At 43.8% G+C, this 56797-nt stretch carries 53 protein-coding genes, 1 tRNA gene and 3 pseudogenes (1 of these 57 running past the window's edge); 53 read left to right on the top strand and 4 right to left on the bottom strand.

All coding sequences use genetic code 11. The features are described 5' to 3' along the window. Positions 1-675 precede the first annotated feature (675 nt). The 12 genes from rpmH (at position 676) to NST94_RS29550 (ending at position 12164) form a co-directional block, all read left to right on the top strand. On the top strand, positions 676-810 hold the full coding sequence (gene rpmH / locus NST94_RS29605) for a 50S ribosomal protein L34 (protein ID WP_036677745.1): 135 nt from the start codon (positions 676-678) through the stop codon (positions 808-810). 289 nt (positions 811-1099) lie between these two features. Continuing rightward, entirely contained in the window at positions 1100-1450 is a 351-nt protein-coding gene (gene rnpA, locus NST94_RS29600) for a ribonuclease P protein component (protein WP_036677842.1), read from the top strand. Between the two features lie 86 nt (positions 1451-1536). After that, positions 1537-2406, top strand: coding sequence for a YidC/Oxa1 family membrane protein insertase (locus tag NST94_RS29595; RefSeq protein WP_036677747.1), 870 nt, complete (start codon positions 1537-1539; stop codon positions 2404-2406). Beyond that, positions 2403-3137: an RNA-binding cell elongation regulator Jag/EloR gene (gene jag, locus NST94_RS29590; protein WP_036677749.1), complete on the top strand. Its 735-nt coding sequence runs from the start codon at positions 2403-2405 to the stop codon at positions 3135-3137. The genes NST94_RS29595 and jag overlap by 4 nt, the downstream gene beginning before the upstream one ends. A gap of 110 nt (positions 3138-3247) precedes the next feature. Further along, positions 3248-4624: a tRNA uridine-5-carboxymethylaminomethyl(34) synthesis GTPase MnmE gene (mnmE, locus tag NST94_RS29585; protein ID WP_339282167.1), complete on the top strand. Its 1377-nt coding sequence runs from the start codon at positions 3248-3250 to the stop codon at positions 4622-4624. Between the two features lie 39 nt (positions 4625-4663). Then, positions 4664-6550 (top strand): tRNA uridine-5-carboxymethylaminomethyl(34) synthesis enzyme MnmG, encoded by a 1887-nt coding sequence (gene mnmG, locus NST94_RS29580; RefSeq protein WP_076301556.1) that lies wholly within the window; start codon positions 4664-4666, stop codon positions 6548-6550. Between the two features lie 3 nt (positions 6551-6553). Then, positions 6554-7279, top strand: a complete 726-nt coding sequence (gene rsmG / locus NST94_RS29575) for a 16S rRNA (guanine(527)-N(7))-methyltransferase RsmG (protein ID WP_076301555.1) — start codon at positions 6554-6556, stop codon at positions 7277-7279. A gap of 414 nt (positions 7280-7693) precedes the next feature. Next, positions 7694-8509, top strand: coding sequence for a nucleoid occlusion protein (noc, locus tag NST94_RS29570; protein ID WP_036677760.1), 816 nt, complete (start codon positions 7694-7696; stop codon positions 8507-8509). A 178-nt stretch (positions 8510-8687) separates the two neighbouring features. Further along, positions 8688-9449 (top strand): AAA family ATPase, encoded by a 762-nt coding sequence (locus tag NST94_RS29565; protein WP_076301554.1) that lies wholly within the window; start codon positions 8688-8690, stop codon positions 9447-9449. Further along, positions 9442-10284: a ParB/RepB/Spo0J family partition protein gene (locus NST94_RS29560; RefSeq protein WP_036677764.1), complete on the top strand. Its 843-nt coding sequence runs from the start codon at positions 9442-9444 to the stop codon at positions 10282-10284. The genes NST94_RS29565 and NST94_RS29560 overlap by 8 nt, the downstream gene beginning before the upstream one ends. A 197-nt stretch (positions 10285-10481) precedes the next feature. Next, positions 10482-11627 carry an aminotransferase class V-fold PLP-dependent enzyme gene (locus NST94_RS29555; RefSeq protein ID WP_076301553.1) on the top strand — a complete coding sequence of 382 codons (1146 nt, stop codon included), beginning with the start codon at positions 10482-10484 and terminating at the stop codon, positions 11625-11627. A 36-nt stretch (positions 11628-11663) separates the two neighbouring features. Next, positions 11664-12164, top strand: coding sequence for a DUF4446 family protein (locus NST94_RS29550; protein ID WP_036677768.1), 501 nt, complete (start codon positions 11664-11666; stop codon positions 12162-12164). Here NST94_RS29550 and yyaC read toward each other — a convergent pair. After that, entirely contained in the window at positions 12136-12744 is a 609-nt protein-coding gene (gene yyaC / locus NST94_RS29545; RefSeq protein ID WP_036677770.1) for a spore protease YyaC, read from the bottom strand. The two genes, NST94_RS29550 and yyaC, sit on opposite strands and share 29 nt — an antisense overlap. A gap of 119 nt (positions 12745-12863) precedes the next feature. Here yyaC and NST94_RS29540 point away from each other — a divergent pair, with 119 nt between their 5' ends. From NST94_RS29540 to NST94_RS29525, 4 genes are all read left to right on the top strand, one after another. Next, positions 12864-13109, top strand: a complete 246-nt coding sequence (locus tag NST94_RS29540; protein WP_076124321.1) for a DUF3343 domain-containing protein — start codon at positions 12864-12866, stop codon at positions 13107-13109. Between the two features lie 21 nt (positions 13110-13130). Further along, entirely contained in the window at positions 13131-14171 is a 1041-nt protein-coding gene (locus NST94_RS29535) for a mechanosensitive ion channel family protein (RefSeq protein ID WP_076132919.1), read from the top strand. Beyond that, a complete protein-coding gene (locus tag NST94_RS29530) occupies positions 14171-14383 on the top strand; it encodes a DUF951 domain-containing protein (protein WP_036677772.1) in 213 nt (70 codons plus the stop codon). Before NST94_RS29535 ends, NST94_RS29530 begins: the two co-directional genes overlap by 1 nt. Positions 14384-14426: 43 nt before the next feature. Then, positions 14427-14517: transfer RNA gene (locus tag NST94_RS29525), tRNA-Ser, on the top strand. 367 nt (positions 14518-14884) lie between these two features. On the opposite strand, the gene NST94_RS29520 is transcribed toward NST94_RS29525, so the two are convergent. Beyond that, a complete protein-coding gene (locus NST94_RS29520; RefSeq protein ID WP_036677774.1) occupies positions 14885-15082 on the bottom strand; it encodes a YjzC family protein in 198 nt (65 codons plus the stop codon). 217 nt (positions 15083-15299) lie between these two features. Between NST94_RS29520 and rpsF the strand changes: the two genes are divergently transcribed. The 21 genes from rpsF to NST94_RS29415 all read left to right on the top strand — a co-directional run bounded on the left by rpsF (position 15300) and on the right by NST94_RS29415 (position 38914). Next, positions 15300-15584 carry a 30S ribosomal protein S6 gene (gene rpsF / locus NST94_RS29515; protein ID WP_036677776.1) on the top strand — a complete coding sequence of 95 codons (285 nt, stop codon included), beginning with the start codon at positions 15300-15302 and terminating at the stop codon, positions 15582-15584. A 48-nt stretch (positions 15585-15632) separates the two neighbouring features. Then, positions 15633-16139 carry a single-stranded DNA-binding protein gene (gene ssb, locus NST94_RS29510; RefSeq protein WP_036677780.1) on the top strand — a complete coding sequence of 169 codons (507 nt, stop codon included), beginning with the start codon at positions 15633-15635 and terminating at the stop codon, positions 16137-16139. A 21-nt stretch (positions 16140-16160) separates the two neighbouring features. Next, entirely contained in the window at positions 16161-16433 is a 273-nt protein-coding gene (gene rpsR, locus NST94_RS29505) for a 30S ribosomal protein S18 (RefSeq protein WP_036651767.1), read from the top strand. Between the two features lie 510 nt (positions 16434-16943). After that, positions 16944-18893, top strand: a complete 1950-nt coding sequence (locus NST94_RS29500) for a DNA mismatch repair protein MutS (protein WP_076301552.1) — start codon at positions 16944-16946, stop codon at positions 18891-18893. A gap of 193 nt (positions 18894-19086) precedes the next feature. Next, complete coding sequence (gene opp4A / locus NST94_RS29495; RefSeq protein WP_076301551.1) at positions 19087-20805, top strand: oligopeptide ABC transporter substrate-binding protein; 1719 nt, start codon at positions 19087-19089, stop codon at positions 20803-20805. Between the two features lie 84 nt (positions 20806-20889). Continuing rightward, positions 20890-21834, top strand: coding sequence for a D-alanyl-D-alanine carboxypeptidase family protein (locus NST94_RS29490; RefSeq protein ID WP_339281535.1), 945 nt, complete (start codon positions 20890-20892; stop codon positions 21832-21834). A 322-nt stretch (positions 21835-22156) separates the two neighbouring features. After that, the gene (locus tag NST94_RS29485; protein ID WP_076099795.1) at positions 22157-23182 is read left to right on the top strand and encodes an LCP family protein; all 1026 of its coding nucleotides are present in this window, start codon (positions 22157-22159) and stop codon (positions 23180-23182) included. A 194-nt stretch (positions 23183-23376) separates the two neighbouring features. Continuing rightward, entirely contained in the window at positions 23377-23802 is a 426-nt protein-coding gene (locus NST94_RS29480) for a CBS domain-containing protein (protein ID WP_036677795.1), read from the top strand. A 223-nt stretch (positions 23803-24025) separates the two neighbouring features. Beyond that, entirely contained in the window at positions 24026-24328 is a 303-nt protein-coding gene (locus tag NST94_RS29475) for a MazG-like family protein (protein ID WP_170914153.1), read from the top strand. A gap of 6 nt (positions 24329-24334) precedes the next feature. Beyond that, positions 24335-25252 (top strand): DUF2232 domain-containing protein, encoded by a 918-nt coding sequence (locus NST94_RS29470; protein ID WP_076124314.1) that lies wholly within the window; start codon positions 24335-24337, stop codon positions 25250-25252. An 11-nt stretch (positions 25253-25263) separates the two neighbouring features. Next, on the top strand, positions 25264-27270 hold the full coding sequence (locus tag NST94_RS29465; RefSeq protein ID WP_076124313.1) for a DHH family phosphoesterase: 2007 nt from the start codon (positions 25264-25266) through the stop codon (positions 27268-27270). After that, on the top strand, positions 27267-27713 hold the full coding sequence (gene rplI, locus NST94_RS29460; protein ID WP_036677804.1) for a 50S ribosomal protein L9: 447 nt from the start codon (positions 27267-27269) through the stop codon (positions 27711-27713). The genes NST94_RS29465 and rplI overlap by 4 nt, the downstream gene beginning before the upstream one ends. A 1-nt stretch (position 27714) precedes the next feature. Then, the gene (gene dnaB, locus NST94_RS29455) at positions 27715-29076 is read left to right on the top strand and encodes a replicative DNA helicase (RefSeq protein WP_036677807.1); all 1362 of its coding nucleotides are present in this window, start codon (positions 27715-27717) and stop codon (positions 29074-29076) included. Between the two features lie 211 nt (positions 29077-29287). Beyond that, positions 29288-30574 (top strand): adenylosuccinate synthase, encoded by a 1287-nt coding sequence (locus NST94_RS29450; RefSeq protein ID WP_076105178.1) that lies wholly within the window; start codon positions 29288-29290, stop codon positions 30572-30574. A 190-nt stretch (positions 30575-30764) separates the two neighbouring features. Further along, positions 30765-31409 carry a hypothetical protein gene (locus tag NST94_RS29445; RefSeq protein ID WP_076132908.1) on the top strand — a complete coding sequence of 215 codons (645 nt, stop codon included), beginning with the start codon at positions 30765-30767 and terminating at the stop codon, positions 31407-31409. Positions 31410-31725: 316 nt separating this feature from the next. After that, positions 31726-33273 carry a M23 family metallopeptidase gene (locus NST94_RS29440; RefSeq protein ID WP_076276327.1) on the top strand — a complete coding sequence of 516 codons (1548 nt, stop codon included), beginning with the start codon at positions 31726-31728 and terminating at the stop codon, positions 33271-33273. Positions 33274-33464: 191 nt separating this feature from the next. Further along, the gene (gene yycF, locus NST94_RS29435) at positions 33465-34196 is read left to right on the top strand and encodes a response regulator YycF (protein WP_076124308.1); all 732 of its coding nucleotides are present in this window, start codon (positions 33465-33467) and stop codon (positions 34194-34196) included. Then, positions 34196-36025 (top strand): cell wall metabolism sensor histidine kinase WalK, encoded by a 1830-nt coding sequence (gene walK, locus NST94_RS29430; protein WP_280753235.1) that lies wholly within the window; start codon positions 34196-34198, stop codon positions 36023-36025. Before yycF ends, walK begins: the two co-directional genes overlap by 1 nt. Further along, positions 36022-37314, top strand: coding sequence for a two-component system activity regulator YycH (gene yycH, locus NST94_RS29425; RefSeq protein ID WP_076124306.1), 1293 nt, complete (start codon positions 36022-36024; stop codon positions 37312-37314). The genes walK and yycH overlap by 4 nt, the downstream gene beginning before the upstream one ends. Positions 37315-37352: 38 nt before the next feature. Next, positions 37353-38093 carry a two-component system regulatory protein YycI gene (gene yycI, locus NST94_RS29420; RefSeq protein ID WP_036677823.1) on the top strand — a complete coding sequence of 247 codons (741 nt, stop codon included), beginning with the start codon at positions 37353-37355 and terminating at the stop codon, positions 38091-38093. A 14-nt stretch (positions 38094-38107) separates the two neighbouring features. Then, complete coding sequence (locus tag NST94_RS29415; protein WP_036677825.1) at positions 38108-38914, top strand: MBL fold metallo-hydrolase; 807 nt, start codon at positions 38108-38110, stop codon at positions 38912-38914. Here NST94_RS29415 and NST94_RS29410 read toward each other — a convergent pair. Further along, entirely contained in the window at positions 38883-39089 is a 207-nt protein-coding gene (locus tag NST94_RS29410) for a hypothetical protein (protein ID WP_036677826.1), read from the bottom strand. The two genes, NST94_RS29415 and NST94_RS29410, sit on opposite strands and share 32 nt — an antisense overlap. Before the next feature lie 388 nt (positions 39090-39477). Here NST94_RS29410 and NST94_RS29405 point away from each other — a divergent pair, with 388 nt between their 5' ends. From NST94_RS29405 to NST94_RS29370, 8 genes are all read left to right on the top strand, one after another. Next, positions 39478-40725, top strand: a complete 1248-nt coding sequence (locus NST94_RS29405) for a trypsin-like peptidase domain-containing protein (protein WP_076124305.1) — start codon at positions 39478-39480, stop codon at positions 40723-40725. Positions 40726-41144: 419 nt separating this feature from the next. Beyond that, positions 41145-41345: a cold-shock protein gene (locus tag NST94_RS29400; protein WP_019914582.1), complete on the top strand. Its 201-nt coding sequence runs from the start codon at positions 41145-41147 to the stop codon at positions 41343-41345. Positions 41346-41437: 92 nt separating this feature from the next. Continuing rightward, the gene (locus NST94_RS29395) at positions 41438-41665 is read left to right on the top strand and encodes a cold-shock protein (RefSeq protein WP_036677829.1); all 228 of its coding nucleotides are present in this window, start codon (positions 41438-41440) and stop codon (positions 41663-41665) included. 222 nt (positions 41666-41887) lie between these two features. Then, a complete protein-coding gene (locus tag NST94_RS29390; RefSeq protein WP_076181720.1) occupies positions 41888-43291 on the top strand; it encodes a cytochrome ubiquinol oxidase subunit I in 1404 nt (467 codons plus the stop codon). Next, positions 43278-44294: a cytochrome d ubiquinol oxidase subunit II gene (gene cydB / locus NST94_RS29385; protein ID WP_076124301.1), complete on the top strand. Its 1017-nt coding sequence runs from the start codon at positions 43278-43280 to the stop codon at positions 44292-44294. Before NST94_RS29390 ends, cydB begins: the two co-directional genes overlap by 14 nt. Next, on the top strand, positions 44294-46060 hold the full coding sequence (gene cydD, locus NST94_RS29380; protein WP_339281534.1) for a thiol reductant ABC exporter subunit CydD: 1767 nt from the start codon (positions 44294-44296) through the stop codon (positions 46058-46060). Before cydB ends, cydD begins: the two co-directional genes overlap by 1 nt. After that, complete coding sequence (gene cydC / locus NST94_RS29375) at positions 46057-47808, top strand: thiol reductant ABC exporter subunit CydC (protein ID WP_339281533.1); 1752 nt, start codon at positions 46057-46059, stop codon at positions 47806-47808. Before cydD ends, cydC begins: the two co-directional genes overlap by 4 nt. 231 nt (positions 47809-48039) lie before the next feature. Continuing rightward, the gene (locus NST94_RS29370; protein ID WP_063829780.1) at positions 48040-48207 is read left to right on the top strand and encodes a CxxH/CxxC protein; all 168 of its coding nucleotides are present in this window, start codon (positions 48040-48042) and stop codon (positions 48205-48207) included. Positions 48208-48305: 98 nt separating this feature from the next. Here the strand turns inward: NST94_RS29370 and NST94_RS29365 are convergent, their stop codons facing one another. After that, positions 48306-49718: an MFS transporter gene (locus NST94_RS29365; RefSeq protein ID WP_339281532.1), complete on the bottom strand. Its 1413-nt coding sequence runs from the start codon at positions 49716-49718 to the stop codon at positions 48306-48308. A gap of 142 nt (positions 49719-49860) precedes the next feature. Between NST94_RS29365 and NST94_RS29360 the strand changes: the two genes are divergently transcribed. From NST94_RS29360 to NST94_RS29325, 8 genes and pseudogenes are all read left to right on the top strand, one after another. Beyond that, entirely contained in the window at positions 49861-50211 is a 351-nt protein-coding gene (locus tag NST94_RS29360) for a helix-turn-helix transcriptional regulator (protein ID WP_076181727.1), read from the top strand. A 257-nt stretch (positions 50212-50468) separates the two neighbouring features. After that, a complete protein-coding gene (rlmH, locus tag NST94_RS29355) occupies positions 50469-50948 on the top strand; it encodes a 23S rRNA (pseudouridine(1915)-N(3))-methyltransferase RlmH (RefSeq protein ID WP_036677839.1) in 480 nt (159 codons plus the stop codon). Positions 50949-51581: 633 nt separating this feature from the next. Then, a complete protein-coding gene (locus NST94_RS29350; protein ID WP_339281531.1) occupies positions 51582-54005 on the top strand; it encodes a DUF3656 domain-containing protein in 2424 nt (807 codons plus the stop codon). A 95-nt stretch (positions 54006-54100) separates the two neighbouring features. Next, positions 54101-54247: pseudogene (locus tag NST94_RS29345) on the top strand (DNA-binding response regulator); the annotation flags it as partial. Further along, positions 54244-55082, top strand: a pseudogene (locus NST94_RS29340) (HAMP domain-containing sensor histidine kinase); the annotation flags it as partial. The pseudogenes NST94_RS29345 and NST94_RS29340, both read left to right, overlap by 4 nt. A 101-nt stretch (positions 55083-55183) precedes the next feature. After that, positions 55184-56122 carry a VanZ family protein gene (locus tag NST94_RS29335; protein WP_076301544.1) on the top strand — a complete coding sequence of 313 codons (939 nt, stop codon included), beginning with the start codon at positions 55184-55186 and terminating at the stop codon, positions 56120-56122. Between the two features lie 24 nt (positions 56123-56146). Continuing rightward, positions 56147-56724, top strand: a pseudogene (locus tag NST94_RS29330) (ABC transporter ATP-binding protein). Beyond that, positions 56724-56797, top strand: partial view of an FtsX-like permease family protein gene (locus tag NST94_RS29325; protein WP_076301543.1) — the 5' end (the start) only. 2518 nt of this gene lie beyond the right edge of the window; only the first 74 of its 2592 coding nucleotides appear in the window; the start codon lies at positions 56724-56726; the stop codon falls past the right edge of the window. The pseudogene NST94_RS29330 and the gene NST94_RS29325 overlap by 1 nt, the downstream one beginning before the upstream one ends.

Below are 56797 nucleotides of genomic sequence, written 5' to 3'. Positions count from 1 at the left end.
AGACTGTCACTCCTTTAAATCTTCCAAATGTGGCATCAGCCATGAAGTGGAAATGTCGAAGAAAATAGGTTGGTGCTGATATTTATCCCCAGTAGGCAATATGAAGAGACAAAAAAATATGGATAAATTTGATTTGTTCACAACTTTATCCACAGCTTGTTGATAATTAAGAGAACAAACAAATCTATTCACATTCAAAAGTAATACCATCATAGCAAAACGCCCCTTGTTTTTCAATGAGCAGGGCTATTTTATCCACAAATTCAAGCACTTGTGTACAATTATTAGGAACACCACTACATATTGTTGATAATTTGTTTACGGTTCGACACTTTACGCCAAAGGTTCGATAATTTTATACACAGGTTGTGCTCAACTGTGAGTAGTCGACTTTATTTTTTGATCACAGGTGGATAACTGTCATATCTTGTGGATTACTTTTTTCCTGGGGAGAGTTGTGGATAAACACCTGAGCTTGAGGGGGAGGAACAAGCCGGTTACTAGGTTGACTTTTGCTCATAAAATATGTTTAAATATATAAAGGTGTTTTCTGTAAGGATATGTCTCGATATATAAAAATGATAATTCTTGTAGATACTGTCCCTACTATAAGGACGGCTTAGTCCGTTTCTGCTTATATGACAGTAATTAAGTTCCTGTAAGGGAGGTGCAATTATGAGACCGACATTTAGACCAAATGTGAGCAAACGTAGTAAGGTTCACGGTTTCCGTAAAAGAATGAGCACGAAAAACGGCCGTAAAGTGCTGGCAGCTCGCCGCTTGAAAGGCAGAAAAGTTTTGAGTGCGTAAGTTAGGCCACTAAGGGACCACTGCGGTGGTCTTTTTTTACTGCTTTTTATTATTATTGCTCTGCAAAAGTCTAGGATCTCGCTTAATGCGCTAGCTACACTTTGCGGGGCTATTTAACGTATATTGAGAAATATTTTGTGAGAAGTTGAAATTATTTTTCCTACTATATATAGAAGCTTAATTTCAGCACAGCAAATGTAGTCGTTTATGGCTGCTTGCAAATGCCTATACTATTAGAAGAAAAAATTCGGAGGGACACTTAAACCGGATTTTTATGAAGGAGATTCCCGTGCACAAAAAGTTACGTTTACGAAACCGTGCCGACTTCAGTCGTGTATACCGCCATGGGAAGTCATTTGCGAATCATCAATTTGTAGTGTATTGGTTTGGCAAAAAAGAGGTAGAGCGATTTAGAGTAGGTGTGTCTGTTAGCAAAAAGGTCGGAAACGCGGTTGTCCGTAACCGTATGAGAAGATTAGTTAAGGAAATCGTCCGTCACCATGAACCTGAGATTGCAGGTGGCTTAGACATGGTGTTTATCGTAAGAAAAGGAGCGCTTTCCATGGAGTATGCAGAGCTCGAAAAAAGTGTGCTGCATGTGCTTCGTAAAGCCAAGCTACTCAAGGCTTCCCGCAAATAAAGGGTGCTTAAGAGGCTTGTTTATTTGTATTCATAATTATGGTATGATTTACGGTGGAATGGAATGTTTAAGAGAGGGGTTTTGAAGTGTCTCTAATGAAGACTAGACGAGGAAAATGGTTTCTCCTCATCACGGTAATGGTGTTGTCGTTAGCTGTTCTGTCGGGATGCGCTCCGTCGACTGCTGTCACGCACACTACGGAGGATTTGAAGAATGGAGGCTTCTGGCAAAGTAATGTAGTGTATTATTTCGCCATTGCCTTGGACAAGTTTGCAGATTGGTTTAACGGAGAATATGGTTTAGCCGTACTTGTGATGGTTATTATTGTCCGCACGTTGATTCTTCCGCTTACTATTAAACAGGTGAAGAGCTCGCGTGCAATGCAAGCCATTCAACCGGAACTCCAAAAGATCCAGAAAAAATATAAAGACACACCTGAAAAGGTGCAGCAAGAAACAATGCGTTTGTTCCAAGAAAATAAGGTTAACCCAATGGCGGGTTGTTTACCGCTGATCGTACAAATGCCTATCTTTATCGCTCTCTACAACTCGATCTACTATAATCCACATCTACGGGAGCATACCTTCTTGTGGCTGGAGCTAGGTAAACCGGATCATCTGTTTATCTTGCCAGTGCTAGCAGCATTAACAACATTTATTCAAACTAGAATGATGACCAAAATGAACCCAGTGCAACAACAAGGGCCAATGCAGTTCATGATGATGATCTATCCAGTTCTGATCTTCGTGATGTCGTACAACTTCCCTGCAGCCTTGCCATTATACTGGGTGTACAGTAACCTTTACACTATTATTCAGAACTACTTCTTATACCGCAACAACGATAAACACAAATTGGCAATCGCAAGTGCTGTAAAAAGTACAGATGACTCCAGTCCTGCTCCGAAGAGCAAAGGCGGCAACAAGTCATCGAAGGGAGCCAAAAAGTCAAAATGAGCAAAGTCGTCGCAACAGGGAAAACCATTGAAGAAGCTGTAGAACGGGGACTAACCCAGCTTGGAGTTCAAAAGGACCGGGTAACGGTCAACGTACTTGAGCAGCCATCAAGAGGATTCCTGGGATTGATCGGTGCGAAAGGTGCCAAGGTTGAACTAACCTTGATAGCCGAAGCCGCACCGGCATCAGCGGCGAGTGCTCCGTCACTGCCTCAACAGTCAGCAAGAGAGAGCAAACAGGAGGCCATCGGCGGTGTGCCACGCCAAGATTCCGGACAACCGGTGGAGGAAGCTTACCAAGAAGCCGTTCATTTCATTGTGGATGTCGCTAAGAGCATGGGGCTCGAAGTGGAGGTAGAAATCGTCCACACCAAGGAATCCACGATTCTGCAAATTTCCGGTCCAGATTTGGGACTGTTAATTGGCAGAAGAGGACAAACTCTCGATGCTCTACAGTATTTGGCTAATATTGTAGCTAACCGTTATTCCGACAGTTTTATACGGCTTGTGTTAGATGCAGAGAACTTCCGTGAGCGCCGTAAAAAAACGCTTGAAGAGCTGGCTGATCGTTTAGCCGGACGTGTAATTCGCACTCGTAAAGAGGTTGTATTGGAGCCAATGTCTCCTCAGGAGCGTAAGATTATCCACTCCAGGTTACAGGATCACCGGCAAGTGAGTACCCTCAGTAAAGGCGAAGAGCCAAATCGCCGCGTCGTTATAACCTTGAAGTAAAGACTATATGGATGCAATGACTCCTTGACCAATGTAAGGGGTCATTGTTTTTTTAAAAATAAAAGAACGTTTCTATTCAAAAAAATATAAGTTTTGGGGTGAAAAACAGCATGCTTAGTGACACCATTGCTGCCGTATCGACGGCATTAGGCGAGGGAGGAATTGCTATTATTCGGGTAAGTGGCCCACAGGCTATTTCCCAAATGGCACCATTATTTCGTAGCCGAGTTCCATTAACTGAAGCGGAATCGCATACCGTTCATTACGGACATATCGTCAGTCCTGATAACGGAGAGAAGATGGAAGAAGTGTTGGTAACCGTTATGAAAGGACCACGTTCTTTTACGACAGAGGATGTAGTAGAGATCAGTGCTCATGGCGGTGTAATTTCTGTAAGAAGAGTGATGGATTTACTTCTGCAGCAGGAGATAAGGTTAGCCGAGCCGGGGGAGTTCACCAAGCGTGCTTTCTTGGGCGGACGTATCGATTTATCGCAGGCTGAGGCTGTTATTGATCTGATTCGCTCTAAGTCTGACCGGGCTTTTTCTGTAGCTTTAAAACAGGTTAGCGGATCCTTATCGGATCGAATTCATGCTTTACGCCATACACTTATTGAGATGCTGGCTCATATTGAAGTGAATATAGATTATCCAGAACATGATGTAGAATCCATGACAGCTGAATTTATTAAAGATAAAAGCAGTGAGGTTATGGAGGGAATAACAAAGCTGCTTAAGACATCTAATGAAGGAAAAATACTTCGTGAAGGGATTACGACAGCTATTGTCGGACGTCCGAACGTTGGTAAATCATCATTGCTAAACGCATTAGCGCGTGATAACAAAGCGATTGTAACAGATATTCCAGGAACAACACGTGATGTAATAGAAGAATTTATAACGATAAATAATATACCGCTTAAGCTGCTCGATACAGCGGGAATTCGTGAAACGATGGATGTTGTTGAGAAAATTGGGGTGGAGCGCTCCAAAGCGGCAGTTAGTGACGCCGACCTGATTCTACTTGTGCTGAATGCTAATGAAGAGCTGCATGAGGATGAATTGGCATTGATGGAACAAATCCACGGTAGACAGTGCCTAGTAATCATGAATAAAATGGACTTACCGCCCAAACTGGATAAGGATAAGTTGCTCTCATTTTTTGAAGAGTCTAACATTGTACCGATGTCCGTTCTGGAAGAGGAAGGTCTAGACAAACTTGAAGATGCCATTTCGACACTCTTTTTTGGTGGAAAGCTGGAATCGGGTGACTTGACATATGTGAGTAATGTGAGACATATAGCCCTGCTCAAAAAAGCCTATAAATCACTTCAAGATGCATACGATGCTGCAGAACAGTATATACCGATTGATATGATTCAAATCGATGTACGGCTCGCATGGGAACAGCTTGGGGAAATAATTGGCGATACTGCAGCTGACTCTTTGTTAGACCAAATATTCTCACAATTTTGTTTAGGAAAATAAGATTCACGATTTAATATAATTTCAAGGGGGAAACAGGACATGAGTTATGATGGAGGCAACTATGACGTTATCGTCATTGGCGCTGGTCATGCTGGCTGTGAAGCAGCACTGGCTGCAGCCCGGATGGGTTGCAGTACGTTAATGATCACAATTAACCTGGATATGGTTGCATTCATGCCCTGCAATCCGTCCATAGGCGGACCTGCCAAAGGACATGTAGTGCGTGAAATTGATGCGCTTGGCGGAGAAATGGGCCGCAATATAGATAAGACATTCATTCAACTGCGTATGCTGAATACAGGTAAAGGACCAGCAGTACATGCTTTACGTGCACAAGCTGATAAATTCCTTTATCAACATACAATGAAGGAAACTATGGAGAAAACGCCTAATTTGACACTTCGTCAAGGGATGGTTGAGCGTTTAATCGTTGAGGATGGACGTTGTGTAGGTGTAGTTACGAAGACCGGAACCGAATACCATAGTAAGACTGTTATCCTGACAACAGGCACTTACCTGCGTGGTAAAGTGATTATGGGTGAGCTAACATATGAAAGTGGACCTAACAATCAACAGCCATCCGTGAAGCTTTCTGAGAACTTACGGGAGCTTGGGTTTGAATTGGTGCGTTTTAAAACAGGTACTCCACCACGTGTACATCGTGATACGATCGATTTCTCTAAGACAGAAATTCAACCAGGGGACGATGAACCGAAATTCTTTTCGTTCGAAACGAAATCATCCGATAACGAACAGCTTCCTTGTTGGTTAACGTATACCTCTGAGGTTACTCATCAGATTATTAATGATAACCTTCATCGTGCGCCGATGTTCACAGGTATTATCGAAGGAACTGGCCCACGTTATTGCCCTTCTATAGAAGATAAGGTCGTAAGATTCAGTGATAAATCTAAGCATCAGATCTTTTTAGAGCCAGAGGGAAAAAATACATCGGAATACTATGTACAAGGTCTGTCCACTAGTCTTCCTGAGGATGTACAGCTAGCTATCTTACGTTCCATTCCTGGTATGGAAAAGGTAGAGATGATGCGTAACGGCTATGCTATTGAATATGATGCAATGGTTCCTACACAGCTATGGCCATCTCTTGAAACCAAACGTCTTCCAGGTCTGTTCACTGCTGGACAAATCAATGGCACTTCCGGTTATGAGGAAGCAGCAGGCCAAGGGGTTATGGCTGGAATTAATGCAGCACGCAAAGTGCAAGACAAAGAACCCGTAATACTAGATCGTTCACAGGGATACATTGGTGTACTCATTGATGATCTCGTGACTAAGGGAACGAATGAACCTTACCGTCTGCTTACTTCACGTGCAGAATATCGTTTGTTGCTTCGCCATGACAATGCAGATCTAAGACTTACACCTATCGGTTACGACATTGGTTTGATCACACAGGAGCGTTTCGATAACTTCACAGATAAGAAAGAACGGGTGGAGCGTGAAATTGTTCGTCTGCAAGAAACAAAGGTTAAACCTGTTGATGTAAACCAAGTACTAGCGCAATATGAATCGGCACCTATTGTAGATGGCAGTAATTTGCTTGTTCTGATGCGGCGCCCAGAGCTTGTATATAATTTTGTTGATCAAGTATCACCATCACCAGAGATGCTGGATGCAGAAATGAAGGAGCAAGTAGAAATCCAAATTAAATATGCCGGATATATAGAAAAACAACTTCAACATGTGGAGCGCCTGCAAAAGATGGAGAAGAAAAAAATTCCAGATGACATTAATTATAATGAAATCCATGGATTAGCGATGGAAGCGCGGCAGAAGCTGACTAAGATTCACCCGATCTCTATCGGGCAGGCTTCTCGGATTGCGGGAGTTACACCTGCTGATATTTCCATTCTTCTTGTATATCTTGAGCATTACAACCGGGTAACCGCGGCGAAAGGATAAGCTATGGATAATACGGAAGTTCAATTCACACAACTATTACAGGTACGAGGCATATCCCTTACAGCAGAACAGTTAGCACAATTTGATCTGTATTATAAGGAACTCGTAACCTGGAATGAAAAAATGAATCTCACGGGTATAACTGAGCGAGAGCAGGTATATACGAAGCATTTCTATGATTCTATTTCATTAGCTTTTTTCCTTGATATTAACGAGATCACCAATCTCGCAGATATCGGTTCAGGAGCTGGGTTTCCAGGAATCCCACTTAAAATATGTTTTCCTCATTTGAAGCTAACGATTGTTGATTCGCTCAATAAACGAATTTCATTTTTGCAGCATGTAAGTACGACATTGGGATTAACTGATGTACAATTGATCCATGGGCGGGCAGAGGATGTCGCGCGCAAGTTCACTCATCGTGATGCCTATGATTTGGTTACAGCACGTGCGGTAGCAAGACTGTCTTTATTGAATGAATTTTGTCTTCCCTTCACACGCAAAGATGGGGTGTTCGCTGCAATGAAGGGCAGCGATCCTTCAGAGGAATTAAGCGAAGCTAAGTACAGCTTAAAAGAGCTTCGTGCTGAACTCAGCAAAGTGGAGTCGTTCAGCTTACCAGTGGAGGAGTCGGATCGACATATTATTATGATCCGTAAGACAGGAGCAACACCAGCTAAATATCCAAGAAAAGCGGGAATTCCTGCCAAAACACCATTGATAAAATAATGTTTCACGTGAAACATTGCCGATACTCAAAGTTCCTTTAGGAGCATTCTCTTTGAACAAAGGGAATGCTCTTTTTTTATGAAGTTGATGATAACAAAAATCGATAAATATCAAATTAGATAAAAATTAGATTTATAAGCTGATTTGGTTGTTGCACCCGTAAAAATGCAGGAAAAATAGGTCTTTACGGAGAATATGATTATGTGGAGAAAAGTGATAGAATAGCATAGTAGACTTTAATTTTGTATATAACTCCTTCTCTGTACTCTTGTTCGAAAGAAGGAGAGATTATGATGCCTGTTCATTACAGGTAATTCCATAATATCAGAATGTTTTAGATTGCTGTACGATATGCTTTCCGTGAAGAAGGTCAAGAAGATCGTACTATAACGAAATTAGGTGGTTATGAACGGAATGAAAGAACAATTTACCAAGCTATTTGGGTTTAACGAGCGGAGCAGCGGAGAAGAAATCAAACAAATACCAGTTCATGAGGTCGTTAGCAGTCCTTACCAACCACGGACTATATTCGATGATGACAAAATTGATGAGTTATGTCAGACAATTAAAACTCATGGTGTCATTCAGCCTATTGTTGTACGTATGCGAGATTCTATATATGAGATCATCGCAGGTGAACGGCGCTGGCGGGCAGTTAAAAAGCTTGGTTTAGAGACGATCCCTGCTATTGTCCGTGAGTTCAATGATTCTCAGGCTGCATCTATTGCGCTCATAGAAAATCTACAGCGTGAAGGTTTGACCTCCATAGAAGAAGCTGTCGCTTATCAGAAGTTAATTGATCTTCATCAATTAACACAAGAAAGCTTAGCACAACGCTTAGGCAAGAGTCAGTCGACTATTGCGAATAAGATTCGTTTACTCCACTTACCTGAAGAGGTTAAGACAGCGTTGATGGAACGTCAGATTTCTGAAAGACATGCGCGTTCACTCTTATCACTGGATAGTGTGGAAATGCAATTAAAAGTTTTGGCAGAGATTATTGCAAAAGGATTAAATGTTAAACAGACGGAAGCTCGTATTGCTTTCTATAAACAAGTTTCGCAAACTAAAAAGTCAAAACGGGTCTCCTATACCAAGGATGTTCGTCTAGCTCTTAATACAATTCGTCAATCTATTGATATGGTGTCAGGCTCAGGTATGGAAATCAAAACGTCAGAAAATGACCGTGGTGACCATTACGAGATTGTAATCCAGATCCCCAAAAGATAAATTGTTTCAAAAGCTGAAGGCGGCCTTAAAGTGATTGGCCGCCTTTTGTGTGACTTAAACCAGGATGTATTGCTCAGTCCTGCATTTTAGAGTTTTAGCCTATATAAAGTAACATAGTTTGGCCGTTTGTACTTGCGATCTACGAGAAGATTCTTCCTAACTATTCGAGGTGAAATTAGTGTCCAAGATTATTGCCATAGCAAATCAAAAAGGCGGTGTCGGTAAAACAACATCCTCTGTGAACCTAGGTGCCGGTATGGCTACATTAGGAAAAAGAGTGCTTCTAGTTGATATCGATCCTCAAGGTAACACTACCAGCGGCGTTGGCATCAACAAGGCGGACGTAGCGAATTGTATATATGACATTCTCATTAATGAAGTAAATCCTCTAGAAACGATACTTGAAACTCAAAATGAAGGACTGCACATCATCCCGGCAACCATTCAATTAGCGGGGGCGGAGATCGAATTAGTATCAACGATTTCCAGAGAGTTGAAATTGAAAAAAGCCCTAAATACGGTTAAAAATAATTATGACTATATCATCATTGATTGTCCTCCATCCCTTGGGATTTTGACGATCAATTCCCTTACAGCTGCTGATTCGGTAATCATTCCGATTCAATGTGAATATTATGCGCTCGAAGGGTTGAGTCAGCTTTTAAACACCGTGCGTCTAGTACAAAAAAATCTTAATCCGCATTTAAAAATAGAGGGAGTACTATTAACCATGTTGGATGCCCGTACGAATCTAGGGATCCAAGTCATCGAAGAGGTTAAAAAGTATTTTCAGGAAAAAGTTTACAGAACTATCATTCCTCGGAATGTCCGCTTAAGTGAGGCACCGTCTCATGGACAATCCATTATTACTTATGATCCTCGCTCAAAGGGAGCAGAAGTGTATTTAGAGTTGGCAAAGGAAGTGATTTCTTATGAGTAAACGTTTAGGGAAAGGTCTGGATGCTCTGATTCCTTCTTTATCTATTAATGAAGATGATAAGGTAGTAGAAATCCCATTAGCCCAATTACGGGCTAACCCTTATCAACCACGCAAGGATTTCAATGAAGAAGCAATCCAGGAATTGGCTGAGTCCATCAGACAACATGGCGTGATTCAACCGATCATTGTACGGAGTGTTTTGAAGGGGTATGAAATCATTGCCGGTGAACGCAGATTCCGGGCATCGCAATATTGTGGTAAACCTACGATTCCAGCAGTCGTAAGAAATCTAAGTGATCAACAGGTCATGGAGATCGCCCTGATTGAGAACTTGCAACGTGAAAATTTAAATGCAATGGAAATCGCAGTTGCTTATCAAGGTTTGATGGATCAATTTTCACTCACACAAGAAGAGCTATCACTTAAAGTTGGAAAGTCCAGATCACACATCGCTAACTTCCTAAGATTGCTTACTTTACCGGAAGAAGTAAAAGAATATGTTTCACGTGGAACAATGTCTATGGGACATGCACGAGCTATTGTTGCCCTGAAAGATCCGGAAGTTATTAAACAATTGGCTGAACAATGCGTGGAACAGCAATGGAGCGTAAGAGAGCTTGAAGAAACAGTGAAAAATCTGGATCGAAAGCCAACGAACGGTACAAAGATTAAAGTTGTTAAACGTGATCCCTATATTGATAATGTAGAGGAAGTATTACGTGAACGGTTTAAAACAACGGTTAAGATAAAACAAGGTAAGGAAAAAGGGAAGATTGAACTAAATTACTACAGTGCGCAGGACTTAGAAAGATTGTTAGAATTATTGGGTAACTAAATGGGTATCTATGCCAAGAACATATCCTGAGCTATCCGTAATCGGATGAGTAGGGGTATGTTTTTTCAAAATATAAGGATGTATAAAGTGCAGCTGAATATTATTCTTATATTTTCTACAGATAAGGTTATTATCAATAAAGGGCGACAACGTTGTTTCTTCTTAATGAAAAAGAGTATGAGACGAGGAGCGGGGTTATGGAAGACTTCGTATATTTGGATCATGCGGCTACGTCCTGGCCTAAACCTCCAGAGGTGGCAGCTGCGATGATGAATGCTTTGCAGTCGGGAGCAAATGCTGGCAGAGGGAATTATTCGCTGGCCATGGGAAGCGGACGGGTGTTGGTGAGAGCCCGGAGTTTGCTGGCGGAGTTGTTTGGGGTTTCTAATGCACAAGACATAGCGTTTACCCAAAACACTACGATGGCATTAAATATGGCGATTAGAGGTACGCTCAAAGCAGGGGATCATGTAATCTCTACAATGACTGAACACAATTCTGTGCGGAGACCTTTGGAATATTTACGTAAGTCACTAGGGATAAGTGTTGATTATCTGAAGGTGGATCGAGCAGGGCAATTGGATTTGAACAAATTGGGCAAAACGTTTCGACCAAACACTAAAATGGTAATTTGTAATCATAGCTCCAATTTACTAGGTAGTATACTTCCCATTGGTGAAATCGGAGATCTAGCTAAAGCAAACGGTGCTATATTTCTAGTGGATGCTGCTCAAAGTGCAGGCTCGCTTGATATTGATGTGAAAAAGATGAATATTGACTTATTAGCTTTTCCTGGGCATAAAGGATTGCTTGGACCACAAGGGACTGGTGGGCTATATATATCACCTGAATTGGATCTCGAGCCCTTAATGCATGGAGGGACAGGCAGTCAATCTGAGAATAGTGAACAACCCTCTGTTCGCCCAGATCGGTATGAAGCGGGAACGCAAAATGCGGTAGGAATTGCTGGTTTACTAGCTGGTGTTCAAAAGGTAAAATCGATAGGGACAAACGTTATCCACGAAAGAGAGTGGAAGCTGACTCAACTGCTGATGGAGGGCTTGTCCCATATTCCAAACATTAAACTGTTAGGGCCCACATTAGGGGCTCCGAGAACTGGAATTGTGTCGTTTGTAGTGGATGGGGAAGAATCGGCGAATATCGCCCACCGTCTAGATCGTGAGTATAAAATAGCCGTCAGAGCGGGTATGCATTGTACCCCACTGGCACATAAGGCTGTTGATACACTAGAAAGTGGTGCTGTTCGGGCGAGTGTAGGCGTAGATACAACAGAGCATAATATAAGCAGAATGCTAGCTGCTATGGATGAGTTATATGGCTGATGCCCGCAGCAGATAAATAAAAAGGATGGTCCATTCATGTCTGAAATGAATCAATTAATTAATGAACAGTTGCAGTGGTTTGTGTTTGGTTTCGTAGTAATTATGCTAGTACTGATAGTGACTGTAATCGCCCAGGGAGCTAAGCTGCGGACTATACGGCGCAAATATGAGGCCATGATGGCAGGAAGCGGTGTGGAGGATCTGGAAGGCCTTCTGGTTGATCTGAAGAACCAAAGCGACATGCTGGAAGAAGAACAACGTGAGCAAAAAGCGTTGATAGAAGCTACCCAAGTCAAAATCCGCGGCATGAAGTCAAATATCGCTCTGAAGCGTTATAATGCCTTCGGTGAACGTGGTAATGATTTGAGCTTCTCGGTGGCTATTCTGGATGACAATAGCAGTGGCATTGTATTAACCAGCCTTCATAATCGTGAGAACTCATATATTTACTCCAAGCCTATGCAAAATGGGGAATCACAATATGCCTTATCGCCTGAAGAAAAAGAAGTTATAACTCTCGCGTTGCAGCAGAAGTAGCATGCAGGTTCCATTGTTTTAAAGCAGAATATAGACTTGTAGCGATAATATCAGATAATCGCATGACTAGACTTAGCCGTGTATTCTGCAATACGAAATACTCCATAAAGCCGCCGACATTAACGATTCCAGTCAAATGGATATCTCCAACCGGCGGCAATTGTTTATTTACGCCAGCTCCTGGTCTGAGGGGACCTTCAACGACTTGGATGCAGCCAACACTAGTAGAGTGACCTAAGCAGGCATCTATTCCGATGACAAACGGGTTATTATATTTTTCATTAATTAGAGACAAAGTCTCTTCAAGATTGACGGCATGAACCGGTTCTTCAAGGGTACCGTATAAATGAAACAATGGACTATGAAAACGGGATAAGGCAGTACCAACAAGAGGACCGAGAGAATCTCCGGTGGAGCGATCAGTGCCTACACAGATGACGATAATTTGAGTCTCTGGACGCGTGCGTGAAAAGTGAAAAAGTAGCCGATGAGTAATTGCGGAATAGATATCGGGATCTGTATGTGATATTTTTAAACAGGACGTTTCTTGCGCTGCTGTAGCCTTGGATGAGGAGTTCATACCATCTTCCTTTCTAAAGGTGATTCTATTTGTTGGTATCTAGTATATGGATAGAAGAGGGGTTTTATACTCCAGCAGCAAGAGATAGGACGATAAACCTATGGAGAGGCTTGACGTATATGCAGGATGAGATGTTAATAGCATTTGACTCCACCCAGCAGGCGCTTCGTGCTGAAATGCTGCTTGAGTATGCTGAAATAGAAATTGATATATTTCCAACTCCGAAGGAGATCACCGCAGGCTGTGCAATTTCAATTCAGTTTTTTCAAAATGCGCTGGAAGAGGTAAAAAGAATTATAGTTGAGCAGGAAATAGAAATACGCGGCATCTACGGAAAACACAACGAGAACTACATACTGATTTAGGGGTAGGGAGGAGTACATGCGATGAATATGTGGATACTGGAGGCTGATACACCCGGTGCGGATACATTAAAAGATGCCATTCGCTTTAAAGATAAGGTGTGGAATTGGTTTACCGATGCTGATATGTGGGCGGATGTATTATTTGCGGGTCTACGGATTCTTGTTATTTTTCTCTTAACCCGGGTTATTATTAAAATTGTTTCTAATATTATTGATCGTTCGCTTGAGCGTAAAACCGGTGGCAGACTTCTGTCCAACACACGAAGGTTTACTACGGTTGGGGAATTGATGAAAAATGTAGTGACAGTTATCTGTAATTTTGTGATGATCATGCTCGTGCTTTCTGAGTTCCACTTCGATTTGGCACCATTGTTGGCTGGAGCGGGTGTGCTTGGTTTAGCAGTGGGTTTTGGGGCACAAAGTTTGGTGAAGGATGTTATTACAGGTTTCTTTATTATTTTAGAGGATCAATTTGCAGTGGGTGATGTAATTCAAACGGGGACCTATAAAGGAACGGTAGAATTAATTGGACTGCGAACAACCAGACTGTTAAGCACAACTGGAGAAGTATTTATTATCCCGAATGGATTAATCACTAACGTGACCAATTATTCTCTCTCGAATGCATTGGCTGTAGTTGATGTTCCTGTAAAAATGGAGCGGAGCTTGGAGGCCACGCTAGGTTTGATTGGAGAAGCTCTAAAAGGAATAGAAGAGCGTAACTCTAATGTTCTTGCTTATCCTAATGTGCTCGGTATACAGTCCATGAGTACTTCGGAATATGTAATTCGTATAGCGGCTAGCTGTTTACCTAATGCAAAAGAGGTTGCGGAGAGACAGATTCAGAATGATATTAAGCAGGCACTAGAGAAACTAAGCAGTCTAGAGCAGGCCCAAGCTGCTCAAGCCGAAGAGGAAGCGCGTTTGAAGGCAGAAGAAGAAGCAAAGGCTGAAATTGAACTGGCAAAAACAGAAAATGAGCAGGAAGTATCGGATACGCCTGACACTGGATCAAGACGCCAAATCGCAGCTACACAAGAGGGGAAAAAGGGGGAAGGGTAGTGGAACGTAAAGTTTTTCAGCTTGGAGATATTGTACAGATGAAGAAACAGCACCCTTGTGGTTCTAATGAGATGGAGATCATTCGTATGGGGATGGATATCCGCATTAAGTGTACAGGATGTCAGCATAGTGTTCTGATTCCCCGGGCGAAATTCGAGAAGAATATGAAGAAGGTACTGCGTTCTGCAGAGGGAAATACAGACAATAATTAAGCTTGCAAATGGCATGTCTGCATGATACAATTATTTTTGCTGCGGAGAGGTACCCAAGAGGCCCAAGGGGGCTGACTCGAAATCAGTTAGGCGTGTCACAGCGTGCGTGGGTTCGAATCCCACCCTCTCCGCCACTTCAGTATAATATAACATTTTAATGAATCCTTCGTTCCTGTAACGGAGGTTTTTTTGTGTCCACTGAGCTGTTTGCAAAAGATCATAACATGCAAAAAGAAGGGCCCTTTCGGGTCCTTCTTCAAGAGGCAGTACATCAATGATGTTGGAATTTCTCTGTATATAGCGACTAAAGTGATTTAGGCGTTGCTGAGGTTACTGCTTTTTAGACAATAACCCACTACTATTCCCAGCTAACAATAGATGCTGAATCAGATATCCTGTGATTGTGTTCGTCTACGACGGCCAACGGAACCACACCTCTCTTTTGTACTGCCTGAGTATAGTATGTGTAATGTCGTTTTTTTTATACACATTTATTTTTATTTAATGTACACGTGCTTTTTCAACCTTTTTCCACTTCCGATTTTTGTTACTGGTCTCGGGGAAGGTGTCCCCTTTTTCCATTTTAATATGTTGTGGATTCTGAATTTCGGTGTGGAAGCTTCGCGCTTCACCTACCTCTGTATACATGCCTGGATTGGGGGCTTTGTCGCCTTTTTCATATTCTGTCTTTTCGCCCATCATTATCGCTCCTTCCTTAAGTGCAGATGAATTCACTGATTATTGTGCGCAGGTAGGCTTTTTTTCATGTAAAAAGAGGGTGGAGGGTTGTCCGGTATTAATATTGCTTGCACTCTGCTGCTCGTTTTGGTATATTAATCAGGTGCGAGTCTATGTTTGTGCTCGTTCCTTGCTCCTGACGTGATTAGGGGCCTCAGACCATAAGGAGGTGAAAATTATGCGCAAATATGAAGTGATGTACATTATTCGTCCTGACATTGAACAAGAAGCTGTTCAAGCAGCAGTCGATAAATTCCAAGGCATCATCTCCAATGGCGGGGAAATTACAAAGCACGAAGTGCAAGGTAAACGCCGTCTTGCGTATGAGATCAAGAAATTCCGTGATGGCGTTTATGTTTTGGTTAACTTCAATGCAGAACCTGCAGTAGTTACTGAATTAGAACGTCTTATGAAGATTTCTGACGAAGTTATTCGTTATCTCATTACGAACGACGTTGCTTAAGATCTTGACAAGCTTTGTAATGAATCGCTCTAAAGGAGGGGACCAGAATTGTTGAACCGTATCATTTTGATCGGACGGTTGACCCGTGACCCGGAACTTCGTTATACTCCCGCTGGTGTTGCCGTAACTCAATTTACGCTTGCCGTAGATCGTAACTTTACGGGCCAGAACGGTGAACGTGAGGCAGACTTCATCCCGGTTGTTACCTGGAGACAGCTAGCAGAAACCTGTGCCAATTATTTGCGCAAAGGTCGTCTGACAGCAGTGGAAGGACGCATCCAAGTGCGGAACTATGAGAATAACGAAGGTAAACGTGTATACGTAACTGAAGTTATTGCTGATAATGTTCGTTTCCTGGAATCTTCACAAAGCCGTGAAGGTGGAAATACTTCAAGTGGTGCAAGTAGTATGCCTGAAGAGCCAGCATATGGTGGCGGTGGTAACGCTGGACGCGGAAATAACAACAATAATTTCTCGCGTAACAACAATACTCAAGATCCTTTTTCGGGCGATGGTAAACCGATTGATATATCGGATGATGATTTGCCATTTTAATTAGGAAGGACTGAAAAGAATATGGCTTTTAAACCAAGAGAAGGCGCTGACAACGACAAAAGACCAGCACGTCGTGGTGGACGCAACAAGCGTAAAAAAGTTTGCTTTTTCACTGTGAACAAGATTACTCACATTGATTATAAAGATACTGAACTTCTTAAGAAGTTCATCAGCGAACGTGGAAAGATTTTGCCACGTCGTGTAACAGGTACAAGTGCAAAATACCAACGCGCTCTTACCATTGCTGTAAAACGCTCGCGTCAAATCGCGTTGCTTCCTTACACAACGGAATAGGACGTTTTATAGAAGCAGTCGGGAAACCGGCTGCTTTTTTGTTGTGAAAAGCCAGCGTGTGGATTACGTTGACGTTCCATCTGGAATGTGTTAAATTACAGCTATCCTATAACAAAAGGGGAAATATTGATGTTGGTGACCGTTCTTAACTAGCAATTTCATAACACTGGAGTAGGAAGGCTTTAGCAGGCTCGTCTTTTGGCGTTTACGTGCTCTATTTGAGTTCGTTTCGCGCAGAGGTCTGTTGTTCCTAACAGTGGATGATTTAGTTAAGAACACACGAAGCGTCATATGGCCTCTTTACGGCTGTTGTTCTCTTTGTAATTAACCGTGCTCTTAGAGCACGGTTTTTTTGTTTTTCGGCCACCCTGGCTTTTATGGGGACCTTAAGACGCCAGAGAACAATAGCATAAAAAGAAGGGCAAGGACTGCCATAGTGGCATTCTTTGTCCTTTTTGCGTTAGGGAGATTTAGTTCCAAAAAAAGTTAGGTCAATAAGGAGGATTTGCTGTGAATTTACAAAGTCTAAACACGTTGGAATACGAAATTATTAAAACCGAGCTTAGCCGTCATGCGGTATCTTATGTAGGAAAGAAAACTGTAGAAGAGCTTATGCCTATGACCTATTTGCCTTCGATTCAAAGAGCGATGGAGGAAACGTCTGAAGCTAAAGAGCTGCTCGAGCGGGGGTCCAGTGTACCGATTCCTTCATTGGAGGGGATTGAGTGGATCATGTCACTAATGGGGACTGGATATTTGTACAGTGAGCAAGACTTCACTGCAGTGGCTACATTTCTAAAGAGCTGTAGTCAATTGCGCAAATATATGGCTTCTAAAGAGCAAAGTGCTCCCCGGATAGCTGCTTATGCTTCCTCGCTGCTGGAATTAAATCATGTGCGGGAAGCAATTGATCGTTGTATCCGCTTTGGGGCGATTGATGATGGAGCTAGTAAGGGGTTAGAGCGGGTTCGTAAACGGATTGCCGTAGCTAAAGAACGTCTTCATAAAAAAATTGACGGGATCATGACGCGCCATCAATCGATTTTGCAAGAGAATATTTATAGTCAGCGTGGTGGACGATATGTTATCCCCGTAAAGCGGGAGTATCATAAGCAAATAAAGGGATCGGTACTTGATCAATCCACAAGTGGACAGACGGTGTTCATCGAACCAGAGGAGATTGCCTCCATGCAGATTGAGCTGGATCTGTTATTAGGAGAAGAGGCGCGTGAAGAAGCTGTGATCCTCAGTATGCTGACCAGCATGGTAGAACAGGAACAAACTGCACTGCGCCTAAATATCGAGGTTACAGGTACCTATGATTTTATTTTTGCCAAAGCAAAATATGCACGAACGCTGGGAGCATCTGAGGTTACTCTAAATGATAGGGGTTTTCTAAGGATGAACGGAGGCAGACATCCCATGCTGCAGGGCATGATTCCAATTAGCCTGGAGATTGGGAAGGGATATAGATCCCTAATCATTACAGGTCCAAATACAGGCGGGAAAACGGTGGTGCTCAAGACCCTCGGGCTGCTTACCCTCATGGCTCAATCCGGGTTGTTGATTCCGGTCGAGGAGGGGAGTGAGTTTACCGTTTTTACGGATGTGATCAGTGTAATCGGAGACGGACAAAGTTTGGCCCAATCACTCAGTACATTTTCGGCACAAATGAAGAGTATTGAGGGAATGCTGAGAGATGCCTCTAAAGGGGTGCTGCTGCTCATTGACGAGCTGGCGGCAGGTACAGACCCTGGTGAAGGAATCGCCCTCTCAATCGCCATTCTGGAAGAGCTGAGCCGTAAAGGGGCCAATATTATCGTCACAACTCATTTTAATGAGCTAAAAGCCTTTGCCGCTGCGACAGCCGGTTTTCAAAATGCACGAATGGAATTCGACAAAGAAACGCTGCAGCCGTTGTATCGTCTGACTATCGGAGAAGCGGGGGAGAGTTACGCTCTGCAAATTGCCAAAAAGCTGGGTATCCAGGATAACGTTATCAAGCGATCGTGGGAGATCGTTGAGGCGCAGCAGCAAAGGCTGCAGAAAGGTGATGGGTCGGCATGGGCAAGTCTTTTTAGCAAAGAGGGAGAGAAAGGGAAGACTGCACCTGTTATAGAGGATTTTGAAAAAGAAGAAAAGTCTGCGGAATCACTGAGCGATAAGGAGAAGCAGACCCAATATGAAATTGGTGATGCCGTTCTTGTAACTTCACTGGGGCGGATAGGAATTGTTTATGAGAAAAAAGATCACTTAGGAATGGTCGGAGTGATGATCCAGAAGCAAAAAATGCGGATTAATCATAAACGTTTAAAGCCATATCTATCCAAAGATGAGCTGTATCCTGAGGAATATGACTTTGATATAATTTTTGAGAGCAAGGATACCCGTAAAAAGCGGAAATTGATGCAGCGTAAGCATGTCGAAGGCCTGAGAATTACGCATAAGGATGAAGAATAATGTAATAAAGGGATCAGCCTATGAGGTAGGTCCCTCTTTTTTTATAAATACTATGAAAAATGCGTAAATTCAAGCAGGAGTATAGGCCTAAAGCTTAGAAGTTATTGTAACCATTCTAAAACTTTGTTACAGTAAATATTTATTCCATAGCTTAGATGTAGATATACGTTCAACTAGAGAAGGGAAGGAACACATGAAGAATAAGAAGATATGCGGGTTCTTGTTAACAATGCTCGTGATGACTACAGTATTGTCAGCATGCAGCAGAGCAGGTACCAGCAGTAATTCATTATCTTTACATCACAATGAGGTGGTCGAAAAGCCACAGACTGGCGGAGTAGTTACTTATGGATACTCATCGCCGTTTATGGGCTTCTTTGAGCCTGCTTTTTATGAAGGTGAAGATGATTTTCATGTGCTGGAGTTTATTACTGAGGCCATGTTTACGATAGATGATGATTTATCAACGGTTCCTAATATCGCCACTTGGCAGGAGTCCGAGGATCATAGAATATTTACCTTTAAAATTAAACCGGGAATCCGTTGGCATAATGGAGATGAACTGACCGTAGAGGACTGGAAATTTGCGATGGAGACTATTGCTAGTCCAGACTATACCGGATCGCGTTATTATAGTGTGGAAATGATTCAAGGTGCAGAAGCCTATCATAAAGGAGAGGCGAAGACTATAACAGGTCTTAAGGTTATAGATCCTTATACTTTGAAAATAACAATGACAGCTGCCCGCGTAAATACGATTGATAATCTATGGCCGTATCCGATGAATAAAAAATATTATACTGGAGTCGCCGTTAAGGATATGCCTGAGAGTGATCAGATGCGAAAAAATCCGATTGGGATTGGCCCCTTTGAGGTGAGCCTTATTGAACCTGGCCAGCGGGTGGAGATGAAGCGCTTTGATCAATACTATAAGGGTAAGGCTTTATTGGATGGTGTGTTGTATAAGGTATTTGATGACAAGGAAATCATCAGCCTGTTTGAACAAGGCGTTATTGATATAGAGAATGCTCCACGAGATACTTATGAAAAGCTGAGCGAACTCGATAATATTAATATTTTACAATCAAATGAGCTTGCTTATGAGTATATAGGGTTTAAATTTGGGTATTGGGATAGTGAAGCTGAAAAAATCGTAATGGATAACCCTAAATTTGCGGATAAAAGATTACGTCAGGCGATGTATTATGCACTTGATCGGGAGGGGATCATTGAATCATTTTCTCATGGGTTAGGCAAGCCTATAGAAACTCCGGTTTCCAGTGCAAGCTGGGCGAAGATCCCTGACAGTCAGATTAACACGTATCCCTATGATCCGGAAAAAGCGAAGCAGCTGCTTGATGAGGCTGGTTTTGTAGATGTTGATGGAGATGGGCTGCGTGAGGATCAAAAAGGAGAAAAGTTAGTTATTCATTATGATTCTATGCTAGGCAGTCATTCAGCGGAGTTACGAACTGCTGCTATTCTGGAGGATTGGCGAAATGTGGGACTCGATGTGCAGCTTAATGGTGGGGCGTTAAAAGAGCTCAATACCTTCTATGAAGCAGTAGAGGCTGATGATCCGTCCATTGAGTTGTTTAACGGGGTATGGGGATTAGCTAATGATCCTGATCCTTCAGGTCTCTGGAGGGAGAATGATTTGTGGAACTACCCACGTTGGTCCTCGGAGCGGAATGAAGAATTGATTCGCGATGGCACAAGTATGAAGGCATATGATAGAGATTATCGACAACAAATCTATTATGAATGGCAGAAGCTAGTGAATGAAGAGGTTCCAATGATCTTTTTTGCAGAAAGAGAAAGCATTACTGCTGTCAATAAACGTCTACAAGGTGTGCGTGTTGACTCTTTGGGCTCCATAATTGAGCCTAATAAATGGTGGATAAAGGACTAAATTAAAAAAAATAAAAAAAATTACGCAAAAAGTGAAATCAAATTGCTGTTTCATTCGTCATATATATTATGGAGGATGACAACGATGAAGAGACGGATATTGATATGGGCTGGTGCAGCTTTGATAGTCGTTGTCTTAATTACGGTGTGGAGGCCTATCGAGCTGGGCTTTAAACCGGATATTGACGCGGGTTCAGCAGTGCTGCTAGATATGGATAGTGGAGACATATGGGTTAATATCAACGGCGATGTGCCTATGCCACCGGCCAGTGTGTCTAAATTAATGACTGAAATGATTGTGCTGGATCACATAACCTCTGGAACCCTTAGGTGGGAGGATAGAGTCCCTATTAGTGCTTACGCCAGTCAAATGGGAGGTATGAGTCTCTCATTAAAACGAGGAGATTTCTATACAGTAAGGGAGCTATTCGAAGGCATCACCATCTATTCTGCTAATGATGCTGCAGTTGCATTGGCAGAATATATGGCAGGATCAGAGGATTCTTTTGTACTTATGATGAATGATAGAGCACGTAGTTTAGGTTTATCTCCTAATACTGTATTTACCAACGCCTCTGGATTGTCGAGCAAGGATCTTGGTATCATTCGTCAGCCTACGCATATCGGTGGCCAGACGATGATGACAGCGAGGGATACAGCCAAATTGGCAGCTGCGCTAATCCATAATCATCCTGATGTACTGAATATTTCCGGTCGTACACAGATGCAATTAAAGGATAAAGGGTTATATGTTAGTAATAGCAACCTTATGCTTCCAGGTATGGGCGGCGTTTACGCATACGATGGAGCAGATGGGTTGAAGACTGGATATGATAGCCAGACGGGATATTGTATTGCGGGATCAGCCCAGCGAGAGGGGCACCGGCTTATTGCGGTCGTTATGGGGGCAGAGACCTATGGCAGCCGATTTGAGGGTGCTGCTAAATTGTTCGATTATGGGTTTTTCCGCGGTTTACATTATGGAGAACGGGTAAAACATATTATACATGCCCTTGGAATTCGAAGTTAAATTTGGAGCATCATACCAGTAATTATTACTTGGTATGGTGCTTTTTCCCTATTCATGTCGGTATTTGTTGTTTCTTTTTATCCATTTAGTGATTACAATAGAAATATTGTTTTATCCCATATTATTTTAGAAACGCAAAAAAACTTTTTTCTATAATTTAGAATGACCCGAATTTCCTGAAAGGGGGGACAATAAGATAATGGAATAAGGGACAGTAAATTCGCCGCCGAGAGAAATAAAACCATGACTGCCTGAGAACGATCAGGAGGAATTGTAAATATATGGTATGTGTAATTATTCTACAATAAAGAAGGAATCAAAGATGAAAAAAATAAAGAAAAGATACATTGCGCTAATTGTTCTCGTCGTTGTTATAGCGGGAGGCTTTCTGTTTCGGAATTCTTTGGCCGTATTAGCCTTTGACCTCTTTTTGTCCGATCGGGTAGAAAGCAAGCTGAAAGAAGAATCTTACCAGCCACTTAAGGATGAGAATAAGGTTAAGCCAGAGCCGGTTGTATACAAAAGCGATCCATTCTCGCTGATGCTGCTCGGGACTGATCAACGCGACAATGAAACCGCACGTTCGGACACTATGATGTATGCTGTTGTTCGCCCTGAGGATTACAAAATTCTGCTTATTTCTATTCCACGTGATACGTATACCGAGATTATTGGGCATAACGATAATAAAAAAGATAAGATTACCCATGCTTATGCTTTTGGTGGGCAGCAAATGGCTAAGGATACTCTGGAAGCACTGCTGGAGCATGATATTCAGTATTATGCCACCATTAACTTTCAAGGGCTCAAGGATGCCGTTGATGCTATTGGAGGCGTTCCGCTGCCAATCAAGAAGGATATTGTAAACAAGGGTAAGGACCATGAAAAGTTTACGATCGAGGGTGGAAAGTCGAATTATAACGGTCAAGAAGCACTCAACTATACACGCTACCGTGAAGATAGTGACTTTAACCGGACCAAACGCCAACAGGTTTTTATTGATGTCGTAGCTAATAAAATGTTATCGATCAGCCAAATCGGCAATATTCCTAAGCTGCTGGATATTATGGGCGATAATTTTAAGACCGATATTGAGCCTTCAATGATTATTAGTCTGGCCAAGAAATTTATGGGCGGCAAAGATATGGATATCTCAAGCTTTACGGTAATGGGCGAAGGAAAACGTATTGACGGACTTTATTATGATATCGTTGATGAAGAGGACTTGCGCGAAGCTAAGGCGCTGATTGATAATTGGATGAATGCAGGAACACCTGTAGATCAACTGATTGAGCCGGGAAAAGCAAGTAATGCACTCGAGCCCAAAGCAACAGCAGTTACGCAGTAATTCTAATTGGAAAGCTAAACTCATATAAATAAATTGCAGCAGCCATACACATTCTCATGGCTGCTGCTTACTGTCTTCATGTTATAATGAGTTGGAACTATTATTTAGCTGCTACGTATAATCACATTGGCATGGCAGTAAAAGGAAGTTAAAGAACCGTAATTCCTTCGGAACTCTTTGAGGAGGATCAAGAGATGAATATTGCATTTTTTTTACTTCCGAAACAGGAGGTGGCCTGCGTAACGCTCGATTCTACGCTGCGCCAAACGCTTGAGAGGATGGAGTTTCACCGCTATACAGCAGTCCCGATTCTTAACCGTAATGGAGAGTATGCTGGCACGGTAACGGAAGGTGATCTGCTCTGGTACATGAAAGAGTCGGAGGGTAAGGTTTCGTTTGAGAACGCTTCAAAATTTTTGCTGAAGGACGTTCCATTACGTATGAATAACAAGCCGGTCTCGATTGATGCGGATATGGAAGATCTAATTAATTTGGCTAAGGTGCAGAACTTTGTACCTGTGGTCGATGATATGAACCGGTTTATTGGAATTGTTCGCCGGAGTCAAGTCATAGAATATTGCGAGAAATTTGTAACAAGACAATCACAGGAATCATTATAGTCCCAGTGTATTCGCGGTTATAGAAGCTATCGGAACAAGGCCTGTATTTCCGGCGATAACGGAATGCGGGTCTTTTTTAAAGAAAGCTCCTCTCCAAAAAGAGGCATAGTCAGCATGGATTGAAGCATACTTAAGGGGCGCGGGGCGTCCAGTGTGACACCGAATTTTTTATGCTATAATGGAGAATAAAGCTTTTTGCCGGAGGTAGAGAGACGTGTCCAATGTGCCGAAGGATCTGGATGTAGCCAAGCGCGCCAAGGTAATTGAATGGCTGAAAACCGAAGTGATTGATCAAGTTTCAAGGTTATTTAAAGCGTTATGGGAAGGCAGTACTACCCGTGTCGGTGACAGTCTGGCTAGCTTGATTATGAGCTCTTATATTTTGGGCCGCAGACTAGGGATTCCTTATCGTTCTTTAGATGACTTGCTACTGGAGAAGCTTAGAAAGCACAAGCAGGAAGGGCATCAACTGGAAGATTGGTACCAAGATATATCTGCTTTAGAAGAACATATGCGTAAGAGGTGAATACTGTTGAAATTTCGCTGGTCATCTGTGGCTTGGAGCGTAGCATACTTACTTTTGCTGCTTAGTTTAACGACTCCACTCCTCATCATCACTACCCTTTTTATGATTGTTCCGGCAGTAGTGTTGTTTACTACACTGAACACGAGACAATTTGTGCTGCATGTATTGCCGGTGTTGCTGATTGTAGGCTTGATTACACCAATTTATCTGTTGATAGCTGCGTATTTCTTAATACCGGCTCTGGTTATGGGGCGTTGGTATAAAAGACATGCCCCGGCCATGTCTACTGTGATCGCAGGTACGGTTACGATTCTTGCACAGTTCCTGCTGCTTTTGCTGCTGGGTACGGCATTATTTAATTTTGACCTGTCTACCTATGTGAACGATGTATTGCAAATGGTTAATTCACCTCTGTCTGAGCTCGGAACTACTAATCCTCTGCTCACTGATATTGGATTTTCAACTGAGGATGTAAACAAGATAAGTCATATGACGGTCCAAATGATCCCTATGACTCTAATCGTAAGCTCCTTCATGATTGCTGTGATTACGCATTCTATTGCCCGCCCGATTCTGAACAGTATGAATTATGCAGTGCCTAAGATGAAGCCTGCACGTGAATGGAGACTTTCGAGATCGTTTATTTGGTACTATCTGATTGGTGTTGTTCTACAGCTCTTCTTCTCAGGGTCGGAGAACAATTTCATCCTCATGATTTCTGCCAATCTTCTGCCACTGCTGCGAATTGGCTTTATGATTCAGGCCATCGGATTTTTCTTCTTCCTGGCGCATGAACGCAAATGGAACAAGATGTCTGCCGTTTTGTTAGCGATACCGGTTATTTTACTGCCGCCGCTGCGCATTATTGGTATTATTGATCTTGCGTTCCCACTGCGGGAGTATGTGACCAAATCGAAACGATAGGGTGAGAGTTCATGCCTAAATTTCTGCAAAGACGCTGGCACGGCTATCATACCGTATGGGCGTTCATGCTGCTGTTGGTCCTTATTATAATTGTCAGTGTTTATAACTGGGCGCTTGGGGTCGCCGGCCTGTTTCTCTCAGGTACTTTATGCTTCTATATGTTGAAAGCGGAGATCTCGTTCCGCCGTAATCTGGTGGAATATATTAATGGGCTATCTTTCCGCATTAAGCGGGTAGAGGGCGAAGCAGTCAGCATGCTGCCGCTTGGAATCATTCTGTTTAGCGAGGATCGAACGGTGGAATGGAATAACCGCTATGCCGGCGATATTTTCGCACGCAAGTCTTTAGTTGGGGAATCACTGCAAGAATTATTGCCTGATATGCAGTCTTTTTTCACAGGTGCTGCAGCGGGTAAACGGGAGGTCGCCAAAGAGGGTGTGCTCCATGACACCCGCCTTGAGATCACCGTGGATGAACGATTTTATCAAGCTGTCATTATTCCGAGTGAGCGTATTCTTTACTTGTATGATATCACTGAGCTTGTGGTGTTACGTGAGCGGTATGAGGATGAGAAGCTGGCGATCGGCATAGTGATGATGGATAACCTGGATGAATCTGCTCAAGGGATGGATGATCAACAGCGAACCTCGCTGATTGCTAAGGTGACGAGTGAAATCACTGAATGGAGTAAGCAGTTTGAGGTTTATCTGCGGCGGTTGTCCTCGGAACGTTATCTAATGCTGCTTAATCATCGTAGCCTGCAAGCGTTGGAAGAGAGCCGCTTCGTGATTCTAGATGAAGTCAGAGAAATGACTGCTGATCTTAAGGTACCCATGACACTGAGTATTGGTCTGGCCTTTGGTGCAGACTCTGCAAGTGAATTAGGGGCATTGGCCCAATCCAGTCTAGATATGGCGCTTGGCCGAGGTGGTGATCAGGCGGCTGTAAAAGCAGGCCAACGGTTATCCTTCTACGGTGGCAAGAGTAATGCTGCTGAGAAGCGTACCCGAGTGCGGGCGCGGGTCATTGCGCATGCTTTGCGGGATCTGATGCAGGAGAGCGATCGTGTGCTGATCCTCGGTCATCGGACACCGGATATCGACGCTGTGGGTGCTGCAATCGGCCTGTTAAGGGCTGCGCAGATGTATAATGTAGAGGCTAGCATTGTGATGGAGACTCCTAATCCATCGATAACTAACATGATGGAGCAGATTCGTAAGGACGATGAATTGTATAAGTCATTCATCACAACGGAGCAATCCCTACAGATCATGACAGAGCATACCCTGCTTATTGTTGTGGATACACATAAGGCGTCTATGACGATGGAGCCGCGGCTAGTGCAATATGCCAGCAGAATTGTAGTGGTGGATCATCACCGCAGAGGTGAAGAGTTCATTAACGATGCTGTATTGGTGTATTTGGAGCCATACGCTTCATCGACTTGTGAGCTGGTGACAGAGCTGCTTCAGTATATTCATGAGAAGGTAAAGATCAGTCCGCTGGATGCTACAATGTTGTTAGCGGGGATCACGGTGGATACGAAGCATTTTGCGCTTCATACGGGGTCGCGTACCTTTGAGGCCGCAGGCTTCCTGCGCCGGAATGGTGCCGATACCGTACTTATTCAGCGCATGCTCAAGGAGGATTTACAGGAGTATATTTCCAAAGCCGAAATTATCAAACATGCGCGGATGGTGTATGACCAAATCGCGCTTGTAGTTACGGCACCAGGCATGAAAATTCCGCAGCTTCTTATTGCTCAGACTGCGGACACGCTGCTTGGGATGACCAACGTAGTCGCTTCATTCGTCATCAGCGAGCGGCCTGACGGCCTGATTGGCATTAGTGCCCGATCACTAGGACGTATGAATGTACAGGTCGTGATGGAGAAATTAGGCGGCGGAGGGCATCTGTCCAATGCCGCGGTACAGCTTGAAGGAACATGTAAAGAAGCAGAAGCCAGATTACTGCAGGTGCTGGCTGAAATCGAATCGAAAGAGGGGTTATTCGAATGAAGGTCATATTCATAAAAGATGTTAAGGGTCAAGGTAAAAAAGGTCAGGTTAAAGAGGTATCCGAAGGTTATGCTTCTAACTTCTTATTGCCACGTGGATTGGTTCGTCCGGCAACGGAAGGTAACGTGAAGACGCTGGAGAATCAAGCGGCTGCTGAACAACGCCGTAAAGATAACGAAAAAGAAGAAGCACAGCAATTGGGTAAGAAGCTTGACGAGCTAACACTGACAATGAAAGCAAAATCAGGTGAAGGCGGACGTTTATTCGGTGCTATTACAAGCAAACAGATTGCTGAGACACTGGCTTCCACCAAAGGAATTACTATTGATAAGCGCAAGATTGAATTAGGTGAGCCAATTCGCCATATAGGAGTATTTCAAGTAAGCGTAAAATTGCATACTGAAGTAAAGGCCACACTTAAGGTTGAGGTAACGGAGGAGTAACATGGGTGGAGATCTCTTTTTCGATCGGGTTCCCCCGCAGAATCTTGAAGCCGAGCAGGCGGTAATTGGTGCGGTTCTGTTGCAGGATGAAGCGCTCATTACTGCAATGGAACGGGTGAATACCGAAGACTTCTACGATAAAGCGCATCAAATGATTTTTGAGGCGATGGTGCAGCTCGGAGAAGAGAGCCAGCCGATTGATCTTGTTACACTTACGTCCAGACTGCAGGACAAAGGAGAGCTTGAAGATATTGGTGGGGTTAGCTACTTAGCTAAGCTGGCGCATGCCGTGCCTACTGCTGCTAACGTAGAATACTACGCCCAGATTATCGAAGAGAAAGCCATGCTGCGCCGTTTGATTCGCACAGCCACGCAAATTGTGAGCGAAGGTTATACTGGCGGTGAAGATGTAGCCGATATGCTGAGTGATGCAGAGCGGCGCATTCTTGAAATCTCCAACCGGCGGAGCGGCAGTGGATTTATTGCGATCCGCGATGTCTTGATGGAAGTGTTCGACAAGGTTGAGTTGCTTCATCAAAATAAGGGGGGTACCTCAGGTATCCCAACCGGATTTGTGGATTTAGATCATATGACTAACGGATTCCAACGTAACGATCTGATCATTGTTGCGGCTCGTCCATCTGTTGGTAAGACTGCATTCGCCCTGAATATTGCACAGAACGTGGCAGTACGCGCTAAAGAAACTGTTGCGATATTCAGTCTGGAAATGTCAGCGCCACAGCTGGTACAGCGGATGATTTGTGCTGAAGCCAACTTAGATGCCAATATTATGCGTACCGGTGACTTCAAGAGTGATGATGATTGGTCCAAGCTGACGATGGGTATTCAGTCTCTATCTGAAGCGGAGATTTATATCGACGATACACCAGGTATCACGGTAACCGATATTCGTGCAAAGTGCCGGAGACTGAAGAAGGAAAAAGGACTTGGCATGATCGTCATCGACTACTTGCAGCTCATTCAGGGCCGCGGTAAAGGCGGAGAGAACCGTCAGCAGGAAGTATCGGATATATCTCGTACACTGAAGCAGATTGCCCGTGAGCTGGATGTGCCGGTTATTGCCCTGTCACAGTTAAGCCGGGGTGTAGAGCAGCGTCAGGATAAACGTCCAATGATGAGTGACTTGCGTGAATCGGGTTCTATCGAGCAGGATGCCGATATTGTTGCGTTTCTGTATCGTGACGATTATTACAATGCGGATACGGAGAAGAAGAATATTATTGAGATCATTATAGCTAAACAGCGTAATGGTCCCGTAGGCACGGTAGAACTGGTCTTTCTTAAAAATTTCAACAAGTTCGTTAACTACGAGCGAGCACATGCGGAACCATTTGCTGGTTAAACCTGACATGTATAATTCCCGAACGATTGCACATTTCTTTGTGTAATCGTTCGTTTTATTTGACTTTGAAAAAAACCGCTGTTACACTGAGAATTGTCCTTTAGCGGGTTAAATCTGCTTGGCGTCCGGAGGGCCACGTACATAAGAATGACGTATAGGGTCCATATTATGAAAAATAATGGTGCTAAGTAGCACCTACGGAGGAATGAACATGTCAACGGTAGTCGTCGTGGGAACACAATGGGGAGACGAAGGTAAAGGGAAAATCACTGACTTTCTAGCGGAAAGTGCAGATGTGGTCGCCCGTTATCAAGGGGGCAATAATGCCGGTCACACGATTCTGATTGACGGTGAGAAGTTTAAGCTCAGCTTGATCCCTTCGGGTGTATTTTATAAAGAGAAAACTTGTGTAATTGGTAACGGAATGGTTATTAATCCGGCTGCCTTGATCCAAGAAATTAATTATATTCATGAGAACGGTTTTGATACTAAGAACTTAGTGATCAGTGATCGTGCTCATGTCATTATGCCATACCATATGGTGCTGGATGCTCTCGAAGAAGACCGTAAGGGTCCGAACAAGATTGGTACTACACGTAAAGGTATCGGTCCTTGTTATATGGATAAGGCAGCACGCAACGGTATCCGTATTGCTGACTTGATGGACGCTGAGGAATTCGAACTGAGACTCCGCCCCTTGATGCAAGAGAAGAACCAAGTGATTACACAGGTCTATGGTGCCGAAGCTCTTAACGTAGAAGAGATTCTCACTCAATACTTGGAATATGCAGAAGTGCTGCGTAATTATGTAACAGACACCTCTGTTATTCTTAATGATGCTATTGATGCGGATCGCAAAGTGTTGTTTGAAGGTGCGCAAGGAGTAATGCTTGATATCGATCAAGGTACGTATCCGTTTGTTACTTCATCCAACCCATCTGCCGGTGGGGTGTGCATAGGTTCTGGTGTTGGACCGTCCAAAATAAAACAGGTTATTGGGGTTGCAAAAGCCTATACCACTCGTGTTGGAGATGGCCCATTCCCTACAGAACTTAATGATGCAACAGGTGATTATATTCGTGAAACAGGTCATGAATATGGCACAGTTACCGGACGTGCACGCCGTGTAGGCTGGTTCGACAGTGTAGTTGTGAGTCACGCTCGTCGTGTAAGTGGAATCACAGGGCTATCTCTTAACTCGCTGGATGTACTTAGCGGACTTGAGACTGTGAAGATCTGCACAGGCTACAAATACCGTGGTGAGGTAATTACTCATTACCCTGCTAGCCTCAAAATGCTGGCAGAATGTGAAGCGGTATATGAGGAGCTTCCAGGCTGGAGCGAAGATATTACTTCTGCAAAAACATTGGATGATCTTCCAGCAAATACACGTAGATATGTTGAACGTGTATCTGAGCTTACAGGTATTCCGATTGCTATCTTCTCAGTGGGTCGTAACCGTGAGCAGACGAATCAAGTATTGCCAATTTATATCTAAAATCTAGTTATAATAAGGAGCCCCGTTAGAGGCTCTTTTTTTTGTTCTGAGGACTATATCTCTCTCTTTTGGGGCCTAGATTTATACCTAGACGTTTCCCAAGGCAGGTTCTAGTCAATACTGGATGTATAGAAGAACATGTACATGATCTACCAGATAGACTTGAACATAGGTGAGAGGAGAAATGAAGATGAAGATCGTGAAGCGTGCACTTAGCGTATGTCTGATTGTGGTACTTGCCAGCACTCTTTCAATTCTAACAACGGGCGTGGTTGTAAATGCTTATATTCAGTCGGTACTGGCTAGCTTCGATATTAAAGTGAATACTCCCGGTCCGGGATTTGGAGGAATGATTCGGAGCATCATTGGCATGGATAACAAATCTGACTCGGATACAGCCAATAAAGAAGTAACCACAGGGAGTACAGTTAGCAAGGAGACCGACAAAAGCACGGATTCGCCAGCTAAAGGCAAGGGTGAGCCCGTAGATGATAATACTCCGACTGATGCCTTACCAGTTATGGGGCAAGTTACAACCGAAAGTTCAGCTGATAACGGAAGTGGAAGTGTTGGTGACCAACAATTAGTAATGACACCTGAGGCACTCAGTGACTTCAAAGATAATCTTCCATCGGAAGAGAAGGTAAATATATTCAATATTTTGATGTCCAAACTACCCCAGGATGAGATGGCAAAAATTTCAACAGCGATGGAGGATGGACTAACAGAAGATGAGGTTAAAGAGCTGCAACAGGTAATTGCAAAATATGTTGATGCAGACGAATATGAGAGCATAATGAAAATGCTTACACCAACTACAGAATCTACGCAATAGCATTTGTAATTGTCACTTTATAGACACATGAAAAAGGTTAAAATTTCATATTTGCGCAAAAAACCCGCGTATTTGGCGGGTTTTTTGTCATGTCTAAAGTTGAAATTTTTCTCTAAGCTATGGTACAGTAAACAAGGACCTCAAGAGGTTAATTTTTTGTAACCTCCTTAACAACCTTTTTATAGGTTCATTAGAAGCAGGAATTAAGCACTAGTATACGTAGAAATTTACATGGACGTAATCTATATAATCGAGGTCGTACAATTAGCTTGGCCGCTTTTGTCGGAAGTAAAAGCGGACTGAAAGGGAGAGTTTCATGAAGGGATTTAAGTTCATGCGTCGGATGAGCAAGCTGCAGGATGGACATCCAGCAGAATCCGAGGCGAATGTTCAACAGAGCCACAATTTCGATCACGACTCCAAACACTTTCAACAAGAGAAAGGTACTCGCAGATTTCGGCGTGCTTGGATTTTGGGATCTGTCGGCCTTGTGCTTCTAGCTACGGTGTTGGTTGGAGCAGAGAAAAAGTATGTAGCCGCTAACACGGTTACCTATTATCAAGTGTTGGTGAAGGGTGAAGAAGTCGGAAGACTTACCGATCAGACGCAGCTTAACCAGCTATATGATAAGAAACAACGAGAATATCAGGAGAAATATCCGAATTCAACCATGGTGCTGCAAACAGAGGGCATAACAATAGAAGAGCAGAAGGCATACAAGCCAGAAGTTGATAGTGAGGCGACACTTACTAAACTAGATGGAATGCTGAAAGCTTATGCGGTAGGCGTGCAATTGATGGTAGATGGCAAGGCCGTTGGCATAGTTAAGGATCAGGAAACTGCTAATGCTGTGCTCGAAGGGGTAAAAAATCATTATGTCCCACAAGCAGAAGTAGCAACGACGGCTAGTAAGTTGACAAGAACGGCTGCTTCCAGCTCATCTGCTGCAAAAGCGAAGGCTCCAGAGCAAGTAGAGTCGGTAGAGATTAGCGAGGATATTTCTATCGTTCCTATCAAAGCAGATCCTAATAAAGTGTTGGATGTGGAAGCGGCGGTCCAGACACTTACCGAAGGCAAAGAGGCGCCTCTTCTTTATACCGTTCAAGAGGGTGATACGATTTCGGGGATTGCCAAACGGTTTGAAATCACCCAAAAAGAGATTTATAGTAACAACCCTAACGTGAAAGAGCTGACGTTGAAGATTGGAGATACACTGAAGCTGAAGGTACCCCAACCAGATGTTACAGTAGTAACTGTGGAAAAAGTGACTGAGCAGATAGTGACTGAGCCGGAAGTGGTTGTGCGTTCGAGCGATCAGCTAGCGGCAGGCAAAAGTAAAGTGGTTCGTCCAGGGCAAACTGGACTTAAGGAAATGGAGTATCGGGTAACGAAGGAAAATGGTACGGTTGTCCAAGAAGAATGGTTAGGCCAGACCGTTATAAAAGCCTCGCTGCCAGAAGTTGTTTATCGGGGAACGAAGGTTGTTGGTGAAGGAACAGGCATGTTCAGTTGGCCGGTGAGCGGGGCAACCCTGACAAGTAGCTTCGGTGAGCGTTGGAGCCGTGCCCATAAGGGTATTGATATGGTATCTAGCAATCGGAATATAAAAGCTTCTGATGCCGGGACCGTAATCTTTGCAGGGGTGCAGAATGGATACGGGAATGTAGTTATTGTGGATCATCGCAACGGATACCAGACCTATTATGGTCATTTAAAAAGCATCTCGGTTTCTACAGGCCAACGCTTGGAGCAGGGTGGCAAGATTGGCGTAATGGGCAGCACCGGACGTTCGACGGGTACACATCTGCATTTTGAGATTCGGAAGAATGGCACTGCTGTAAATCCAATGAAGTACTTGCAATAATTCATACTTTATCCTTTAACTGCTCGATTTTAATCGGGCGGTTTTTATTTTTTTTAATCTACGAGTGACGGCAAAGCCGTTTCTTTTTGCTGGGCAGGGGGATTGCTTATTTCGTAGGATGTGACGGTTAGACAGGTATGTTAAAATAAAGGAATGATCATTAAGTAAGGATAGGAAGGTGAAGCTGGGACATGCAGATGGGAACGATTCTGGTAGTAGATGATGAACAGCCTATTGCTGATATATTGAAATTTAATTTAGAAAAAGAAGGCTACGAGGTTATTTGTGCTTTTGATGGTAACAGCGCAGTGGAGCTGGCATTGTCCAAAAGGCCCGATCTTATGCTGCTTGATCTTATGCTGCCCGGCAAAGATGGCATGGACGTCTGCCGCGAGGTGCGTTCTGCGCACTTGGACATTCCTATCATTATGCTTACAGCCAAGGACGGAGAGATTGATAAGGTACTTGGCCTGGAGCTTGGTGCTGATGACTATGTGACCAAACCTTTTAGTACACGTGAATTGCTGGCCCGAGTTAAAGCCCAGATGCGGAGACAGCATAAACCGTCACCACAGGGGATGGCGAGTGAACCAGCAGAGAATAAGCAGGGCATTTATCATTTTGATCTGTTTATAGATACAGATATGTATATGGTCTATAAGGGCGGGGAGCCGCTTGACTTGACCCATCGTGAATATGAGCTGCTCTACTATATGATCAAACATGCCGGTAAGGTGATGACTCGGGAGCATTTGCTGCAGGCAGTGTGGGGATTTGAGTATTTCGGTGATGTGCGGACCGTTGACGTGACGATCCGTCGTCTAAGAGAGAAAATTGAGGAGAACCCCAGCAAGCCCGAATATATTTATACTCGGCGTGGACTTGGCTATTTGATGCATAGCCCTAAAAATGGAGGACTGTGATGAAGTGGCGGTCCTTTATCCGGACAATTCAGGCAAAACTTATTATTATTTACGTGTTGCTGATTCTGATAGCTATGCAGTTGATCGGGGTTTATTTTGTCAGCTCGATGAAGAACTCGTTAACAGATAATTTCACCAAGGACCTTAAAGCACGTGCTGAGATGTTGTCTATCCTGACTGCTGATAAATTTGGTAGTGAGGCTGGAACGGCAGATGAGGAAACCGCTGTGGAAAGTCTGCGCGGGATGGTCAATAATCTGTACATTAACGGGGCTGAGATTCAGGTACTGGATGCCAGCGGCAAAATCATCACCACTTCCGTTCCTTCGCAGAATGACTATGTCGGGCAGCGTAACACCCAGACAGTTGTGAATCGGGCTTTGCAGGGCATCAGTGATAACGAGGAATATATTATTGCTGATGATAATGTGCGGAAAAAGGTTGTGGCTAAGCCTGTGCTCTCGGGTGACAAGGTGGTGGGCGCAATCTATATTGCTGCTGACATGAAGGATCTATACGCCACGATGGGCCGGATCAATAGTGTATTTATCTCAGGTTTGCTGTTAGCTCTAGCGTTAACGGTTGTTTTATGCGTCATTCTGGCGCACACTATCACGCAGCCTATTAAGGAAATGACGAGGCATGCTACGGCGGTCGCTGAAGGCCGATTCAATCGTAAAATGCCCATATTGGGCAATGATGAAATTGGACAACTCAGTCAGGCATTCAATTATATGACCGGTAGATTGCGGGAAGCACTCTCGCAGAATGAAGAGGAGAAGGAGAAGCTTACCTCTATTCTGACGAACATGAGTGATGGTGTTGTGGCTACAGATGAGAACGGAGTAGTGATTCTGATGAATCGGCGGGCAGCGTTGATGCTCGGAAATGAAGGTCCGTTGCCGGAAGGCGCTCCTCTAGATAAACTGTTGGGCTTAGATTACGAACAAAGCGGATCTCTGGCTAAAGGCAATGCCCAATCTGCAATGCTTCATCTGACCCATATGGGTGGAGAAGATTCTAATATCGTAAGAGTGACGTTTACTCCGATTCATCGTCGTGAGGGTGGCATTGCCGGCACAATTGCTGTGTTGCAGGATGTCACCGAACAGGAGAATCTGGAGGAATCACGCCGGGAGTTCGTGGCGAACGTTTCGCATGAGCTAAGAACACCACTTACCACTATTAAAAGCTATGTTGAAGCACTGGATGATGGAGCACTTGAAGATCCGCAGCTGGCGGTTCGGTTTGTTGGGGTGATTCGCAACGAAACGGAACGGATGATTCGTCTGGTTACGGATTTGCTGCATCTTTCCCGTCTGGATTCCAAGGAAGCTCTTCTTCGAATTCAGCAGACAGATATTACCGAGATGCTGGAGGATGTTGCGGATCGTTTTTCTTTTCAAATTCGGCAAAAGCGTATCGATATCAGTACAAGGGTCCGCAAAGATGTTACTACGGCGTGGCTTGATCGTGATCAAATCGACCAGGTCTTGGGGAATTTGGTCTCCAATGCGCTAAAATATACGCCAGAAGGCGGTACAATTGAATTGGAAGCGTTGAAGAATGAGGATGGAATGCTCTCCATTTCTGTACGTGATTCGGGGATAGGGATTCCCAAAAAAGATATCGAGCGGATCTTCGAACGATTTTATCGCGTGGATAAGGCACGTTCGCGGAACATGGGAGGCACTGGACTTGGCCTTTCCATTGCCCGGGAAATTGTGAAGGCACATGGAGGCTCCATTTCCCTGCAATCCGAGCTAAATGAAGGTTCAAAGGTAACCTTTACCCTGCCTTTGAACGAGCAAAGGGGGAGTGAGGCGTGAAGGAACGAATCAAATCATGCATTCTAGCCTTGCTCGTGCTCGGAAGCCTGGTTGAAAGCTATTATTTGATCTACCGCTTGCCTGGTGCTGATTCTGCGGTGCTTTCTGAGAACCTGTATGTGAAGACAGATAATATGGGTCCGGAAGAGAAGGTAGAGAACCTGTTATACCCTGACAAAATGATCATCCATATGGGGGAAGGCAAGCATACGCTTTTTTATCCGGACTCTACGTTCTATAGCTTGATCATGAATCGCTTAAAAGGTCGTGGTTTCGAAAGCTTCCAACGGCACTCGGTACAGGATTATGATTGGGATAAGATTCGCAATGAGAATCCTGGGATTGAGCTTTCGTTCGGAGCGGGCATTCCGGTAACGTTATTGCAGCGGGTGATGCAGTTATCGCCAGATTCCCTTTTTGAAGGAGAAAGCATCGATCGCATTTGGATCTATAACATTAAGAACGATTCCAAGGCCCATGCTATTTTCTTCAGTACGAGAGGCGACATCATATACGAAGCGGCAAAAGCGGATTTAACGGTTCAGGATGTGCAGCAGCATGTCGATTTTGGTAAGAATTGGACGCCTTACAAGACCGTAAGCGGGGATTATTATGTGCCAGACAGTAAGATTTCTCTGGTTCAGGTAGACATGCCTTCCGGGATGTACACCATAGAGCAAATGCAGAGTAATCTTTTCTTCGATGTTGGAAGTACTAGATATATCCGGGAGAAAAACGGCTCGGAGATTTATACGGACAGCAAACGAAGCCTTCAGGTGGACCAGGGTAAGAACTGGATGAGCTATAGCGACCCTGCGGCGCTTCCAGCTGGAGAAAGTACCCCTGCCAAGGATGCTTTGGAAGCTGTAGAATTTGTGAACCAGCATGGCGGATGGAATGGGACTTACCGTTTGGAGGCTACAGAGGAAGGGAGACAGGAGAGAAAGGTCTCTTTTCAACAATATTATGGCTCCTATCCGTACGGCTCCTATCCGATAATGAGCCATTCATCATTACAGTATGGTGTAATAAATCTGGAACTGCAGCAGGGAACAGTATCCTCTTATGAACGTTCTCTAATCTATATAGATGAAAGTAAGGCCGTAAAAAAGGTAGTGGAGCTATCTGGAGGTGCGGATCTGGAGTATAGGTTGTCTCTGGTCAGTAAAACTTCGGCAGTGAAGGATTTAACGCCTGCTTATGTGCCTGAGGTGAAGGAAGATCATCTGGAGCTGATACCTGTCTGGAAAGTTACACTTAGTGATGGCAGCGTGCTTACTTTGAATTAATGGGCAAGTGGTTCATATAACATTTAGGAGGTTCGGGTATGGATTGGGGAAGAGCTAAAAATGTACTGATTTGCGCCTTTTTAGGTCTGAATCTGCTGCTATGTTACCAGCTGTGGGTCGATTTACGCGATCAGGTTAGTGCTAATCTTGATTTTACTTCCCTGTCTGCTGAGACCCAAGCCGTAATGGAGCAGAAAGGGATTCGTGTATTGTGTCCCATTCCGGCTTCTACCCCGCAGCTTCCTAACATTACTTATCGTTATTCTGCTGAAGAACAGACTGAACCACCAATTAAATTAGATGTACCTATAGACAGCAAGCTGATCTATTCTTCCTTCTCAGAGCTTAGCAAGGCGCTTGAGGATAAGATTCCTGACATTTCCAATTATCGCTTTGATTCACAGGAAAGTGAGGTTGGGAAGTTCGTTCTTCATCCGCTGGTTCAAAATCAGTGGTCGTTGTTCCGTGTTAGGCTAGAGTTGATTAACAGTGATCAAAAAATCGTAGCTTACCGCTGGCCGAAGATTGAAATAGGGACAAGCAGCAGCGATAAAGAACAGAAGGTGCTTCCAGCATCGCAAGCACTTAGTAGTTTGATAGAGAAGTATTTCCCGGCAGATTCCGTAGTGAAGGAGATTGAGCTGGGATATTACGGTGAGCTGTTCAACTCGGAAAGTCAGGTAGCTTCGCCGATGTGGCGGTTTATGCTGGAGAACGGCAATGCCTATTATGTGGATGCTATTAGTGCGGACATCATCAGTCCTAAGACAACAGAGTAGAAGGAGTAAGGAAAATGGGGATTTCATTTACAGTACTGTCCAGTGGTTCTACCGGCAATGTAACGGTGGTACGAAACGGGGAGACAACACTTATGATTGACGCAGGTTTTAGTGCCAAGCGGATCGATGAGCTGTTGGCCATGCGTGAACTAACGGGTAATGATATAGACGGGATTCTAGTTACACACGAACATTCCGATCATATCAAGGGACTCGGGGCCATGGCCCGTAAATACGATCTTCCGATTTATGCGAACACCAATACCTGGGGAGCTATCGAGAAGGGAATTGGTAAAATACCGGAGTATAACCGTATGATCATGGAGTCTGGCCAGCACAAGGATTTCGGCAGTATGCGAGTAGAATCCTTTGCGATTTCTCATGATGCAGCGGAGCCAGTGGGTTACAATTTTTATGATGGAAAAGAGAAGTTATGTGTAGCTACAGACCTGGGCTATGTTAGTGATAAGGTAAGAGATGCAATTTCAGATGCAGATGTATTGGTGCTGGAGGCGAATCATGATATCGAATTGCTGAGAATGGGACGTTATCCGTGGAATACGAAACGGCGCATCCTAGGCGACATGGGTCACCTTTCCAATGAGGCAGCTGGAGCTGCGCTTAGCGAAATTCTTACAGGGCGGACTAAACGGACCTATTTGGCGCATTTAAGCCGGGATCACAATATGATGGATTTGGCAAAAATGTCAGTACGCGGCGCAATGGAGGATCGGGGCTGTTTTTTCAAAGATAGTGAGTTCAGACTGTGTGATACGTATTATGATCAACCTACGCCATGGGATAAGCTGAGCCAGTCATAAGCTGATCAAGTTCAGCGGTCTTGCGATCTAATTCTTGACGGGAGATTAGGCCTTTTTCAATCATCAATTCGATCATTGCGCTAAAGGCAAGGGTCATGTGGTAGTGTTCATCCTTTAAGTCACCAAGCTTACCGATAAACTCGACTAAATCCATACTTGTTGAAAAAGAACTCATAATTAATCCTCCTTTAATAGTGTGAATATATAGTGTAATTAGAACTGAAAACTGTAAAAAATTCGCAGGTGTTTTAGCTGAGGAAAATCCCGAATTGCAGGTTGCCTGTGATACAATTAAAAGCGTGATGAGCAAAGCTAAAATTTTAGGGACACTTCTATTTTATTGTAGTCTTTTAAGTTGCAAAATATTCCTAATAGAGAAGATATATTAAAAGATTATCATAATCTAACGATTGATCGAAACTCTTGTGGGGTTAATGGATAAAGTGAAACTTTTTAGTGATATTTGGAGTCTAATGGTTACAGAGGTTTGGTTCGGACGTGGTTGCTATAGGTTCAGGTCTTACCAACAGTGAACGCTTGGCAATAGAAGGGGGAGATTTTCGGTGGGATTGTTTGATGATGATTTCTATTCAACTAAAGTTTCGCGGTCCAGAGGGGATGAAGCATCAAAGGGATCGTTTGCTAATCGTAGACATTCTGTACGCAGATCGCGTAAGGGTTTATCTACTTGGCAAATATCCGCCGTTTGCTCCTTAGTCAGCGCTGTGGTGGCAGTTTTGTTATTCAGTATGTTTACAGGCCAGATGAGTCATGAGACTGCTCAGAAGCCGGTTGTAGCAACTGGAAATGTTGCCCCAAGCAGTAGTGATCCATTTGACCGGATTATTCAAGCTGCTGCCACGGTTCGCCCTGCAGTAGTAAGTATTATCAATCATAAAGAAGATAATGAAGAATTAAACATTCTGGATGAGTCTGCACTAGGCTCAGGAGTGATCTATAAAAAGACAGGGAATAAAGCATTTATCATTACCAATAATCATGTCATTGAAGACTCCGGTAATCTCGAAGTAGTTACAGTGAACGGAGAGACTCGTAAGGCAACACTCGTTGGAACGGATAAAGTAAGCGACATTGCGGTACTCTCTATTGATGCCAAAGGAATCGATACCATCGCGCAGCTCGGTGATTCCTCTAAGCTTCGTCTAGGTGAAACGGTCATTGCTATCGGTAATCCGCTAGGACTTGGTGATACATTGACCTCGGGGATTGTTAGCTATACTGAACGGATGGTTCCCGTATCCCTTAATCAGGATGGAGTATATGACTGGGAACAAGAAGTGATACAGACCGATGCGGCGATTAATGAAGGAAACAGTGGCGGCGCATTAGTGGATCTGGATGGCAAGGTCATTGGAATTAACACAATGAAGATTTCAGATACGGGTGTAGAGGGTCTGGGTTTTGCAATTCCTGCGAATCATGTGATAGATATCGCTAATGAGCTGGCTGAAAAAGGACATATTGCCCGTTCGTACTTGGGTGTATATTCAGTTGATTTGAACAATCCGTACGTTCCACTAGCAGAAGATCAACGCAATGAATTGAACCTGCCGAACAGTGTTAAGGATGGAGTAGTTGTTCTAGAAGCCGTTGGCCCTGCGAAGGAAGCTGGACTGCAATTCAATGATGTCATTACCAAATTTAATGATCAATCAATCATATCTACCCTTTCTCTTCGCAAGTACTTATATAATCATACGAAGATCGGTGATGATCTGAAAATTACTTACTATCGAAACGGCGAGGCCAAACAGGCAACAGTTAAACTTCTTGAAAAACCACAGGAATAATATGCTGGAAGTCGGTATATAATGATATAGCAGTTACGACAAGTAGAGCGGACTACCCCTTCGATTCCGAGGGGGTACCTTCTTGAAAAAGCGGATAAAAGTAACGTTTTTGGAAAAGCTATTTTTCTAAAACCATGATAATTATGCCAGAAAAAGGATCTATTTAGGGAATAAACACTAAGTGGCAGCCCTTACATTGGAAGGTAATACTTATTAGGGCAAAACCGGATATATTCGGATGCTTGCTTGCCTTTGCTAATCAGGTGTGGTAATATGATATCAATCATACATTTAGTCCCTAATTCTCGCATTGAAAAGGGCTGTCATATTTGGTAATACAACCTTTTTCAATGTGTGAATTTTTTCTTTGTTTGAAGATAAAAAGAACATATTAATTTAAATTTGTGGAGGTAACACACATGCAAACAGGTACAGTTAAATGGTTCAACGCAGAAAAAGGATTCGGATTTATCGAAGTTGAAGGCGGAAGCGACGTATTCGTTCACTTCAGCGCAATCACTGGCGACGGCTTCAAAACTTTGGACGAAGGCCAACGCGTTGAATTCAACGTTGTTCAAGGCAACCGTGGACCACAAGCCGAAAACGTTGTAAAACTGTAATAATAGAAGAAACCGTCCCAGCTTGTGAAAGTTGGGACGGTCTTTTTATATCTAGTTACTCACTATTGACTTACAGGATGGGAGGAACGGCAATGAACTACCGGAAGAAACCTTTGGAAGAAATACCGGAAGAAAATACCGCAATTTGGGCATGTACCAATGAGGGATGCAACGGATGGATGAGGGATAATTTCGCATTTGAACATGCGCCTTCTTGCCGTCTATGTGACTCTCCAATGGTTCGCAGCACGAAGATGCTACCCCAATTGCTTAATTCGAATGGCGATCTCAAATCGCTGAAGAAGGGTATTTCCATCTAACCAATACCTAAATGAGTCAAGCATTTAATAGAACGACGAACCACTCAAGACGGGTAAACCGTCTTATTTTTTTTGCTTTCTTTATGCTAAATTGTGATCTTTGTCACAAATCATTTGAATTTCACCGTTAAATGACTATCTTTATGTGACATTTATCACAAAAAGAAGTTTAAATTTTTGACAGAATATAATTAACGAAAAGGGGAGAAGGAAGGGACAAATATGGATACAGTAATGCTGTCGCGTATACAATTTGCGTCGACGACAATATTCCACTATTTCTTTGTACCGGTATCAATCGGACTAGCGCTCTTGATTGCAATCATGGAGACAATGTACGTTAGAAAAGGTAATGAAGAGTACAAAAAAATGGCGCAGTTCTGGGGAAAGCTTTTCCTCATCAATTTTGCAGTAGGGGTAGTTACAGGAATCTTGCAGGAATTTCAGTTCGGGATGAACTGGTCCGATTATTCACGATTTGTGGGTGATGTATTCGGGGCTCCACTTGCAGTTGAGGCATTGGCAGCCTTTTTCCTGGAGTCTACTTTTATTGGGATATGGATATTCGGCTGGGATAAGGTGTCCAAGCGAGTACATTTACTGTCCATCTGGCTGGTAGCATTCGGTACGATGTTATCTGCATTCTGGATTCTAGCGGCTAACTCTTTTATGCAGCATCCTGTGGGTTTTGAGATAAATAATGGACGTGCAGAAATGAATGATTTCTTCGCGCTTATTACGAACGGACAATTGCTGGTTGAATTCCCACACACCGTACTGGCTGCTTATGCAACAGGTGCTTTTCTTGTAACTGGTATTAGTGCTTATAAAATATTGAAGAAACAAGAGGTTTCTTTCTTTAAGAAGTCTTTTCAGATTGCAGCCATCGTAGGGATTATTTCTTCTATTGGTGTAGCTGTTGCTGGTCACGCCCAAGCGCAATATTTGGTTGAAACTCAACCAATGAAAATGGCAGCTTCCGAAGGACTGTGGGGTAAGAGTGGTGACCCGGCACCTTGGACCGTATGGGCAAACATTGATCCAAAGAATCAAATCAGTAGTGGAGAATTTCAAATTCCTTATATGCTGAGTTTCCTTTCATATAGTAAATTTTCCGGTGAAGTTAAAGGTATGCTTGAGCTGCAAGCGGAGTATGAGCAAACCTATGGCCCCGGTGACTATATTCCACCTGTACGTACGACATTCTGGAGTTTCCGGATCATGGTTCTAGCAGGAACGTTAATGATTGTATTGGGAATGTACGCTATGTACTTAATGTGGCGCAAAAAAATGGACCGTCCGAACACTTGGTTTATGCGGTTTATGTTATGGGGCTTGTTGCTTCCTCCGATTGCGAATACAGCCGGTTGGGTTATGACCGAATTCGGGCGTCAGCCCTGGACGGTATTCGGACTGATGACAACGGAAGACAGTGTGTCGCCTAATATTACAAGTGGTCAAGTTCTGTTCTCCGTGATTTCTTTTACAACGATTTATTTAATTCTAGGATTAGTGTTGGTCGGATTGTTTATTAAAGTGATTAAAAAAGGTCCTTATGCAATGGATAACGATCACGGCGATTCGAATGATCCATATAACGAGGAGGGTTCCCATGATATCTCTTAATGAATTGTGGTTTGTGCTGATTGCAGTTCTGTTTATAGGGTTCTTCTTCCTGGAGGGTTTCGATTTCGGCGTAGGGATGGAAACACAAATTCTCGCTAAAAATGATACAGAGCGCCGTGTTCTGATTAACTCGATCGGACCCTTCTGGGATGGGAATGAGGTATGGCTTATCACAGCTGCGGGTGCAATGTTTGCGGCTTTCCCCGAGTGGTATGCAACGCTGTTTAGTGGATTCTATATTCCTTTTGTATTTGCCTTATTAGCTCTGATAGCGCGTGGTGTCGCTTTTGAATTCAGAGGTAAACGTGATTCATTGGCTTGGAAAAGAACTTGGGATGCCTGTATTTTTATCGGCAGCTTCCTTCCACCATTCCTCTTGGCTGTAGTGTTTGCAAGCTTTATCAAAGGGTTGCCTATTGATGGGGAGATGCAAATGTATGCAGGGTTCACAGATATCGTGAATGTGTACACTGTAGTAGCAGGGCTTACTGTTGTCCTTCTGTGCCTGGTGCATGGTCTTATGTTCACAACGCTACGTACAGTGGGTGATCTACAGGCTCGCGCTCGCAAGTTGGCTCAAAAATTGCTAATCCCACTCGCAGCTTTATTTACTGCTTTTGTGATTATGACTTATAATATGACGGATATTTTCGAGCAACGTGGAACGATTCTTATGATTATTGTAGCCCTGGGAGTTATCGCCTTTGTACTGTCCGGTTACTTCATGACGAAGAAGAAGGATGGCTACGCTTTTGGAATGACAGGAGCAGTAATGGCGCTTTCGGTAACTTCTATCTTTGTAGGATTGTTCCCGCGTGTTATGATTAGTTCAATTGATCAAGCTTTTAATTTGACGATCACTAATGCGGCTTCGGGCCATTACTCTTTGAAGGTAATGACGATTGTGGCACTGACTATCCTTCCGTTCGTATTGGGATATCAAATTTGGAGTTACTTTGTCTTTCATAAACGGGTTCACGAGAAGGAGCATCTTGAATACTAATGGATAAAAACTTGCTTGGGTATAAAGGAGTTAAGCCAGTCTTTCTGATTGTAGGCTTCCTTACCCTGGTGCAAAGCTTGTCCATACTTCTGCTGGCTAAATCGCTGGCAGAAGTCATCTCTGCGCTATTTGCGGGAGAACCTCTGAAGGAACAATGGGGCACTGCGCTATTGTTCCTTCTTGCATTTCTTGTGCGCCATGCTTGTGCTATGCTGATGAGCCGTGTCTCTTACCGCTTCGCGGAAGCAACGGGCAGCACTATGCGGAGGGAAATGATGGACAAGCTCTTCCAGCTTGGCCCTAGAATGGTGGGCGGGCGTGGAACCGGGGATCTTGTTACACTGGTGCTGGAAGGCGTAACTAAATTCCGCACGTATCTGGAAGCGATCATTCCTAGAATGGTAGGGATGTCTGTTACACCGATCTTGGTGCTTATTTACGTCTTTACGATGGACACTACGAGCGGGATTATTCTTACGGTAACTATGCCGATTATTATTGTTTTTATGATTTTGATTGGGATGACGGCCCGTAAGCAAATGGATCGGCAATTGAAATCGTATCGTACATTATCTAATCATTTCGTAGACTCATTACGTGGGCTAGAAACATTAAAATTTCTAGGACGCAGTCGTAGTCATAGCGACAGCATTGCTACTGTCAGCGATCGTTATCGCTCGGCGACCATGCGTACGCTGCGAGTGGCCTTTTTGTCATCGTTCGCTCTGGATTTCTTCACTATGCTGTCTGTAGCTTCTGTAGCAGTAAGTCTTGGTTTGCGGCTTGTAAATGAACAAATGACATTGGTTACGGGCTTAACGATTCTAATCTTGGCTCCGGAATATTTCCTGCCTGTCAGATTGGTAGGTTCAGATTTCCATGCTACTTTGGATGGGAAAGAAGCCGCTGAAGCAATGAAGAGCATTATAGATCAAGATGAGGTGAAGGCTGAAGTAATCGTCCCTAACGGTGATCTATCTGTCGGTTCTGCAGCAAAAACATCGGAACAAATATTCACTTGGCATGAGAATAGCATGCTCACATTAAATGACGTTAGCGTGAAGTATGAGGAAGCAGGGCTTTCTTCGCTGGAAGCGCTGAACCTGCAATTTAAAGGAGCTAGCAAAATTGGGATTATCGGAGAGAGCGGGGCCGGTAAATCTACTTTAGTGGATATATTAGGGGGCTTCTTACACCCTACTTCAGGAAGTATCACGGTTAACGGTACTACGGTTAGTGCATTAACGGATGAGGCTTGGCGAAAACAGACCTCGTATATCCCGCAGCGTCCGTATATTTTTAGCGGCACGTTAGCTGATAATATACGTTTTTATTACCCTGAGGCTTCTATGGAGGCTGTTGCCGCGGCAGTGAAAGCTACGGGTTTATCGGGTTTGGTGGATACTCTTCCGCATGGCTTAGATGAGATGATTGGTGGCGGCGGCCGTTCGTTCAGCGGTGGCCAGGAGCAACGGGTGGCATTAGCCCGGGCACTGCTTAGCAGCCGTCCGATTATGCTTCTAGACGAGCCAACGGCGCATCTGGATATTGAAACGGAATATGAGCTGAAGGAGACGATGGTGCCCCTTTTTGAAGGAAAGCTGGTCTTTCTGGCTACCCATCGCCTGCACTGGATGCTCGATATGGACATTATTGTAGTAATGAAGCAAGGCCAAGTGGCAGAAATCGGTACCCATCAGGAGTTACTTGCCCGCAAGGGTGCGTATTATGAGTTGATTGGGTCGCAATTGGAGGGAATCCATTGAAACGTGAAGGATGGTTTGCTCCCTATGTATCGTCGTATTTTTGGCGTTTTGTGCTAATTATTGTGCTTGGGGCGTTGACGATTTTTACTGCCTCTTCATTGATGTATACTTCAGGATTTCTGATCTCAAAAGCGTCTACACCGGTCGAAAATATCCTGATGATCTACGTGCCGATTGTTGGTGTACGTACGTTCGGAACAAGCCGGGCAGTCATTCACTACGTGGAACGGCTGATTGGGCATGACACCATTTTACGGATTCTTTCTAAAATGCGTGTGCGCCTGTACAATATTTTGGAGCCACAGGCCTTGTTCCTGTCGTCGCGTTTCCGTACTGGGGATATTCTCGGGATGTTAGCTGATGACATCGAATATTTGCAAAATGTATATCTGAGAACCGTATTTCCAAGTGTTATTGCTTTATTGATCTACGGGGTTGCAGTGATTGCGTTGGGCACCTTTGATATCGGTTTTGCGTTATTAATGGCTTTGTATATTTTGGTGCTGGTCGTGGTATTGCCGCTTATATCTTTGTTGTTCACCCAGAAACGTCAACGTGAAGTGAAGGTAGAGCGTAATCGCCTCTATCAAAAGCTGACGGACGCCGTTCTTGGTATGGGCGATTGGGTCATTAGTGGACGGCAAAGCCAGTTCGTGGAGACCTACGAAGCAGATGAGAAAAAAGTGGCCAAAACTGATGCAGCGCTGCGCAGCTGGGCGCGTCTACGTGCGTTCATCGGGCAAGCAATCGTTGGGGTTGGTGTACTTTCGATGTTATATTGGGCCGCCGGAGAGTATGCGGATGGTGCTATTGCAGGTACTTTGATTGCGGCGTTTGTCTTGGTTGTTTTTCCTGTAGCAGATGCTTTTTTGCCAGTATCCGAAGCAGTGGAGAAAATCCCGCAGTACCGTAACTCGCTGGAGCGGTTGTCTGGAGTGGTCGGAGAAGAGCAGAATATAGTTTCCGAACAGGCATCTGTAGTCGATGTTCTACCTCAGGCCATAAAAAGTGCTCATATCAAGCTCGAAAATGTGGGTTACCGCTATGGATCAGAGGATAATTGGTCGGTTCGTGATCTCAGCCTCGACATCCCACAAGGTAAAAAAATTGCCATCATTGGCCGTAGCGGGGCAGGGAAATCGACGTTGTTAAAGGCTATTCAAGGGGTTATCCAACCTTCTGCAGGTTCGGCTATGATTAATGGAATCGCGGCTGCTGCCTATGGCGATAATATTCCTTCTATTATAGCGGTGCTAAATCAAAGCCCACACTTATTTGATACTACGGTAGCGAACAATATTCGTATGGGTGATCCGAAGGCTTCCGAACAAGCGATTAAAGAAGCTGGCGCATTAGCCAAAATGGATACGCTGATCTCCTCGTTACCAGATGGATACAGTACCTTTGTCCGTGAAGCGGGGCAACGTTTCTCCGGTGGAGAGCGTCAGCGGATAGCGTTAGCTCGTATTTTGCTGCAAAATACACCTGTCGTCATTCTTGACGAACCGACCGTAGGGTTGGACCCAAGCACGGAGCGTGATCTTTTGCAGACGATGTTTGAAGCTATGGACGGTAAATCTCTAATCTGGGTAACGCATCATTTGGTTGGTGCGGAGCAGATGGATGAAGTGATTTTTATGGAAAATGGCTCGGTAGAAATGCGTGGAACCCATGCAGAGCTGATGGAAAAAGAACCACGTTACCGCAGATTGTATGAGCTGGATCGTCCAGTGGAGTTTCTAGGGTAGGATGGAGAGTTTGCAGATAACATTTATAGAAATTAGAGAGATATTAGTGAAAAGATTCCTTTTGCCCGTTTGGGGTGGGAGGAATCTTTTTTTTCGGTAGGGCAAGAATATAGACAATGGATGAACAGATTGCTGGAATGGATAGATAGGAGTTCCATTTTCGTGGGAAGTATGGTAGAACAATAGAAGGAGTATTAGGCCGCAGCGGCACAGAAAGGGATGCTTGGTTGAATGTATGTAGTATGTAAAGAACATGTAGAGTTAGCCATCGACAAATTTGTGGACGAGTATGAGGATGCACCTGATATTGTGGACTTGAAGGAGACCGAGTTCTCGGACTGGGACCCGCCGGCCAAATGTGCGGAATGTGAGAAGAATGCGGAATATTTAGTGGTCTAAAGGACTGTTAAAATTTATTAAAAACACCTTGCAGTCCCGGAAATGGGCCGCAGGGTGTTTTTTTGCATGAAATAATATATGTGTTAGCCGATTAGGTCTTATGCATCTGCTGCATCTACTATGTCGGTCAGCGAGCTACTTCGGTTGCCTCGGCGGTAGAGAATAGCTGAGATGATGGCGATCAATGCTGCAATAGAGAGTCCCCAGTAGATATTGGAGTAGGCTGCAGAAAGCGGCAGTCCGCGCTGCCATTCCAGTGCGCTTGCGGCCATAGCTACGCTGAAGGCGCCGCTGAAGAATTGCAACAGTTGGAACAGCCCCATCCCAGAGCCGATTTGCGAGGAAGGCAGAATCCGAGAGATTTCATTGGATACACTACTGGACAGTGTCGTGAAGGCCAGACTCATAATCATATAGATGAACATGACGGCAATCCATGACCGCCCAGCAAAGAAAGCGAATAGGATGGTAGCGGTCAATACGAGCAATGGTGCAAAACGTAAAATCCCCGCATTGCCATAACGGTCAATGATTCGCCCCACGGAGCGGGAGACAAAGATGGCGAGCAGCGAACCCGGAAAGATCACAAGCCCGGCATGGCTTGCGCTGAAGCCGAAACGGTGAGTCAGAATCTGCGGCAGCAGGAATAACGTGGCAAAGCTGCACAGGTAGGAGGCAACTCCGATCAGAGCCAACACGAGGTATGAGCGGTTACGGAAAAGCTCAGGCATCACGAATGGATCAGGTGTGCTGCGGATACGGCCAACAAATAAAGCAATGGCGACAATTCCGGCGATCAAGGCAATCCACAGCCCGCTGGTCAGGAACAGCAGCAGCCCGGTCGTGCCGACGCCCAAGAACAGCCCGCCAAGCACATCAAAGGAGCCACGGGTGGGTACTTCTTTGGGCAGCAGAATAAGGAACAGCGGCACTAGAAGCAGAATAGCTGCCGTTACAGAGAATAACCAAATCCAACCGAGATATTCGACGATGGCTCCGCCCGCGACCGGCCCAAGCCCTAGACCCAGCGAGACGGCTGACATAATTGTCGCCATTGCTTTGCCGCGGCGGGCTTGCGGGATATAGCGGGTAAACAGGACAAGAGATAAGGACATTACTGCGCCCGCGCCCGAGGCCTGGAGAATGCGAACGATAAGCAGGAAGATAAAGTTGGTGCTGAAAAAGCCGGCAACAGCCGCGAGGCCCAGCGTCAACAAGCCTATAACCAACAGACGGCGAATCGGCAGAAAATCAGAAAGCCGGCTGTACGTGATTGAGGTAATCGAGAACATAATGGAATACCCGGTGACAATCCAAGAAGCGGACGCAGCCGTAATCCCAAAGGCTTCGGTCACATCAGGCAGCGCCAGATTGAACATAGCCGTATTCATGATGACGAGAACCACAGCGACACTGAACAGCAGGGTCAGCAGGCCTTCTCGTGGAAGAGGCGCTTCCGGAACGGAGGCTTCATGATCCGCATTCGCGGAGAGGTTATTTACAGAAGTCATGTGCGAAGCACTCCTTTTATTATTGTTTAATAGTTCGATTACTTACGAACAATTGAAATATAGCATGCGTTGATATAAAATGCAATTAGGAACACCAATATTTTTTTCGCATTCATCGTACGACAAAAGGGGATAATCATCCGTGAAAATACTATTTCATCCGGACCGCAAGGACATTCAGCTTGCCTCCGTATTGTATGCACTCAGCGATCCGATTCGCTTACATATCGTATCGGATATTCACTTAAATGGAGAACAGGCTTGCAACTGCTTCAACGTCCCGATCGCAAAATCCACTATGTCTCACCATGCCCGTACTCTGCGCGAGTCAGGGGTTGTTTTTACACGAGTTCAAGGAACACAGCGTATGTTGTCCCTGCGGACAGAGGATCTTAATGCACGTTTCCCAGGCTTGCTGGACTCTATATTGAGTGCTTATGAAGCTGGGGAGAAACCGGATTTTGTGATGGAGGAGCAGGGGGAGAGTAAGTAGAAGTAGATTGAACCTGCTGAGGACGGGGAATACATGAAATTCTAGATTCAGGCAATCTAGGAATACTGGGGATCAGGAGATCCAGAGATTGTATGAAAAATAGGACATTTAGAGAATGCGTAAGAGTAGGCCGTTTTAATTGTCGTTTCTTTTCCACCGAATATGTGATAGAACAGAAGGTACTTACTAAAACTACAAGGGACGCCCAGTGCGCGTCCTTTTGCTATTTCTATAGAGGATTATGACAGGAGGCACTTATGCTTATTCAAATTATTGGCGTAGGAAAATTGAAGGAAAAGTACTTGATCGATGGCATCGCGGAGTATGCAAAACGGCTGACACCATACCTGAAGTTTCAGGTCATTGAGGTGGCAGATGAAAAAGCACCGGATTCTCTAAGCGAAGCAGAGGTGGTGCAGGTGAAGGGACGCGAGGGCGAACGCATCCTCGCGCAGATTAAGAGCGAGGCGCATGTCATTGCGCTCGCGATCGACGGCAAGCTGTGGAGCTCGGAAGAGCTTGCCGCAGAAATTGACCGGCTCGGCACCTACGGGACGAGCCATGTCGTGTTCGTCATCGGAGGGAGCCACGGGCTCTCCGACGAGGTCATGCGCCGCGCGCAGCAGCGCATGAGCTTCGGGCGCATGACGCTGCCACATCAGCTCATGCGCCTGGTGCTGGTGGAGCAGGTGTATCGCGCGGTGAAGATCAATCGGGGGGAACCGTATCACAAATAGTGGTAAAGCGGAGAACAGAACTCAATATTAGTTTAAATGACTTGAACTGCACAGCATAACGGTTGAAAGCCAATACAATTGAAATAACAAAAATGTAAAAAGAGCCTCCACTTCGATTTTAGTGGAGGCTCTTTTAAGGCTGCTAATCAATGCGCCAGATGCTCGCTCATACTTATGTAAAATTAAATGTTTGCTACTTGGCAATGATAGGCACCCATAATTCCTGCTCAATTTTGGCTCCAGGAGCCAAATAATTCTCTATACATGAGGAGTGAAGAGTTTATGGTTACCTCAGCTGAGAGCGATATTCAGGATATTGTAGGTATGCTTCGTGACGCTAATGATGAGAAGATACGCGTGGCGAAAAATGTACTTAAAGAATTATTATGAGATACGTCCCTCAGAGCAAATGAGGTCATTTAAAACAAGCGCACAAGCCATTGGCTTGTGCGTTTTGCTGCAGCTTAAGTATAGTTCTTATTTTATGATTAATGGTAATAGTCTGAAATTTGATTTTCTAATAATCTTATTAATTTAAACGGGAGCGGCCATGTCGTCATTTATCGGATTTATAGTAGTTATTATCGTATTATCCATCTTAACTGGGATGAAGCAGGGGACTAAGAAGAAGAGATGACGCATTACGGCAAGCGGAAACCTGCTGTTAAGAAAAGCAATAACAAAAGCAATAACAAAAGCGTGAAAACGACCTTTAACCGTTCTTCAATACCATGCAGTCCTGACGATGTACTTTTAAGAACACCTTTGGACAAACTAGCATTGCCGTTATTTATGGATCATAAGGAGGAAGAAATGACTGAATTACTAGCTCCAGCAGGAAATATGGAAGCTTTAAAAGCTGCAATTTCTAATGGTTGTGATGCCATATACTTAGGAATGCAAAAATTTGGTGCGCGTGCATACTCATCTAATTTTGATCTAGAATCGTTACAAGAGGCGGTTACGTATGCGCACCTGAGGGACGTTAAACTCTATGTTACAATGAATACCATCGTTTTTGAAAACGAAGTTGAAGAGATGAAAGAGCAGATCCACGAATTAAATAAAATCGGTGTGGATGGCATTATCGTCCAGGATCTGACTGCGTTCGATTATATCGTTAAAAACTTTCTTGATATGGAAGCACATTGTTCAACTCAAATGGGAATAGACGATTTAGACGGAACTTTATTATTAAAAGAACTTGGTGCCAAAAGAGTTGTTCTGTCCCGTGAGGTTGAGATTGAAAAAGTAAAAGAGATCAAAAGAAAAGCTGAGATACCTTTAGAAATTTTCGTTCACGGTGCTTTATGTGTATCTTACTCGGGAAACTGTCTAATGTCAGGATTAATGGGTAATCGAAGCGCAAATCGCGGAAGATGTGTGGGTTCATGCCGTAAGGAGTATGAACTCATGGATAAGACAACAGGTACATCTTTAGGGAAAAACCATATTCTATCTACCAAGGACTTAAACACAATCGACTATATCGAGGATTTAAAAGAAATCGATTCTTTAAAAATAGAAGGCCGAATGAAAGTGCCTACGTATGTTGCTAATGTTGTATCCAAATATCGCAAGGCCTTAGATCATAAAATAACCGAAGAAGACAAAGAAAATCTGAAAAAAACATTCAATCGAACATTTACTAAAGGATATTTGTTTCACGAAGATAGGAGAAATATTACAAACATTTTAAGACCTAATCACTTTGGTTATGAAATTGGAACAATCAGCAAGATTGTTAAAGATAGGTATGAAATAACACTTACACGACCTTTAAATCAGAACGATACCATTCGAATAAGTCACAACAATGAAGATGTTAATTTAACGGTTGCAAAACTGTACGATAAAGAGGGCGAATTAATCAACAAAGCAGAGGATGTCTGCTATATCAAAATCAAAGAAAAGATGTCTACGGGAGATTTAGTATATAAAACGAAGGATTATTTCTATAACAAAGAATTAGAATTATCACTGGAAAAAGAATTTAAGCGGTTTAACCTCGATATTAGAGTATATGCACGTCCAGATTCAAAGCTTGTCATAGATGCGGAGGGCTTAGGCTGTCATTATTCATATGAAAGCGAGGAAATACTAGGCGAAGCCATTAATAATCCAACAACAAAAGACCAGGTAATCAAGCAATTTTCAAGATTAAATGATACGATATTCGAACTTAATCATGTGGATTTTGAGGAATGCAATGCTTTTATTCCAGCTAAACTGTTAAATGCAGCAAGAAGAGATATTGTACTGGGCTTATATGACTTAAAGCTTAACAGCCAGCAGAAAAGAACCAAGGCTTTGGAAGCAAAAGAAAAAATAAGCTTTGCCCCTGAAAAACCATACTTTACGGCCTCTGTAACGACTAAGGAGCAGTATGATGCTTGCGTGAGCTGTGGAATTAAGGAAATCTATTATGAAAATGTTGTTAGAAGAAATCAGAATCGTTATAAGGAAAAAGAAGGGCAGCTACTAATCGGAGGATATGGCGGAATTTATCACTACAGAGAAACGAATCCGTTTGTTACGGACTATTCTCTAAATGTTGTTAATGCTACTAGTTGCTATGAATTATATAAATTAGGTGCAAAACGAGTCACTTTATCTTATGAATTGAATAAGAGCCAAATTGAAGATTTAAGTAATGCCTATTATGAAGAAAATGACGGCTATCCTGCACTGGAAATGATTGTATATGGCAAGGTTCCTTTGATGTTTACAAAATATTGCCCGATGAAAAAAATGAATCAATGCAGAATTTGCAAAACGAAGAGCTATGAGTTAAAAGATGAGCACGGAACGTTCCCTATCATTTCCCATAATGATTGTACAACGACTCTCCTTAATGGGAAGACGCTTAATCTTTTAGATGAGCTACAAAACATCAAAGGAATCGAGGCGCTCAGATTAAACTTCACAGTTGAATCAAAAGAGCAGGTTGTGAAAGTCATTAATATGGCGTCAGGCAAATTAAATGGCTCTATGAATAATGCTGTCTTTAATCAGGAAACAGACACAAGAGGACATTTTAATAAAGAGATTGTGTAGTCGTGGAATTCATTAAATGTTCTAAAATCTTGGGGAATACTATAAGTAAATCCGAGACAGGTGCAATTCAATCCAATCATAAGGATGAACTTCAGATGAAAATATTATTAGTTGAAGATGATAAGACGATCGCGTCGGGACTGGAATATTCGCTGCAGCAAGAGGGTTATTGGACTGTTCTCTGCCATAATGCCGCTTCAGCCCGAAAGGTGCTCGCCGAAGACATCGATCAGTTCACTATTACGAGCTAGAGAAGCTGTCCATCTATTTACGGGAGATTAGCAGCGGCCAGGCCTCCCTTGACCCTCGCGATAATCAAGAAGGTGAGCTTAGCATCTTAAAGAATGATATTTACAAGGTGGCACGCATGCTCTCCGAGCATCGTTCTCTATTGCAGCAGGATAAGCTTCAACTGACCGATGCCATCTCCGATATTTCACATCAACTCAAAACACCGATCACCTCTATGACAGTCATGGCAGATCTGTTAAGCGCCCCTGATCTGCCTCCACTCAAAAGAACGGAGTTCACCCATCATATTCGCATTCAACTTGAACGGATCGATTGGCTTGTTTCATCTTTATTAAAGCTAGCGAAAATGGATGGGGGACTATCCCGTTCAAAAAAGATCGAATACACATGAAAACCCTAATCCTAAATGCACTGGAGCCGGTTATGATTCCGATGGATATTAAGGGACAGACCGTTTCCATCACAGGGGATGACAACGTCTCTTTTGACGGCGATTTCCATTGGACTGCTGAAGCGGTTATCAATATTTTGAAGAATGGAGTGGAGCATACACCTGAGGGCGGTGCGATTACCATCACATTTTCCGACAACGTGCTATTTACGGAAATCGTTATTGCTGACAACGGAGAGGGCATTCCGAAAGAGGATTTGCCTTATATATTCAAACGTTTTTATAAAGGAAAGAATGCTAATGAAGGAACCATCGGTATAGGGCTTGCGATGGCTCACAGCATCATTGCAAGCCAGAACGGCGTGATTGATGTAACGAGCGACAGCGGGACTGGTACAGAGTTTCGGATCAAATTTTATAAGCATGTGATTTAACAGCACTCCATAAGTGACTAAACTGTCACCTCCAATGTCACTGTAAAGTCATTTTGGACAGATAAAATGATATTCATCAGATGAACGATGGAGGTACAACCATGCAAATGAAGCAGCATCGCAAGATTACTTTTTTTATCACGATAGGCTACACCCTGATTATTCTTTATTTTATGTTTTTTGCTTTCGGCAGAGCGGATAAGGTAGATCTAACCAGTCAGTACACCTTTATTTTTTTGCCGGACGATTTTTTTAGGGTGCCGGGTCTTTCCGATCTTCTACATCCGACACTGATGGACTTGGTGGGTATTGGAAACATTGCAGCCTTCATACCTTTTGGCATACTGTTTCCGTTGTTATACCGCACCAGCTTTGTTCGCTTCATGACAGGGTTTATCCTGTCCATTCTTGTGGTGGAGACCATCCAGGCACTAACATTCCTCGGCAGCTTTGACACGAACGACGTCATAAAGAACTCATTGGGCGCTGCTATTGGATTCGGGGCCTACAAGATTGGCTTCCGTACAAAAAACTACTGGAGAAATATCACTGCTACGGGAATTGCCAGTGCTGTCTTAATGCTCGGCGTGTGGGGGGTCTTAGGAGTAGTTGATCAAGTGTTCACCAAAGAGTTGGCCCCTTTTGTAGCGATTAACGAATGGGAAGATAGTACCGGAAATCGATTAACGGGAACCAAACAGGACAGTCTTAAGATTGGCGGTCAAGACGTGACACCCCAATATAATGTGTATGGCATCGAAGGTAAAAAGAAGGAAACATATACGTATTCGCTAGGCAATAAGGGAGATCTGTATCTTAGCTTGAATTATGGAATTCCTGATCATAAGGATTTTCAGGGCAGCATTAAGGTTACCGTTGACGGGCATGAGCTCCTGTCTGTATCTGCAGAAGATCAGCTCCATGAGCCGGATATGAGGATCCTTTATCTCACCGGGGCTAATGAGCTTAAGATAACCATTGAGGGGAATGAAACCCTTTGGGATGTTGGATATAGAGAGATGGTATATACCTGGAATTGAGCATCTAGGGAAGGAGGGATGGCAATGGAGATTTTAACAATTGAAAATTTGTCCGAAATATACGGCACAGGCGAATCGGCGGTGAAGGCGCTTGATGATGTTTCCTTTTCGGTCCAAAAAGGTGAATTCGTCGCAATTATCGGACCTTCCGGATCGGGGAAATCGACACTCCTTCATATGCTGGGCGGTGTGGATCGACCGACTGGCGGGAAAGTGTATGTTCAGGATACGGATATGTATACCTTGGACGAAACGCAGCTGGCCATCTTCAGACGCAGGCAAATCGGGCTGATCTTGTGAATACGTTGAATTTGCAGCATCGATTAAACCATCTGCCGAATCAGCTATCCGGTGGACAGCAGCAGCGTGTCTCGATTGGCAGGGCGATCATCGGCAATCCTGCGATCATGCTGGCCGACGAACCCACCGGGAATCTGGACAGCAGGAATAGCAGCGAGATCGTCGTTTTATTGAAAATACTGAATAAGACCTATCATCAGACACTGATCGTAATCACGCATGACGAACGGATCGCCCTGCAAGCCGACAGAATCATTTCGATTGAAGATGGGAGGATTGCCAAAAACGAGGTGATAAGGTGATGAATATTGTCAATACATTAACCATCCGGCATCTGAAGCAGAACAAGAGACGAACACTTGTGACTATTTTTGG

The organism is Paenibacillus sp. FSL H8-0282, assembly GCF_037963825.1.
GTDB classification, from domain to species: domain Bacteria; phylum Bacillota; class Bacilli; order Paenibacillales; family Paenibacillaceae; genus Paenibacillus_AQ; species Paenibacillus_AQ odorifer.
The sequence above is the reverse complement of the archived record's forward strand: the minus strand, read 5'-3'. Positions and strand labels throughout refer to the sequence as shown.

Excerpts from the sequence above, each read along its gene's own strand:
- NST94_RS29390 (WP_076181720.1), top strand. The coding sequence starts at position 41,888 with ATGGATACAGTAATGCTGTCGCGTATACAATTTGCGTCGACGACAATA.
- mnmG (WP_076301556.1), top strand. The coding sequence starts at position 4,664 with ATGAGTTATGATGGAGGCAACTATGACGTTATCGTCATTGGCGCTGGT.
- NST94_RS29365 (WP_339281532.1), bottom strand. The coding sequence starts at position 49,718 with ATGACTTCTGTAAATAACCTCTCCGCGAATGCGGATCATGAAGCCTCC.
- dnaB (WP_036677807.1), top strand. The coding sequence starts at position 27,715 with ATGGGTGGAGATCTCTTTTTCGATCGGGTTCCCCCGCAGAATCTTGAA.
- mnmE (WP_339282167.1), top strand. The coding sequence starts at position 3,248 with ATGCTTAGTGACACCATTGCTGCCGTATCGACGGCATTAGGCGAGGGA.
- NST94_RS29370 (WP_063829780.1), top strand. The coding sequence starts at position 48,040 with ATGTATGTAGTATGTAAAGAACATGTAGAGTTAGCCATCGACAAATTT.
- jag (WP_036677749.1), top strand. The coding sequence starts at position 2,403 with ATGAGCAAAGTCGTCGCAACAGGGAAAACCATTGAAGAAGCTGTAGAA.
- NST94_RS29535 (WP_076132919.1), top strand. The coding sequence starts at position 13,131 with ATGAATATGTGGATACTGGAGGCTGATACACCCGGTGCGGATACATTA.
- NST94_RS29520 (WP_036677774.1), bottom strand. The coding sequence starts at position 15,082 with ATGGGCGAAAAGACAGAATATGAAAAAGGCGACAAAGCCCCCAATCCA.
- NST94_RS29335 (WP_076301544.1), top strand. The coding sequence starts at position 55,184 with ATGCAAATGAAGCAGCATCGCAAGATTACTTTTTTTATCACGATAGGC.
- rsmG (WP_076301555.1), top strand. The coding sequence starts at position 6,554 with ATGGATAATACGGAAGTTCAATTCACACAACTATTACAGGTACGAGGC.
- NST94_RS29540 (WP_076124321.1), top strand. The coding sequence starts at position 12,864 with ATGCAGGATGAGATGTTAATAGCATTTGACTCCACCCAGCAGGCGCTT.
- NST94_RS29415 (WP_036677825.1), top strand. The coding sequence starts at position 38,108 with ATGGGGATTTCATTTACAGTACTGTCCAGTGGTTCTACCGGCAATGTA.
- NST94_RS29395 (WP_036677829.1), top strand. The coding sequence starts at position 41,438 with ATGAACTACCGGAAGAAACCTTTGGAAGAAATACCGGAAGAAAATACC.
- NST94_RS29485 (WP_076099795.1), top strand. The coding sequence starts at position 22,157 with ATGAAAAAAATAAAGAAAAGATACATTGCGCTAATTGTTCTCGTCGTT.
- yyaC (WP_036677770.1), bottom strand. The coding sequence starts at position 12,744 with ATGAACTCCTCATCCAAGGCTACAGCAGCGCAAGAAACGTCCTGTTTA.
- NST94_RS29410 (WP_036677826.1), bottom strand. The coding sequence starts at position 39,089 with ATGAGTTCTTTTTCAACAAGTATGGATTTAGTCGAGTTTATCGGTAAG.
- cydB (WP_076124301.1), top strand. The coding sequence starts at position 43,278 with ATGATATCTCTTAATGAATTGTGGTTTGTGCTGATTGCAGTTCTGTTT.
- NST94_RS29445 (WP_076132908.1), top strand. The coding sequence starts at position 30,765 with ATGAAGATCGTGAAGCGTGCACTTAGCGTATGTCTGATTGTGGTACTT.
- rlmH (WP_036677839.1), top strand. The coding sequence starts at position 50,469 with ATGCTTATTCAAATTATTGGCGTAGGAAAATTGAAGGAAAAGTACTTG.
- NST94_RS29550 (WP_036677768.1), top strand. The coding sequence starts at position 11,664 with ATGTCTGAAATGAATCAATTAATTAATGAACAGTTGCAGTGGTTTGTG.
- rpsF (WP_036677776.1), top strand. The coding sequence starts at position 15,300 with ATGCGCAAATATGAAGTGATGTACATTATTCGTCCTGACATTGAACAA.
- NST94_RS29480 (WP_036677795.1), top strand. The coding sequence starts at position 23,377 with ATGAATATTGCATTTTTTTTACTTCCGAAACAGGAGGTGGCCTGCGTA.
- NST94_RS29350 (WP_339281531.1), top strand. The coding sequence starts at position 51,582 with ATGACGCATTACGGCAAGCGGAAACCTGCTGTTAAGAAAAGCAATAAC.
- rpmH (WP_036677745.1), top strand. The coding sequence starts at position 676 with ATGAGACCGACATTTAGACCAAATGTGAGCAAACGTAGTAAGGTTCAC.
- NST94_RS29400 (WP_019914582.1), top strand. The coding sequence starts at position 41,145 with ATGCAAACAGGTACAGTTAAATGGTTCAACGCAGAAAAAGGATTCGGA.
- NST94_RS29555 (WP_076301553.1), top strand. The coding sequence starts at position 10,482 with ATGGAAGACTTCGTATATTTGGATCATGCGGCTACGTCCTGGCCTAAA.
- opp4A (WP_076301551.1), top strand. The coding sequence starts at position 19,087 with ATGAAGAATAAGAAGATATGCGGGTTCTTGTTAACAATGCTCGTGATG.
- rpsR (WP_036651767.1), top strand. The coding sequence starts at position 16,161 with ATGGCTTTTAAACCAAGAGAAGGCGCTGACAACGACAAAAGACCAGCA.
- NST94_RS29450 (WP_076105178.1), top strand. The coding sequence starts at position 29,288 with ATGTCAACGGTAGTCGTCGTGGGAACACAATGGGGAGACGAAGGTAAA.
- rplI (WP_036677804.1), top strand. The coding sequence starts at position 27,267 with ATGAAGGTCATATTCATAAAAGATGTTAAGGGTCAAGGTAAAAAAGGT.
- NST94_RS29490 (WP_339281535.1), top strand. The coding sequence starts at position 20,890 with ATGAAGAGACGGATATTGATATGGGCTGGTGCAGCTTTGATAGTCGTT.
- yycI (WP_036677823.1), top strand. The coding sequence starts at position 37,353 with ATGGATTGGGGAAGAGCTAAAAATGTACTGATTTGCGCCTTTTTAGGT.
- NST94_RS29440 (WP_076276327.1), top strand. The coding sequence starts at position 31,726 with ATGAAGGGATTTAAGTTCATGCGTCGGATGAGCAAGCTGCAGGATGGA.
- yycF (WP_076124308.1), top strand. The coding sequence starts at position 33,465 with ATGCAGATGGGAACGATTCTGGTAGTAGATGATGAACAGCCTATTGCT.
- cydD (WP_339281534.1), top strand. The coding sequence starts at position 44,294 with ATGGATAAAAACTTGCTTGGGTATAAAGGAGTTAAGCCAGTCTTTCTG.
- noc (WP_036677760.1), top strand. The coding sequence starts at position 7,694 with ATGAAAGAACAATTTACCAAGCTATTTGGGTTTAACGAGCGGAGCAGC.
- walK (WP_280753235.1), top strand. The coding sequence starts at position 34,196 with ATGAAGTGGCGGTCCTTTATCCGGACAATTCAGGCAAAACTTATTATT.
- NST94_RS29465 (WP_076124313.1), top strand. The coding sequence starts at position 25,264 with ATGCCTAAATTTCTGCAAAGACGCTGGCACGGCTATCATACCGTATGG.
- NST94_RS29560 (WP_036677764.1), top strand. The coding sequence starts at position 9,442 with ATGAGTAAACGTTTAGGGAAAGGTCTGGATGCTCTGATTCCTTCTTTA.